The organism is Pseudoalteromonas sp. A25 (assembly GCF_009176705.1).
GTDB lineage: Bacteria > Pseudomonadota > Gammaproteobacteria > Enterobacterales > Alteromonadaceae > Pseudoalteromonas.
Map to the genome: position 1 here is coordinate 2,990,556 of NZ_AP021846.1, position 57,671 is coordinate 3,048,226.

Below are 57,671 nucleotides of genomic sequence, written 5' to 3' on the forward strand. Positions count from 1 at the left end.
ACGCTAAGTAAGTTTTTTCAGCTTTATCATACTCTTCAACAGCAAAGTACACTTGTGCTTTTAGCAACATCATGGCAATACTGAGCTCAATCTCATAGAAAGTTTCTAGCTCTTGCAAAACAACTTGTTTGTCGCCTCTTTCTAAAAGACTTCTTAGCTTTTCAGCCATTTCATATTCTTCAGGTGCAATGGGGGCCTCTCGCTCTCTATATGGACCTGAAAACTGAGGAATTATGAATGTCGGTTTTTCAACTTCTAAAGTAAACTTGTCTACCTGTTGGGCCTTGGTAGATGTACCCGACAATAACAAACAAGCGACAAAAAAATGCGATAAATGAAATACCCTCATTTAAGACCTTCCATAGTTAAAGTGAATGCCATACAAATAAATTGCTTGCACTGCCCTACCATCTTTTTTAGGAACAGTGAACCTTGCTTTTTCAACCCATTTTCTAATTACTGGCACCATGTCTGGATGAAAAGGGTCGACAATTTTCTTGATAAAAGGCTTACCCTGCGTGTTTATGATCAACTCAACTAAAGTTGAGGCTCGCTTCAGTCCCTGTTTTGTAATTGAACGAGGTGGCGGGAAGTATTCTTGAGAAACAACCTGCGGAACTTGGTCAAGACTCTCAACCGCAAGCAACGGCATATCAAACGTCATGCGCTGCTGGATTTTGAGTGAATCCATGCCAAAATCGGGCTTTTCTAAGTGCTCAACTTCTGGCATCGCCATCTGTGGCTTGTCTGAATAGCTCAATTCAAGCCCACCGCCTAAACTAAGCAAGTCGATGCTCACTGAAGAGGACTGCTGCTTAGTTGATTGAGTCTGTATTTTAGGCGGTGGTGGTGGCGGAACAGGTAAAGCCACTTCGACCTTTCGAACGAGCATGTCTTTCTCTGGTGGTGTTGGTATTTGCTTAATAGCAAACAAGCTATAAATTAATAGCAACGTCAAAAGCGCACTCAACACCCAAGGCAGTATAGCCAACACACTGCCTCTCAAAGAAAAGTTAATAGTCCTTTTAACCGTTAACATGAGTGCTTATTCCTTCATAGTTGCCAAACTTATGTCACTCAAACCAGCTAGTTTTGCTTGATCAATCACTTTTACTAACAGCTCAGTTTTAACTTGTTTATCAGCTTGAATTATCAAAGGCCTTTGCTCAGACTTCACGGCCTGCATCAATGTTGATCTTATCCCTTGAATACCTATATTTGTGCCACCATACATGACTTCACCACTTGAAGTAATCGCTATCATAAGCACTGATTTTTGTAAATTTTGACTCGATACCGCCGTGGGTTTGTCTACATCAACACCTGTTTCTTTTACAAATACAGTGGTCACTATAAAGAAAATCAACAGTATAAAAACAACATCTAGTAGTGGGGCTAAATCTATATCTTGCCCTTTTGACTCTGCAATCTTATTTTGTATTAACGAGCGCATAAATCCTCCACTTGCCAACTTTTTAATGATCTTTGCAAAAGCACTTGCAATAGTAGTCCTGGTACAACTAACACGAGACCCAGTTGAGTTGTAAACATAGCCGATGCAATACCACCACTTATTATCTCTTGAATATCTAAGCCATTATGGATAGACATGTGGTTAAAAGTACCAAGAAGACCGCTAATTGTGCCAAGCAACCCCAGCAGAGGCAGACTCGCTAACAAGGTTTTTAATGTGGTTAGCCAATAATTACCTGTTAAAAACCACTGTTCAGACTTAGTCGCAAAACACAGTAGCTGTAGCTGTTTGCTGTAACACAGCATAGCAACCGCAGCCAAAGACCAAACAACGCCATGATTTAGCAAGTTCAAAAAAAGTGCTAGTTCACTCATTAACAACTCTTTAATTCAAGTTTGCTCAGTTGTATAGCGTTAGCCTCGAGCTTTGAGTTCAAGCTCTTTGCTTTGCGGTTCAGTAATGCACTCATAATCAAAGAAGGGATGGCAACAATTAGACCAAGCTCTGTGGTTACCAAAGCCTCGGAAATACCCCCAGACACAGTAGCGGCATCGCCTGTACCAAACGTATTCATCATCATAAATGTATTTATCATGCCGGAGACTGTGCCTAACAAGCCTAAAAGAGGCGCGATTGCTGCACTAGTCGCCACTACACCTAAATAGCTTTCAACTCTATAGCGATATTGCATTAAAAACGCCACCAGTTGATCATCTCGGTATTCAGACACTGGATTGTTCACTGCAATATCTAATAATGCTTTCTCCGCACCTTTAAAATGCACACTCATCTGTAGGCTGTTAATATCAGTTTGCTTAATTTTTTCGATAAAGTCATGGCTTGGTTTTGGTAACCTAAACAACTGATAGCCTTTGGTTAAAGTAGCAACTAGCGCAACAAAGCCGAAGAGTAAAATAGGTAAAGCCCAAACACCGCCTTTTTGAATATGAGAAATAATGCTGTCTTGTTTGTGTAATAGCTTTTCCGCGTTGCCTAAAGTTGGGTCGAATGTCACAAAGCCAGAGCCTGTATCAGCAAAAGTTGCTAAACTTTCGATTTGTGCTGCGCTATAAATGTTTGGAATGATCTTAGGCAATGTCTGATTTACTTTTTTGGTTAACAAGCCACCTTGTTCAAGCTCTGAGTTATACGCAAGTTCAAGCGGCCCTATTTTTAATACTCTAAAATCAACAACCTCACCTTCAGCATTCACAACAGGTTTTTCTTGCCAGTTTGGAGAAAGTTTATTCACTAGTTCCAACTTTAGAGTGTTAAACATGCTAGACGACAGCGAAAAAACACCATTCGAATTTTGATAGTCTGACAAAGAAATACTTTGCTGTTCAAAAAAACTCTGCATTACCATTTTTTGATAGTTGTCTTGCTCACGCCATCTTCTTACTCGCTCCGATAGCCGCTCATAGCTTATTACTTTCTCATCAGACGCCCTTTGAATTGACTCAGCTTGAGCACGCAATGCTTCTACTTCTCTCAAGGATTGTTCAAGTTTTTTTTGATATTGCAAAGACTGGTTATTGATACTTGCTTGCAATTTAGATAACGCAATTTTAGATTCACTTACCCGTTCAATTAGTGCAGCTGATTGAGCGTGAACGTTTAAACCCAAAAGCAAAAAAGCAGTCAAAGTAAATATACGCATTACAATAACTCCTTGTTCAAGCTATCTAACGCCAAAGGCAGTGAAACAAATTCTGCGGTTGTCGGCTTTTCTAGAATATTTCTTATCTTATTAATCTGTTTAGGTAGGTTCACCGCAGGTAACACGTTTAAGACGGCCTCTCCATGGTACCATTGCCACCCTGATTGCTCTATTCTACCAAAGCCATAAGCTGATCCGTCGGAAGATAAATACCAAGCTTGCGAAAGGCCGAGGTAAATTTGGCTCACCAATAGTTCTGTATCTTTACCATTAATTGATACACGCATATTCGTCATATTCAGTGCAACGCGTGTGTTAAACTCGTCTACTTTTTTGTGCAAGCTCAAATATAATTCAAGTTTTTCACTTAAACTCAGTGATTTTTGAGTAAGCTTATCAGCTTTGGATTGCAGTTGCGTTTGCAGCGGGGGTGGAAGCATAGGTAAAACACGTTTCATAAAGTGCTCCCCTTTAGCTAACTCATTTTCCACAAGCGCTTGATTACGCTCAAATTGAACTTGTTGTTCTGTCAATGATAAACGTTTTTCGTCAACTTCCGACTGCGCTTCTTTGGCTTTAGCTAGCAAAGTTTTAAGCGCTAGTTTTTCTTGTTGAAGCAATGCTATTTGATTTTCTAAAGACTGCTTGTTCGCTTGCCAAGTTGTTTCTAGCTTTCCTCGCTGACTTTCAATATCAAGCCATTGCTGCATTAATTCATAATCTGACTGGAAAGCGACACCTACTGCGGGTAAAGATAGCGCTGTCATCAATAACAATGTTCTCATTAAAACTCCATTTATGCTGCTCAGAAAAACGCCAGTAGAGGTACAACATCGCACGTAAATGTATAATAATCAACAAAGTGAAAATGAAAAAAAATCAAGTGCCACAAAATTATCGATAAAACGCTCAAGCATAAACCGTGTACATTTAATTTGTATTTTAAACAAAAATGAAAGCGCACTAGCGCCTAACTTCGTTTCATTATTTTGGAGCTTCTCACAAAAAAAAGCATAATCCTCATTGTAATACCGATTTGTAATAAGCTTTTCCAGTTCCGCACCGCATTGTATTAGTGCAATAACATATTGAGCCAAGCTTAAACTTATACGCTTGTAAATTATTGAGCAGGGCCCTTTACAGTAAAGTGAACGGCGAACGCTTGGTTGAAAATGATATAAAAACTAATGGCTTTATTATCCATTTAAACACACTGACTCTTTTTACTACTAATCGGCTTTTTTACTAATAATAAGAAAAACAGCTAAGCCGACTGTTACAGAGAAAAAGGCACTCTCAGCCGATAAATCTATCTCAGTGTTAAGTTGGATACCGAACCACAATCAGTAACAAAAGGGCAACCCCTATGTTGAGAACATTGACTCAAGTGATGAACAAACCGAGTACCTAGAGCGCTTATTGGGACTTACTTTATACAAATTGGTAGTTATTCTATGGTAGGCTTTGGGCTCAAAATATGTGGCACCTCAATAAAGCAAGATAACAAATACAATAATAATTTGGAGTATCCATGAAAGGCGTCTGTTTGTGTGGCGGCATCCAGTTTGAAATACTCGGTACAACGCCCAATCTATATCAATGTCATTGCTCTGTTTGTCGCAAATCTACCGGCTCGTCTTCAAATACAGCGACAATTGTTAAAAGTGAGCAATTTAGATGGAGTCATACAAATTCTGACATTCAAACTTTTACGCTGCAAAGTGGTTATCGCATAGATTTTTGCAAACGTTGTGGCAGCCCAGTCCCCAATCAATTAAGGGACAAAGAATTAGTTTGGATACCTGCAGGGTTACTTGAAAATACCGAGCTAAAAGTAACACAGCATATTTTTGTTAGCTCAAAGGCGCATTGGGATATGATTGGCGGACAAGCCACTGAACATGAAGAAATGCCCAACTTAGAAGAGTTTGTTTCACTGTTAAAATGCTAACAGCTCCAATTAATAATGCTTTTTAACGTTCAACATGCAGATGATACATATGAGCTACTTCAACTTGACAGCATAATTATCTACTGAATCAGTTATGTAACTCCCCATTGAAACGAAGTCTATTTTTTAGGTAACCAATGACTTACAAAAAAGCTCTGCCAAAAAGGGCATATTGATAAAGAGGCTCAACTCAAGCTTTGCTTAAACCCATCTTTATATCGCCTTGATAGGTTGAGTTTTTTTCCTGATTTTAGGGTAATTTCACCATCTCCACTGGGCTGGTAGCTAATACTATCAACCGCGTAGTGATTCACCCCGTAACTGCGGTGCACTCGACTAAACCCTTTTGCAGAGAGACGCTGACATAGCTCACCAAGCGTTGAACGCAGTGGATAAATACGCCCTTGGCTGTATAAGTTTACGTAGTTACCGGCTGACTCTAAGTATTCAATATCAGCAACTTTAACTAAAAATTCTTTATCGAGTTTTTTCACCAAAAAGTGCTCTGGAGCTGCACGCTGTGAGTCTTGCTGTTGCGCCTCTTGTTCACTACTTGCTATCACACTCGCCTCACCTTTAAGTCGAGCGTAAACAATTTGCGTAATGTTATACACCGTCAGCCAAATCACATAGCCCCAAGCGTCTTTACGGTATTCATACCAAAACTCTCGCGCAAGCGGCCCAAAGTCATAATCGCCGCCATTTAAGGCATATATCATTTCACGCAGCGTCACCATCAACAGTATGTGTAGGCTTGCAAAAAACACACTGCCAAGCAGATGCACGAACAGTTGCTTTTTGAGGTGCCCAAAGTGCAATGCAAAGCGGCTAAAAAAGTGAAACAACAAAGGCAAAATAGCAAACACACTTAAGGCACTGGTATATTCCCAAACAAATGGCTCCCAAAACGCGATACTAGGTTCACCTTGGCGAGAATGCTCGCTCCAAACCGACAACGCATTAATGGTGTTGTTGATAAAAAGATACAGCGCTGCGGCAATATAGCCGAGCAATACCCTATTGTTGTCGATCCGCTGCCAATTCAATTGTATTTATCCCTGTATTCCACCGTTTATCACTAAAAGCTTACCTGTCAGTCAGTTAGCTGTGTTTTTGCGCATATTACTTTGCCAAACTTTGAGTACCAATAACAGCAAAAGGCGAGCAAAACAATGAACCAACGACGTTATGACATTGATGCCCTGCGAGTACTTGCATTTGCAGTGCTTATTTTATATCACATCGGCATGTATTATGTTGCCAATTGGCAGTGGCATATTAAAAGTGCCGCCACCTTCGAATGGCTGCAAGATGTGATGATCCTCACAAACCCGTGGCGTATGTCACTGCTATTTTTTATCTCGGGTATTGCTATTGCGAATACTTTGAACAGCCAAAAATATGGCGCAGTAAAACTCGTTGCTTTGAAAAGCCAGCGGTTATTTATACCTTTACTGTTTGGCATGTTTGTAATTGTCAGTCCTCAGGTTTACTTTGAGGCGCTGAGTCAAAACCTTATCGAACCTGGCTTTTGGCAGTTTTGGCTCGCCTATATAAACCCCAACACAACGTTACTTAGCGAGCATCACTCTGTCATCGGTTTACTAACTTGGAATCATCTTTGGTTTTTACCCTACCTGTGGGTGTATAGCATCATAGTGATCTTGTTTAAACAGCCACTCTTTTTATTTGCCAATATACGATGGCTAAAACAACTGCCCTTAACTGGTATGATTTTGTTTTGCATGAGTGCGTTAATCGCAATTTGGTGGGCGCTCAGCGCCGGTTACCCAAGCACCCACGACTTAATTCAGGACTGGTATAATCATGGCAAATACTGCTTCGTCTTTTTGACAGGCTTTGTATTTGCCATACAAAAAAGTTGGTGGCTCAGCGTTATTAAACATCGGGTTGTTGTGCTCGCGATTGCGCTTTGTAGTTATGCATTTATCATTGCCGACCGCCATGGCATTTGGGCAACGCTTGCAAGCCTCTATCAAACTCACCTATCGGTAAAGTTACTGTATGCTGTGATACATAGCGCGAATCATTGGTTATGGATTTTGGCTGTAGTTGGCTTTGCAGGTTACTATCTCAATCGAAAAAGCACGTTTATCAACTATGCTAATCGCGCTGTTTTGCCCTATTACATACTGCATCAAACGCTGATTATTGTGTTTGCTTGGTGGTTAAAAGGCTTAGCGATACACCCCGCCCTAGAATCACTTATTTTGTTAGTACTGACTGTTTCTGGATGCCTTTTAGGCTATGAGCTGATAAAACGAAGCGTATTGTTAAGCAGGCTATTTGGGGTAACCAAAAAAACACCAAAACTAGCTATTGAGCCAGCTCATCACTTAGCAAACCCCAATTAGGGGCTTGCTATTTTATTGCGTGATAAGTCACTCATATTTTAGTGACTTCACGGGCCTTGTTTTTGCGGCAAATGCCGATAATGATCCCACCGTCAACCACGCAATAACAAACGCCAATCCCGCCGAAATTAAAAATGGAATTAATGACAAATCAATCCGGTATACAAAGCTATTAAGCCATTGTTGCATAATGTAATACGCGATTGGCCAAGCCAAGACGTTGGCAATGAGAACTTGTTTAGAAAACTCTTTATTAATGAGCAAAACGATATCCCACACACTTGCCCCGAGTACTTTGCGAATACCTATTTCTTTGGTTCTGCGCTGAGTGGTAAATGACGCTAAACCAAATAACCCAAGGCATGCTATAAAAATAGCTAACATGGCGAACAAGTTGAACACGGTTAACTCTTTATCTTCTTGGTGATAAAGTTGCTCAAACCTATCTTCTAAGTGTGATAGCTCAATTGGCTGGCCCGGTATAAGCATAGCCCAGGTTTTTTCAATATACTCACGCACCTGCGCGGTATCGCCTTGATACTTTACTGATAACGTACTGCCTCGCTCACGCAAAAACATGTGATATGTTGGGCGAATCGCGCTCTTTACAGATGAAAAGTAATAGTCTTGTGTTACACCTACAATCGTCGCCAAACTTGAACCACCTTGGGTTATATGCGCTTTAAATTGCTTGCCAATTGCCTCTTGAGGTGAGTACCCCAAAGAGTCAGCCGCCTTTTTATTAATGACCACGCTAAAGTTTGGTTGATCCTCTCCCTCGCTTGGCATTAAAAACTCATCTGCAGGGAACTTGCGACTAAACCCGCGGCCGCTTAAGAAACGAATTGAGTAACCATTAAAATAATCTTCATCTACTGCCAGTACGGGCATGGTTTGAAATGTATTTGTCACCGGATTCGTCATACCATAGGCATCTACAATTGACCCTGTTGGAAAGGCTGAACTGGCTGTCACATTAACAATATTTGAATGTGCTAATAGCTGAGTTTTCAAAGCTGCGCGTTGCTGACTGGCTTCATCGGTATACAGCCTTTGCAAAACTATAGTCTTTTCTCTGTCATAGCCAAGCTCCATGTTGCGAGCATAACTCAGTTGTTTACTCGCAACTATTGTGGCAATAATTAAAATTACAGCGACACTGAATTGAAAAACAACGAGTGCTTTTCTAAGCAACACACCCGATTTACCTTGCGTTACTTCGCCTTTTAAAACTCGAGCTGGTTTAAAGCTACTCAGATAAAATGCCGGATAAGACCCCGAAATAACACCTACAAACAACCCCAAAACCAATAAAGTGATAAGTACTGCAGCATCAGAATAAAAATTAAACTCAAGCGGTTTACCGATAAACTCAGCAAACAGAGGCAAGCAAGCTTGAACCAATGAAAGCGCAATAAATAAAGCGATGTAGCTCAGCAGCACGGCTTCAACAATAAACTGAGCGATTAAATGGTGTTTTTTAGCCCCTAAAGTTTTGCGAACACCAACCTCTTTTGCGCGTTTTGCTGCAGAAGCAGTAGACAGATTCATAAAGTTCACACTCGCAATAAGCAAGATCAGCGCAGAAATAATAGTAAAGGAATACACGGTATTGATATCACCGTTGTCTTTCATTTCACCGTACTTGTTTGAGTGTAAATAGATATCAGTAATTGGCATGAGCTTAAAAGTCTTCATTTTACTGGCACCTGGCTTATCATGATTTTCTAAGTAATCTGGGAGCTTAGCTTCTAGTGCTTTGCCCGATATACCCTTCGCTAGTTTCAAGTAAGTAAAGTAATTAAAGCTTTGATCCTGTTGCCACTGAGTATTGCCAAAAAATTCATTGGCCGTTGCCATACTGACTAAAGCAAAAATATTCAAATGCGTGCGGTTCGGTAAATCTTTTATGACTGCTGTTACTTTTAATGGCACGCGATTAGCCAAATGCAACGTTTCTCCGAGCACATCGGTGCTAGAAAAATACATGCGAGCTGCCGATTCGCTCAATACAACAGAATTTGGCAAATTAAGTGCGTGTGGATTGCCTTTGATAATTTCAAGCGAGAAAAACTCAATCGCGTTGGCATCCGCAAGCATTATACCTTCATGGATGAATTGGTCTTGCCCTTGCCCCATGGGAAGATCAATCTCTCTTAAACGCGTTGCATCTTCAACTTCAGAGAAATAACTTTTAAAGCGCTCAGCATTAAACACCTGACTCTGAGCAAATTTTTGCTCTGGTGAATTTGGCGGCGTAAAGTCTACTGAAGAACGATAAATACGCTCGTGATCTTGAATAAACTCATCATAACCAAGCTCAGACTCAACAAAAATTGCCATCGTAATACAAGTTGCTAACCCAATGGCAAGGCCAAGAATGTTAATAATGGAATACAGTTTTTGAGCTAGTAAACTGCGATAAGCAATAATTAGATAATTTTTAAGCATAGCGTACGTCCTGCATGTGTTGAGAAACGATATGGCCATCTAGTACATTAATTGTGCGATGTGCAAACTTAGCATGATGATCTGAGTGAGTTACCATAACAATAGTGACCCCTTCTTCATTTAACTTCGCGAGTAAACTCATGACCTCTTCGCCATTTTTAGAATCGAGGTTGCCCGTCGGTTCATCTGCAAGTAACATTTTCGGCTGGGCTACAATGGCACGCCCGATTGCAACACGCTGCTGCTGCCCACCTGATAGTTGTTGTGGGTAATGATCTTTACGATGCGCAATATTCACTTTTTCTAGAATTTCCAGCACCTTCTGCTCTCGTTGCTTCTTGCCAATCCCCTGGTATATAAGTGGCAGCTCAACATTCTCAAATACCGTTAACTCATTAATCAAATTAAAACTTTGGAAGATAAAGCCAATATTGTCTTTTCGCAGATCTGCTAATTTGCTTTCTTTTAAGTGACTCACATCTATACCATCGAAGGTGTATTCACCATCATCAATATGGTCCAACAATCCAATAATATTCAATAAGGTCGACTTGCCAGAACCGGACTGGCCCATGATTGCCACAAACTCACCACGTTCTACTGTCATTGAAACTGCATCTAACGCATAAGTTTCCACTAGTTCTGTGCGAAATACTTTGCTAATTTTATTTAAATTTAACATGACTTTTCCTATTAATTGGTGAGGTTAATTGCTTGCATATCTTTGAAGCTGCCATAGCTTGAAGTGATCACTCGATCACCTTCAGAGAGCCCACTGAGCACTTCAATCACTTTGTTATTTCTTTGTCCCAGCGTGACAAACTTTTTAACTGCCGTATCGCTGTTTGGCTCAAGTACAAATAACCATTTACCAGCAGTATCTTGATAAAAACCACCATTGGGGATCAGCATGGCAGGCTTTGCATCGGCTAAAAACAGATCAAGCTGAAGGCTTTGACCACGACGCAGCCCCCTTGGTAATTCAGATGCAAAATCCAAGTCCACTTCAAAACGACCATTGTTAACCTGTGCGTACACTTTGGACAAAGTCAATGTGTATTCTTGCCCTTGATGCGTCACTTTAGCTACTTGACCTGATGCAACGCGACCCAAGTAAAACTCGTCGATAAGCGCGGTAACTTTGTATTGCTCAACAATGTCCACCTGGCCCAAACGAGCTCCTCTGGCTTTTGACTCACCCAGTTCAGCATGTAAAGCCGTTAACTGGCCATCTATGGGAGCACGGATAATTAAGTTTTCTAAATTTTTACGGGCAAATCTTAAATTTTTATTTAGCTGACTGACGCTATCTTCTAATTGTGCTATTTGCACAGTACGGATCCGTTCATCTTGTGTTTGCTGTTCAATTACAAGCGCCCGACGTCCCTTTAAATACTGAGTTTCATCAATCACTGCTTGTAGCTCATCTTTTGATACTAAATTTCCATTACCCAATCGATTAAGTTGCACTAAACGTCGCTCACTTTGTTTGATCTGATGATCCAGCTCAAGCAAGTTACGTTGTAAATTTAAACGATTTTGATCGATAGCCAATCGCGTATTATGCAAGTTATTGAGCTGCTCAGAAATTTGCGCTTCGCGAGAGATCACATCGAGTTGCAAAGTTGTGTTGCTCAAAGCTAGCAACTTATCTCCCTTTTTGACCATGGCACCTTCTTCAACAAAACGTTGCTCTACCCTACCTCCCTCAATGGCATCTAAATATACCGACTTACTTGGTGTAATATTACCCCTAATAGGGATCATGTCATGAAACTGCCCTTGACTCACCACCCCAATTTTTACTTTATCTTTTGATAAGTTATATGTGTCTATACTGCTGCTCGCTGCGCCACTTAGGGCAAAATAGGCTGCGCCAATAATAGGTAACACAAGCCACCACTTCTTAAATGTACGTTTTGGTGCTATTTGTTTGTCCATCTCTTGTCACTCCAAAAAATCAAATCATGCTTAAATAACACAATTAACGTGCCAAAAAACAAAACCTTTTAAAAACAACAACATAAACAAATACAGATAATTGTAAGGAGAAAAAAGTGTAAAAAAATAAAACACTTAGTGTACGATATCGTACAGTTTGGATATCAGGGAGACACCATGGCGGTTAGTAAAAAAGCAATTCTAGTGGTTGATGACAATCAAGAAATACTCATAGCAACACGTATGCTATTGAAACCGCACTATCAAAAAGTGGTGACCCTAAATAACCCCCATGACATTGCCAGCACCATGGCAGACCAAGAATTTGCCCTTATCCTGCTAGATATGAACTTTACCCGAGACTCAACCTCTGGTGCAGAGGGGTTTTACTGGCTCAAGCAAATAAAAGCCATTGACGAAAACGCGGTTGTTCTACTATTTACCGCTTTTGGTGATATGTCTATGGCCGTGGAGGCCATCAAGCAAGGTGCCAGTGACTTTGTTCTAAAACCATGGCAAAACGAAAAGCTGCTTGCTACCGTTGCTAACTGCGTCGAGTTAAATGCGCAGCGACAAAAATCTAAAAAGCTCGATCAAATAGCGCAATTGTCGTTAGCCGCACAAAACAAACCTTTTGAAAACCTCATAGCGCAAAGCTCCGCAATGGAACATGTTTTTCAAACCATTGAAAAAGCGGCAAAAACAGATGCAAACGTATTGGTTTTAGGTGAAAGCGGTACAGGCAAAGAGCTAATAGCTAGGGCGCTACACAAACAGTCATTACGTTCTAAACAAACATTTTTATCAGTAGATATGGGCACCATCGCCAGCTCACTGTTTGAGAGTGAGTTATTTGGTCATGTTAGAGGCGCTTTTACTGATGCCAAAGAGAATAAACAAGGACGCTTTGAGCTTGCCGACGAGGGGACGTTATTCTTAGATGAAATTGCTAATATCCCTTTAGCGTTGCAAGGTAAGCTACTTACAGCAATTCAGAACCGTATGATCACTCCTGTTGGAGGCTCTAAACAAATTGACGTTGATATTCGATTAATCACCGCAACCAACGTAAACCTATACGATATGGTTAATGAGGGAAGTTTTCGCCAAGATTTACTTTATCGCATCAATACAGTAGAGATAAATTTACCGCCACTTAGGCAGCGTCAGCAAGACATTCCCCTGCTCGTCAATTTTTATACCAAACTATATAGTGATAAATATAAACTAGGGTCCAAATTGGTGGATGATAAAACTATGCAATCGTTGGTTGACTACCCTTGGCCTGGCAATATTCGAGAGTTACAACATCTGGTAGAGCGCGCGGTTATTTTATCTGAATCGACGCATTTGCAATTTCAACTGTCTAAAAACCTCACTCAAGCCCAGCCCTTACAACAGCTCCCCAACACGTACAATCTGGCTGAGATTGAGCAACACACGATAGAGCGAGCAATCAAAGATTTTAAAGGTAATATTAGCCATGCCGCAAAGGCACTAGGTATAACCAGAGCGTCTTTATACCGCAAGATGGAGAAGTTTGGTGTTTAACAAAAATGTCTTTGTCATGGCAAGTTATCAGCTCGGCGCTGTTATTTGTGCAACTATCGGTGTTTTGGGTTTAATACACAGCCATATGCAACTGCTCAGTGTATTTGCACTGTGTACTGCATTGGTTTTTATTTATTGTGCAATCAAAGTGTATAAGCGCCAGCATCAATACTTTTGTGAAGTACTTAACGCAATAAAATATCGAGATGGCAGTTTTAAAGTAAATACGCAACACACACTAGATGACAATACACTAAACCTATGTAACGAGTTACTCCAATACGTTCGAGCAGACCAACGTGAACAAGCCGAGCAAATAGCTGTATTTGAAAGCATGCTGCAACACATTGATACAGGTGTGATCTTAGCCAAGAATAACTCCCAAGTCACGGTATGTAATAACAGTGCTAAACGCTTACTCAATATTCGTCACTTCACAGATATCTCTGATTTACTCAAACAACATCCGGTATTAGCGCAAACTCGCTCTGAGAATAGTGTTTGCAATGAACTACTGTTTAAATATTTCAAATTCACCTATCAATATAACCAATTTGAATTGTGGGTATGTACACCGATTTCAGAGCAAATCGAAACCACACAGATGGACTCTTGGCAAAAACTCATTCGCGTGCTCACCCATGAAATAGGCAACTCAGTGGCCCCTATTTATTCGCTATCAAATACCTTGATCAATATCACTGAACAGCAGTTAAGCCAGTGCATCGATGACGCTGAACTCGTTAATGATTACCTACAAAGCTTACAAGCAATAGGAGTTCGCAGTAAATCATTGCTGGGATTTATAGAGAGCTATCGCAAACTAACTCATATTCCGCAACTAGAAATATCAAGTATTAAAGTGCAAACACTCATTGACGAGGTAACTCGCCTAGTAAAACGCGATTTTGTTCAAGCCGGTATCAACTTAACGACCCAAATCGAACCTACGGCATTAACCGTTAATGCAGATAAAAAAATGCTAGAACAAGTGCTTCTGAACCTACTGACTAATGCAAAAGATGCTTTTACAGGTCTAGACACTCACGCTAAACATGTGAGCATATCAGCACAGGTAAATCGTTACGGAAAATGCGAAATACATATAAAAGATAATGGTAAAGGGATAGATCCAAGCGCATTAGATAAAATATTTGTACCCTTTTTTACAACAAAACCTAAAGGTTCTGGAATTGGGCTTGCACTAAGTCAGCAAATTATACACCGCCACAAAGGGCGCATTAAAGTCAACTCAATACCTGATGAAAGTACCATTTTTACAGTGATGCTCTAGAGCGCGTTTTAAATAAAACGACCCCGAGGTCTGCATACTCCGCAATGATAGAAACCTTTTTTATCATTTAGCTACCTTCCTATTATTTAAACTTATTTTATTTTTTTATTACTGTTTATATTAAAACGGCATCTAACTATATCGTTTCGTTATTTGTAGATATATTGTATACAATATATTGTTAGCAATGAAAGGTTAAAACCAAACATAATAATTACAAGCTCTAATGGAGATAACACCATGTCTAACAATACCTTTAACTTAAACCGCCTTACTCTTTGCATGGGGGCTATCGCTGGCTTTGCGATAAGTGCACCGACTCTGGCACAAACCGATTCGGTAGAAGAAGAAGCTGAAGTTATAACCATCACCGGTTCTCGCATCAAACGCCAAGAGCTCACCACAAGCTCTCCAGTCACCGTTTTAGATAAAGTCGCTATTGAGCGCTCAGGCGTCAGTACTGTTGGTGAATTACTGCTGCGCTTACCATCGGTTGTTGGTAGCCCTGCAAGCCCGCGCTCTGGCGGTAATAATAATGGCGCAGCTACCGTACGCCTTAGAGGTTTATCTTCAAACAACACCTTAGTTCTTATCAATGGTCGCCGTGTAAGTACCCGTGGCGTTAGCTCATCGGTAGATTTAGAAACCATTCCTTTTGATGCCGTTGAACGTGTAGAAGTACTTAAAGATGGTGCTTCTGCTGTGTATGGATCCGATGCCATTGCGGGCGTTGTCAACTTAATCATGCGCTCTGACTATGATGGCCTTAAAATCAATCTAGAAGCAGGTGAAAGCCGCCATGGTGATGCGGGGCAAAAGCGTGTGTCTTTCACTTTTGGAGGTAATACCGATAAAGCCAATTGGTTAGTCAGTGCCAGTCACTTTAATGATGATGGTTGGATGCGCCGAGACAGAGACATCAGTAGCGAAGCCGATTTACGCCGCTTTGGTGAAGCGGGCACCAACTTGCGCTCAAGTAAAAGCCCTCGCTCGTGGATTTTTTCAACCGATTATGAACGCTTAGGCGTGACTGCCGCAGATGGTGCAGCATGGGATCCAACCACCGGCTATGATGTTAATGACTTTAGGCCGTTTAATGGTTATTGGTCTGATACCCCATCAGATGGTGCACACTGTGGTGCCAGTGCTCTGTGTGATAGCTTTAATTACCATGACTATGAAACAGGCTCTAACGAATATCAATCCACCACGGTGTGGGTATCTGGTGAATACGAAATAGCACCAGACACCTCACTATTTATGGAATATAACTCAGCAGATGTGAATAGTATTAACTACTTTGCCCCAGGCGCACTGGAGTTTGGCGATAGCATCATTGTGTCTAAAAACAATCAATATAACCCATTTGATGAAGATGTGATTGTACAGCGCCGGATCACTGAAAATGGCATTTTACGCCCAAGAGATGCAGACTCAGACGTTGACCGCTTTACCTTTGGCTTAAAAGGCAGTATTGAAGATTGGGATTACGACTTTGTATACAGCCACCAGCGCAGCAAAGTCATCGAAACCCGAGGTCAACAAATGTCGCTAGCACGCCTACGAGCAGCAGCCGGTGACTCACAAGAGTGCCTTAATCGCAATGATGGCTGTGTCCCATTAGATTTAATTGGCCCATATGGTTCAGTAAACGAAGAGATGATGGGCTACATTTTTTCTCACAAACCCACCAGTATTTACGACAATACATTGCGCTTTTTGAATGCCAACATAACAGGAGTGCCATTTGAGCTACCAGCTGGTCCTGTTTATATTGCAACCGGTGCAGAAGTGCGCTGGGAAGATGCCTCAGTCAGCCATGACGTGGGCTTAAACACAGGCGATGTGGCGTTTATTGAGCAAGTATCAGACACCACCGCACCCACTCGAAAAATTGAAGAAGCCTACATTGAAGCCGTGTTGCCGCTACTGAGCGATATGCCAATGGTAGAGTCATTAGAATTAGAGGTGGCGATGAGATATTCTCGCTATAGTGACTTTGGCAACACCACCAACCCCAAAGTTGGCTTAAAGTGGCAGGTAAATCCTGACTTATTAGTTCGCTACAGTTACTCCGAAGGCTTTAGAGCCCCCACTTTTGGGGAGCTTTACACACCCAGCCAAAAAGGCTTTGTAAACGACACCGACCCTTGTACCACAGATAACTGGTCAAACTTAGCTGGTTGTAGGTTAAGAGCCCCTGGAGACTTAGGATATACCGCGGTCACTGGCGGTAACCAAGACCTAGAAGCCGAAGAAGCCGAGTCATTCACCACGGGATTTGTATGGACACCTGAGGCACTGGTTGATGGCCTCTCTATCACCTTTGATTATTGGAGCATAGAGCAAACCAATGTGGTTGCCACTTATGGCGCAACCCGTAAAGTATCTGAAAATGCAGCAAACCCCGCTCTTTGGTCAAACACTGTACTTCGCAACCCAAGCTCAGGTGCCATTGTTGAAGTTAGAGATATCTATGAAAACGTTGACCGCCGTGAATTATCAGGCTGGGAGCTTGAGGGCCGTTACGATATCAAAGATACCCAATCAGGCAACTACAGCTTGCAGCTGGGGGTGTCAAAACTCAAAGAGTGGGTTGATATTGAAATTCGTAGCGGTGAAGAAAACCGCAGCGATGCAACTGGATTGGTAACAGGGGGTGCATCATACCCTGAGCTAAAAGTCAGTGGTGCACTGAACTGGACGTTAGATAACTGGAGTGCTAGCTGGAATATGAGCTACATCGACAGCCTAGTGGATGATGACAACGATGTGGTTGAACGCCCGAAAGTGGATGACTACTTTAAGCATGATTTACAGCTGAGCTACCAACTACCGGACTTCTGGGAGAGCAAACTCACCTTTGGTATTGATAACGTATTTGACCAAGATCCCCCTATTTTAGCGTCAACTGTAGATGGCGGACATGACCCTTCTACCTACAGCGCCAGAGGTCGTTACTTCTACGGTCGTATCAGCTTTAATTTTTAGGTTGTTATTTAGCACTGCTGTACTATCAAATTGTTGGATGGCGCCTTAGGCTTATCCAACCTACATGCATCCCTGTAGGTTGGATAAGTGGCGAAGTCACGCCATCCGACATTAATTCAGCATAGTGAAGTTCCAATTTAACGTATCGGTTATTCCGTTCACTACTTCATCCGAGCCTTGATCCACGCTTTCACAGGCGCCACCCACACCTTAACGGGTCGATAAAACGCGCCATGCGACAGGCCGGTGTTAATTTCAAGTTCTTCAAAAGAGCGCGTTTGGGTACTTTTTTTATCAAGTAAGGCACAGCTTTGTGACTTATCAGACTTTTCGTATATCGACAGCACATGACCATACACTTTAATGTCGGTGTGTTTTTTCCAAATCAAGCGCCCACAACCTGCCAAAATGACCGTATTGACGCCTAGGTCTGACAACTTATCCGATGCCAGTCCGGTAATAAAAGCACCACGAGAAAACCCAACTAAAGTGATATGTTCAGGTTTTACACCTTTTGCAACCAAAGTGCGAACTTGCTTATTAAGCTGATAAGCATAATCAAACGGATCTGTATTCTTTGCCCTGTGATGCGCTATTAGCGCGTAGCTATCATCGGCTAAGGCTTGCTTAACCGCCGGAAAGTCGTACTTCCCCCAGCCATTTTTAGTCTCTACAGGCTTTGGGTTATCCCCTTCTACAATGTAACCATGTGAGTAAAAAACAAATTTATCGTTTGCTGCTACCGACTCAGGTATGGAGTCGAAGATAGTCGCAGCTGAAGTGTTAAATGACACTATCACGCCAAATAAACTAAGAATAAGAGAGCGGTGTTTCATATAATTTCTACTTTTTATTGTTTGTTGTTTTGTATATCCAATACAACCCCTGTACAGCGGTTGTTGGAGATGCCGTTTCATGATTAGCCTCTGGGATCACCAATAATTTTGCTTCCAGCTTGGCGATTTTCTTACCTTGTAACATCCCATAAAGCGCTTTGGCAATTTCTTAATATTGTTATAAAAACTTCGCCAATACCTTATCGATAGTTTTATCTAAAATCGTTTTCGCACTGCTCGTACATATTGCAGTTAAACAGCATCGTAATGGCTGTTTGCATCGTATGTCCTTTTTATTCAAAGCCTTTGTGTAACGCCTACTACCAACTTGTATCAAACTGTATCACTTACTTGCAAATCATTGTGTTAATCTGGATATTCCACTGGTTCCACTTATGGTACGATACACTTTGATACATGTTGCAAACTCTCGGTACAGTAAACTGCACCAGAACCCTCTAGGCTACTAGCAAATAAACCAATAACTAGACATTGCTATGAAAATTAAATCTGTACTTTTATCTATATGCACCGCGCTTAGCGCAATTTCGGTGCATGCCGACAACACGACCAACACGGAGTTTGATTATTTTGCCAAACGCCAAGGTGGGGGTTATCTAGCCGCTGAGCTTGCAGTCACTTATGGCGGTAGTCTCTATGTGAATAACCACACTAAAGTCTCCCTATCGTTAAATGGTGCGTATTACTTTGATAATGGCTTATTTGTTGAACTGCCAGGAAAATCTAACGAGTTTGATTCAGACTTTGCACTAGGGTACAACTTATTCAACACGCCTAATTGGGAGTTTGATTTATTGTGGTCAACCGCGCACGGCAGCCTAACCTCGATAACAACAAAGAAAACCACTCGCTACCTTGGCTTAAGAGCGTCTGGTGAAGTTGCTGGGTTAAACGTACAAGCTATTGTCGCCCCCAGCGCAGATACCGATACGTATAATAATGGCCAATACGCATCATTATGGCTATCTAAAAATTGGCAATACAAAAACTGGAACTTTTATGGCTCGCTTGGGGCACAGTACCGTAATGCCAACATGCTAAATTACTATTACGGCGTGCCAGAAGATTCACAGCGTTTTGACCCCTACCAAGCTAGCGGTGGAACTAACCTAACCTACAAAGTCGGCTTTAGAAAACCCTTTGCACAAAGCTGGCTCTTTGAAGGCAATATTGCTTATACCAGTTACACAGACGCGATTCTCGACAGCTCCATAACCAAAGCCGTTTTAGAGCATAACTATAGACGCAAAGACTATGCAGCCACGACCAGTGTCTGGGTTAGTTATGTATTTTAAGGAGTTAGCAATGAAAAAACTGCTTTTAACTCTTAAATATACGGGTTTTATGGCTATATTGGCAGTTGTAAATAGCCTAAATGCGGCAGAGAGTAACACCAGCGCTGTGCAATTGCGTGTATCACCAAAGCAATGTACCACTTTAGAAAAGGGCCAAGACTGTTACGTCAACCTCAAGGTATCGTGGCAAACCCCGACTAAAGGCGATTTCTGCCTCAATATGCAGCAACAGCAGTTACGGTGTTGGCATGACCAAAGTGCAGGCGTATTTGAGCAAGAGTTGATCATCAACAACCCTGTATCTATTAATTTGCTAGACGGTGATAAAGTACTGCAAAGCACAGCAATCAAGTACGCTTGGTTATATAAAAATCGGATCAGTAAAACGGTGCGATGGCGAATGTTTTAAGGACTAACAATGACAAAGTTGGCGCTCGTTGAAGACGATTTAGAGCTTGCTCAGTGGATCTGTGATTACCTCAGCGCAAAGCAATACAAGGTTGATGTTTATCATGATGGGCAGCAAGCGCTCGATGCTTTGAAATCAAGCGATGTAGAACTAGTAGTGCTTGATGGCATGCTCCCGTCTTTGGATGGTCTAGAAGTATGTAAACAACTGCGCCAACACTCTAACATCCCCATTTTAATGCTCACCGCACGAGACGAAGAAATTGACGAAATTTTGGGCCTAGAAATGGGCGCAGATGATTACCTCACCAAACCTGTTCGGGGTCGTTTATTAGAAACCCGCATAAAAGCTTTGCTTAGGCGTAGTCAACCAATTGATAAACAAATAAGTTCATCGCTCATTGAGTTAGGGAGTTTAGTGCTCAATCAAGCAACCCGTGAGGTGTGCCTCGCTAATAAGCCTATCAATCTCTCTAGCAACGAGTTTGATGCGTTGTGGCTGCTGGCGTGTAGATCAGGCAGCGTTGTTAGTCGTGAAGAGCTAACGCAAGCTTTGCGCGGCTTTGAGTACGATGGTTTTGACCGCTCTATTGATTTGCGTATTTCACGGCTACGTAAAAAGCTCGGCGATAGCGGCACAGAGCCATATAAAATCAAAACCATTTGGGGCAAAGGTTACTTGCTTGTTAGTGAGGTATGGTGATGTGGCGTTTTGTAGCAGCTTTGCTTATTTTCACCTTATTTGGCAGTATTGGTCTTGGAAAACTATTTGATACCCTTAATGAAAACGCACAACAAAGCCAAGAAGTTAGCCAACAACAATCGCTTGCTTTTCAAGCGCAACTTACCCAAATCGCTTTACATCAATTAAATAACCAGCAACAAGATACGTTTTTAAAGCAAGCCCAGCTGCAATTTCCAAGTTTTGAATTTGCCATTCACACCTTATCAGATTACCCGCTACCAAAACCGTTATTATCGCAGCTAAAAATTCAGCCTACGTTGGTACTTGAAACACAGCAGCATTTACAAGCCTATGCCTTATTACCCAACAACCAAGTTCTACTACTGAGCACCAGTAAAGCGCTATTTGACGAATCAACCAGCCTGCTCATGACCATCAGTTTTTATGTTGCGCTCATGGGGCTAATTTTGTTGTTTTTAACGCCTTTTATTCTGAGGTTGCGTCGCTTAAGTGTTGCCACCGCAAAGCTTGGTAAAGGTGATTTATCTCAACGCGTCCCCGTTGGCTCGGTATGGTATCTCAACGCACTTGAAAGCGACTTTAACGCCATGGCCGCGCGCATCGAAGCATTAGTGAGTGATATAAAACTGCTTGCCAGTGGCTTGTCCCATGAACTTCGCACCCCACTTGCACGCGTTAGAATGGGCCTAGACACCCTAGTTGAAACCAATGATGATACACTCAGGCAAGACTATGAGCAGCGTGTGAACGCGAATTTGGATACCATGGAAGACTTACTCAACCAGCTGCTCTCGTTCGCTCGTTTGCAATACACTTTAGAAGATACCGCAAGAGTGACGGTTGACCTTAACCAAGTCGTACACACCATCGAACAAAGCGTTGCCAGCCCCTTGTTGCGCGTTCACTACAGCAACTGTACGGCTCGCGTGTTCGCTGACACACATTACCTCAGCATATGCATCAACAACCTAGTTAGTAATGCTTTAAAATATTGCCAGCAACAAGTCAGTATTCACATAGAGTGTAAAACGCGCAGTGTTTGTATCATCATCGCTGATGATGGACCTGGGGTTCCGCCCTGTGAGCGAAATAACATATTTAAACCCTTTGTTCGGTTAGATAAGCAAAGTCACGCAGGCTACGGTGTCGGTTTAGCATTTGCAGAGCGGATTATGACTTGGTTGGATGGAAACATTTATATTGATTCATGCAGCACATTGGGTGGCGCCAAATTTACCTTGTCGCTGCCGTTGCAGTAGACCTAAATGACATCACTGTTAAACACCGCAAACCCCGTCAGAGTATAAGCCAATACCATGAGTCTATCTTCTTGATGCCACACCTTTGAAATAGGCCGCTCTAAACTTGATTGATTACGCAGTACAAAAAGGCCTTAAGCAGTGCTTTAAGGCCTTGGCAGATTTATATTTTAAAGCCACTTTAAACTTTACTCAGATAGGGTCTTGCCTTGCTCCTCATCGTCTTTAGAGTCTGCTCTTAGCGTGTCTAACCGTAAATTGACTAACGTATCGTAAGTGGTTTTTGACACTTCAAACCAATAAGGCAGATCATCGCGCTTAACAAAGTGGCTGTCACTTTGCTCAGCAAATGCAAACTGGTATTGCTTAGCATCGTTGTTTGTTACTCTCAGTTGCTCACTTTGCTCCATTTGCTGTTTTGATACGCCAACAAAGCTAAGTTGCGAAAAGATATTAGCAACGCTTTGCACTTTTTGTGAATCGATTTTCTGATCACTATCTTGCGGTATTATTGACGTCGCCAACTGCCATTTTCCATCTTGTTTTTCTAACGCTAAATTAGCGTGTTCGATACGATTTACATCACGCACAGCGAGCAATGATTTATCCAGCCAAGAATTTTCATCGATACTCAACTGATAGGCACTAAATTCAACGCTGTATACTTCATCTTGCTCATCATTACGTACATAAAGCTTTTTAAAGCTAGGCGATTTGCCTAATAGTAGCGTTTGCTTAGAGCCGTCTCTTAAGGTGAGCGTAACCTGCTTTGCAAAGTTATCTTCAGCCACTTTAAAACGGGCATGACTGGCCTTTGAATAAGCCACAGGCCACACCGCTTTTAATGTACTGAGTTGCTTGAGAACGCTGTCCACACTCGAAGTATTTAACGCCAATTGAGGGTAAGTACTAAGCTGCCAATTTTCCTCTGTTTTATTTAAGATCAGCTGCTTGTCGTCTTGTTTAATTTCCACCTCAGCAATACTGTGCAAGTCGATTGAAAGAATTGGCGTAGCAACAAATTCGCCTTGCTGGGCATCGTTAAAATAAAGCCACCCGGCCACAACTAGCTGTAGTGCCAGTAATGCAAACAAACTATTTAAGTATTTATTCATAGCTTACACTCCTATTGGGTTATCCAAGCAAGATACTGCTGTTGCTTGCGCTTGCGCCGTGCCTGCACCCACAAAGCCATAGCCAGTAACAACAGTAGTGCCAGCACATAATTGCCATATTCCCAGGCTTGCTGCTCATTTTGCTCAAGTGGCACTAAAGTACGGTTAAAGTTTCCGCGCGAGCGAATACTCATTAAAGCGGTATCTTCAAGTGCCCAATCCACAGTGTTTACCATCAGCTGTAAGCCGTTTAAATAATCATTTTGCGACACGCCACCAGTGAGCTGCAGCACCTGATCTTGCACAAAATCATTGGAGCTAAACAAAATAATGCGGGCGCTGTCACTGGCGTGTTTGATCACACTCGATACTTCAAGCGGTTGTGCCTCTTGTTCAAGTGACTCTTGTGCTGGATTAGCTTCATGCTCAGTGCTTTCCTTCACTTGCTGTTTTGCTAACAGCGGATTTTCTTTATCAACAAAGTAAGAACTGAACCGACCTTGCGCTATCACACCGAGTAAGTGCTTGCTAGTGTCTCCTTTGGATAAATAACTCGCCTCGCCTTGTTCATTAAGCTTTGGCATGATGTCAATAGACGATGAAGTCCATGCTTTTTCAGAGCTTTCTATCAACCGCGTGTAGGCTATGTCACTGCGCGCTTGATCCAATGAAATAGGCGATGCCCAAGCCATGGTAAGCTGCGGTAGCTGTGAGGTGATCAAGTTATCCTTGTTAAGTCCCTCTCTGACATCCACAAAGTATGGATAATCTAGCATGCGCATTTCTTGTAACTGGAATCCCCCCACATTGCGCGTCACAGGGATTGGGAATGCTGCATTACTTGGGTCCATCACCATGCTTTGCTCAATAGTCAAACCATGATGAGCTAACCAAGCAGATAAACCACTCTGGTGGTTTTGCATCACCAATGTGCCGCCATTTAAGTCCACACTATAAGGCGAAGTTGCTGCCACCACAGTTCCCCCTTTCATTAAGAACTGATCCACAGCAAATAGTTGTTTCTCATCTAACGATTCAGGTGCCATCAACATCAAAATATCAGCCTCGCCAGAGACTTGCCCATCCGTTAAATCTTCTTTTTGCACATTAAGCTGCGCGCCTAACATTTGCTCTAGATTTCTGAACTGAGCTTGAGGCATACCATAAGCCCCCGATTTACTCGGAGTGACAAGCGCTACATTTTTAGTAAAGCCTTTGGCAAAGCGCTTTATCGCCGCATTTAGATTACGTTCAAAACTGGACGATTCCATATCCTCGAGCGGAATTTGTACAACTTGCTCTGCCCCAGAGAGCGTTAAGTAAAAATAAAATGACTCGTTTGAAAATAGGCTCGTGCTCATCGGCTCAAAGCCATAGTCTTGTGCAATTTGCTGTGCTACCAATGCGCCATTGGCTTCTGGCTCAACCATATTGATTGAAAATTTACCTTGCGCGTTTGACTCAACCTGCTGAAGCTGCTCGGTAAGTGATTGTTTAAAAGTAACCAACTGCTCAGGTAGCTTGTCATCACTTGAGATATAACCAGTAAATGTAAGCGGTTGTTGTACCGTATCAAATAAGTTACCCGCACTTTGATAATCTTGCAGTACGGTTTTTATGGCGCGAGTAATATCATGCTCTGGGTTACGCAATAACACTTCAACGTCAGATTCAGCGCGCGCACTGACTTCAATCAGATCTCTAAAACCGAGCACCTGATGTTCGTCGCCATATTGCACAACTACGTTAAAATATGAACTGACAACCGATGCTTGGTAGCGATCTGCCACTTGAAATGGCACAGGTTTAATACCAAATTGCTGATTGGCCTGCGCTTCAAGCTCAGGGTGTTGTTGTGGGTCTATGATTTCAACCCGTACTCGCCCATCGGCCACAACTTGATACTCTTCAAGTAAGTCTGCTAATTGCGGTACCAATGGCGCAAGCAAAGGATGAGTTTTATCGCTAAAGTAACCACGGATCAATAACGGCTCTTGTAATTGCGCTAAGTACATTTGTGTGGCTTCAGATATTGAGTACTGTTTACCTTGTGTGGTATCCAATCGCAACTTAGGTAGTTGCCCTAGCCATAAATTGGCCACCAGCACATTTACAGCCAACAATGCGCACAATGCTTGCCAGCGTTTGTGATGAACAGTGCGTTTATGTGGCACCCAGCGCTCTTGCTCAAGAAAGTAGGTGTTCAGTGCTAAAAACACCACGCACAATGAAACGTAATAATACAAATCCCTTAAGTCAATCACCCCGCGGGTAATATCCTCAAAACGCGCACCTGTGCCCAGTAAGCGAAAAAGCTCAGCGTTGTTATTTGTGAAAAAATCGGTAATGGTTGCACTACCAATAAAATAAAAAGCCCCGCACACGGCACATGACACCAATAAACTCACGATTTGATTGTCACTGCGAGCCGAAATAGCAAGCCCAATGGCCAAATAAGCAGCACCGAGTAAAAGCACAGCAAGATAACCAGACAGCACCGGGCCCCAATCCAAATCACCCAACATGTTAACCGTAACAGGCAAAGGTAAAGTGATCAGTAGTGCCATTGCTAATAGCGCAAAGCACCCCAAAAACTTACCCATCACAAAGTGCCACAAAGGTACACTCAATGTATGCACATACTCTATCGTGCCCGTGCGACGTTCTTCACTCCATAAGCGCATTGTAATGGTTGAACATAGGAAGATTAGCAGTACCGGCATCCATTCAAACATCGGACGAATATCGGCAATATTGCGGGCAAAAAAGGCTTCCCCCCAAAAGAAAATAAACAAGGTAACGGCGGCAAATGCGCCAATAAATAAGTAAGCAATGGGTGAAGCAAAAAACAATGAAATCTCTTTTTTTGCCACCGTAAAAATCGATGATGATGTGTTACTAGGCTGCATGAGCACCTCCTTTCGTACTCGATAACCCATTATTGTTAATATCGTTAAACAAGGTCTCTAAGTCGCGCTTTTCACTGTGCAATGCATACAATGCAAAGCTATTTTCTATGAGCGTTTTACTTACGCGACAGGCCACAGTTTTAATTTCTGTTGTGTCTTCCAAATCAAGCTGCCAGTAGTGTTCCGCTCTTTTCGTTGCACCTCTGATCCCCTCGATAGCATTAAAAACAGTCTCGTTTTCGCAATTGGTTTCGACAAGTAAATGCTGAGCATTGTTGAGTGCAGTAAGCTTTTCATCAAGCACCAATTGTCCAGACTTTAAAATAAGCACGCGATCACAGATTGCATTTACCTCTTGCATGATATGCGTTGATAAAATAACTGTTGCGTGCTTAGCGATATCTTTGATGAGCTTACGCATATGCTGCGTTTGCTCAGGGTCTAAGCCATTCGTTGGCTCATCTAAAATCAATAATTTAGGTTTACCTAGAATAGCTTGTGCTACCCCAACCCGCTGCTTGTATCCACGAGATAAGGTATGAATTGGTGCCAGCAACTTAGCACGAATGTCGGTCGCGGCAATGGCTCTTTTTAACTCACTGCGTTTTTCGTTACCCGTTAAGCCTTTTAGCGTTGCTGCGTAATCTAAGTACTCTGCAACCGTCATATCGGGATAAACCGGCAAACTTTCAGGTAAATAGCCTAACTGGCGCTGCAACTGTTTAGGGTTGTCTTTTAGGGTAATGCCATTTAGTGACACACAGCCAGTGTCGGATTCAAGATAACCACTTATCATTTTCATGATGGTGGTTTTACCCGCTCCGTTATGCCCCAAAAGACCGATGATCTCACCTTGTTTTATTGTAAAACTCACATCATCTACGGCTTTAAAACTGCCATAGCTGCGAGTTAAGTGACTCACATTAAGCATGGTAGTAGTACTCCGTCGATATTAATCCGTAAGCGGGTTATTAAGCGGATTGATGATTGTTTTCTTACTAAAAAATGGGAAGGTATTCGAAATATACATTGCTTTAATCTCCATTGTTTACGGGAACATCCCCTGCAATAAAGTATTTAACGAAATCTTTTCTTTGATATGGGCAGCTGGTAAAAGTTCAAGTATCAGCATCATTGTTTTTTGAACATTACACTGTTTTTAAAGTGATAATAATGCCTTGAAAAGCATGATAAAAAACACGAGTTTTAAGCATCATTGAAAGACTTCATTATCATGTCTAAGCTTATTCAATGCCGCATAGAAAATTAAGTATTAGAAAGTTTATGGGATCAGATAAAGACATCACAATTGGCTTACTTGCACCTTTAAGCGGTGTCGTTTCCTTATATGGAGAGGAGATCTCAAACGCAGCTAAAATAGCCTGCGATGAAATTAACGAAGCAGGTGGCATATTGGGCAAAAAGCTCAAATTAGTCATTGCAGATGACGGCAGTGTTCCGCAAACAGCAGTGCCAGCTGCAAAACAACTTGTGCATGACCATCATTGCGATGCAATTATAGGTAATCTACTCTCAAGCTCACGCATCGCCGTCAACCTTGACGTCGCTGAAGTGGAAAAAATCCCTTATCTGAGCTTCTCATTTTATGAGGGGTCAATAAAAGGGCGTTATTTTTTCTCTTTTGCTGCGTTACCTAATCAACAAATCGACAAAATGATCCCTTATATGGCCGAACGTTATGGCATGAAGTTCTTCTTTGCGGGTGCCAATTATGAATGGCCTAGAGGCTCTATTGATGCAGCTAAACATGCACTGGCAAAAATTGGTGGAGAAATTGTTGGCGAAGAGTATCTACAACAAGGAGCAACTGACTTTCGTAGCATGCTTTATAGGCTTTACACCTCTGGTGCCGATGTTTTTGTGCCCTACTTTGCAGGTACCGATCAGGTAAACTTATTAACACAGTTTTGTGAAATGAAGTTAAAGGATCGCATGGCAGTGGTTATGGGTCACTTTGATGAGGTAATGGCTGCCTCTATGCCCAATAATATCAAAACCGGCTTTTATTCAAGTAATACCTATTTCATGTCTGTCCCTACAAAAGAAAATAAACATTACTTAGAGCGATTAAGCACCCTTGAGTCTGTCAATGGGCTATTGCCAAATGGCAATGGTGGATTAACAAATTTTGGCGAAGGGACGTATTTATGCGTAAAAGCATTTGCCCAAGCAGTTAAACAGGCAAACTCACTTAATACTGATGCCATCATTTCGGCACTAGAAAACGTCGAAGTACAGAGCCCACAAGGCCATGTAAAAATGGACCCAAAAACTCACCACGCTTACGTCAATAATTACCTAAGCAAATGTAATCAATCAGGTGAATTTGAAATTGTAGAGTCTTTTGGGCTAATTGAGCCGCTTATTCCCCCTAGATACAAACATCATTACGAACAATCGGAGTTCGACGAATTTACATCAAATGAAGAGCCCAAGTTAAATATTGCAAGTTGGCAACTCATTAAAATATTCTCGTATGACGAAGTGTGGAGCGGTATTGAACAGCAAAAGACGGTGTGTGATCTACCTGAATATATTCGCACCAGTTTGACAATAGATAAGGCCTCATTTAAAGAGCATTTTTACAATAAAGAACCGATGTTCATGATGGGCAACTCTACTGATGGTTACCAGTTTAGAGTTAAAGTTATCCCATTAGAGGGAAATGACAAGTCAAATTTAGCTATCTATGAGTCAAAAGGTGACTATACACCACAACTATCAGATCAAATACTTGCAAATGCAGACGTAGCAGTAATAGCAACCGACGAAACAGGCCATGTTATCGTAGCTAACGAATCATCTACGACTTTGTTTGGCTACGTTATAGAGGAGCTAATAGGTTTACATATCATACATTTAATACCTCCTCGCTTTAGAGAAAAACACAACTCGTACTTTAAGCAGTTTTTGCAGGCCAAAGATACACAAAGAAAAATGGGGAGCCGCCAACAAATCTATGGCTATCGAAAAGATGGCTCTGAATTTCCAGCAACAGCCTCAATTGCAAAAACTAGCACTGGAGGCTCTCATGTACTAACCGTTACCATCGTTGATATTTCAGAGCAAAAAGAACAGCATGAACAGTTAGAGTGGCAAGCCAACCACGACTCTTTAACGCATTTACCCAATCGTTCACTGTTTCACCGCAGGCTTTCCAGTGCTTTGCGCCGCTCAGCAACGGCTAACTCCAAAGTGGCATTACTGTTTATCGACTTAGACCATTTTAAGTCAATCAACGATATTTTTGGTCATGACTTTGGCGATATGCTGTTAGTATCGGTTTCGAACCGATTGTTAGAAACCATCAACCCAGGAGACACCCTCTCTCGCTTTGGTGGGGATGAATTTGTCGTGTTGTGTGATAACGTCGCTGATCCTGAGGAAATCGAGACGCTCGCCCAAAAAATTAACCGCAGACTGAAGCAGCCTTTTACGGTACTAGACCAGATTGTCTATTTAAGTTGTAGTATTGGCTTTTCACTCGGTTTTGGCTCCAGTGACAGCGCAAATACTTTGGTTAGAAAAGCCGACACTGCTATGTATGAAGCAAAAGACAAGGGGCGAGATGCCATTTTAGGATACAATCCGCAGCTTGATTCACAAATGAAAAACAAGTTCGATATTGCGCATGATTTAAGGCAAGCAATCAATGATGACACCTTTTCACTCGTGATACAGCCAATTGTTGATTTATCGTGCAATAAGGTTGTTGCGGGGGAGGTATTACTGCGCTGCACGACACCACAAGGGAGCATATCACCTGAAATTTTTATACCGGTTGCAGAGTCGATTGGTTTAATTAATATTATTGGACAGTGGGTAATAAACAACGCCTTTCAAGCGTTGAGCAAGATCTCCAACCATATTGAGTCTGGTCAATTAAAATATATTTCAATCAACATCTCCAACAACCAGCTTTGCCAACCAGAGTTTATTGAGCTTATGACCTCAGAGTTAAGAAAATACACGATTAATCCTCAGCATATTTTGCTTGAAATAACTGAGACATCCATCATGAAAAATGAAGCTCATGTGAAACTAGTTTTAGCAGAGCTTGCCAGTATCGGCTTTAAAATTGCTATTGATGATTTTGGGACTGGATATACTTGCTTTAATCAGTTACTTGAGCTGCCAATAAATTGCCTAAAAATTGACAAAACATTTGTGGACAAAATAGAAACAGATGAGAAAAGTCCTATACTCATACATACTATCAGCAGTTTAGCCAACTTCTTAGGCTTTGACGTAATAACAGAAGGCGTAGAGACAAAAGAGCAGTTAAAAACACTGCAATATTTAGGGTGCTACCGGATCCAAGGTTTCCTCTTTTACAAGCCTATGTCCTTTCAAGAGTTTGATGCATTACTTAACACTGGTGAGTCAACCAACATTAACTTTAATGTCTCTAAAGACTAATTAACCATAACCGGACAAGCGTCATACTACATTACTACATAGCTTGGCTTTGCAATGGATTGATATAATGCGCTTTGTCATATCCATTATCCCAACTTCAGGTTAACTAAATTATTTTTTGTTGCTTTAAACCTTTCTGGGCATAAACGCGTCTCAATAATAAAAATACAAAGGACTAAACTCAATGCGTTTAATTGCTGCATATTGCACCATACTGCTGCTTAATTTTGCTCTGATAAACAACTCACTCGCATCAAATGCCGCTTCTGAGCCATTTCAGCATCACTTATCAACAGCTCAAGCCATAGAAGACATTGATCAATGGTTTAATTGGCTACATCAAACACACCCTGACCTATCTCACAGTATTGCAGACATTGATAAGTTTTATGAAAAAGTCGCGCAAATCAAAACAACGATAAATGAACCACTTACAGCTATGCAGCTATGGCAAAAAATGGCACCTCTCAATGGGATGCTTGCAGATGGGCACCTTAAAGTTGGACATGGCTCATCGTCACAATGGCGCCAATGGATAAACGAAGGCGTAGCGCTATTTCCTTTTGAGGTAAAGGTTACCCAGGGCAGTTTAATCGTAGAGCGAGAGTTGGCAAAGCAAGTCAGTCAATATACAGGTGCAAAGATAGTGTCGATTAATGGTAAAAGTACCGCTGTCATTGTGCGCAAACTCCTTAACAACACCCATGGTGATACCCCTGCTTTTCGTGAACATGTCCTACAAAGCCAATTTAATAGACTGTTCTATATGACGTTTGGTCCGCAAAAGAGTTTTACAATTGAACTTGAACATAACCAAAAAATTCATCGTGTAAAGCTCAAGGCACAAGCGGCAATACCTTCAAGCTTAGCTCAGCAATCTTTTGCCGATGCTTTTAACATTACATATAGCAACACCACAGCCCTACTCACAATCAATACCTTTGCTTGGCACGACTTTCGGCAATTTCTAGATTATATGGATAACACTTTCAGCGAAATTAAAAAGCGCAAGGTTAATCATTTAATCATAGATATTCGTAATAATGGTGGAGGTAATGACGACATGTGGATGGCTGGTGTTTTGCGCTATATTGCCGATAAGCCGTATAAACACTTTTCAAGTTATCGCTCAAAAATACTACTCAAATACCGAGACCCTGGGCAGATCGTTGGTAATGTAGAGCAAGGCGAAAACACCCGTTTAATTCAACCCCAACCTGAGCTGGATAATTTTTACCGTGGTAAAACCTCATTGCTGATTGGCACGGGTACTTACTCATCTTCAATTGTGTTTGCCAACACTGTACAAGACTATCAATTTGCACAATTAATTGGCACTGCGACAGGCGGGCGAAGCACACAAAGTGGCGGTATTCAATTTATGTCATTAGCACATAGCCAATTACAAATGATCTCACCACGCTTTTTACTCACCCGCCCAAGTGGTATTAAGCAAATGACGCCTGTTCAACCTGAGCGCTCACTATCGCAAGCCAACATTCCACAGGCACTGAGCAACCTCTTATAACGATGATACACCTTGTGTCGTGCACAAGCTTTTAAACAGCTTTTGTACGACACAACGATCAAAACGTAAACTTAATCAGAGTGAGAGACATCTTGCAGTCGATGATTAAGCCAAAGTGCGACCATAATGATTGCACCACCGATACTTAGCCTTAAAATATCGGCATCTCGGTTCCAAATTAGTATATTAACAATAATACCAGCAGGAATAAGCATATTATTCATTACAGCCAAAGCGCCCACATCAACTTGTGTGGCCCCTTTGTTCCAAGCAAAATAGCCAAGCCCAGAAGCGATCACGCCAAGATACACGAGTATGCCCCACTGAGTTATACTCGTTGGCAAACGCGTACTATTTCCAAATAAAATATAACAAATAAGCGAAACTATTAATGCGCCTATAAAAAACCAACCAAACACACTGTGTTGTGCAAGTTTGCTATCTTGCATGACACGCTTATATGCCACCTGCCCCGTAGCAAAACACAAATTTGCCCCTTGTACCAACAGCATGCCAAAAATAAATTGACCATCAATGCCTTCATAACGAATAGCGATAGCCCCAATCACCGCCACAAGTGCAACCAACAAAAATCGACCATTAAAATGCCGACTCAAAAAGTCATTTAATAAGGTAATATATAAAGGCGTCATTACTGTAAATAGTAGTACTTCGGGCACACTCAGATACAAAAATGAATGGTAGTAAAAGCCATACATTACCCCCAGTTGAATGGCACCGATACACATTAACTTAACCACTAACGCTTTATTATTTGGGGGGATTCTCAGCAGTGGAAGAAAAACACAAGCGGCTAAAGCGATACGTGTAAGTACACTAAACCACGCATCGACTTGGCCAGCCAGATAAACACCTATTAAACTAAACGAAAACGCCCAAACCAAGGTGACGACGATTAAATACAGCATAATACTGCTCTACAACGAAAATCAGCATGCTACACAATCTAAGGCTACTACGCCACAGCGGCACATATTATCTCATGGCTGTTTTGACTCATTGAGCAACAATTGATGCAATGCATCTATTCGTTTATTAACACGGTGACTTTCATAATAGGTGCCAAAGGCGACCAGTACTATCAAAAATAGTAAAAGGTATGCAACAGGCTGCTGCATTATCTGCGGGAAAAGCCCAATGATACCAACAACCATAAATATACCGAGCAAGGCACGCAAGAAGTAGCTGATAAGGCTTGGTCTTAATCGTTCAAATTCAGCTTCTAGTTGATGTATCTTATTCAAACGTAAGTAATCCATGTGCTTGTCAATGTCATCCCTGTTCATATTCTCTCCTAAATAAATATTCGACACTATAATGCCTCACTTATAGCCCCAGCGTTAGCGGCTTGCCATTCTACACATCGATAAATCCGTTTCTATAAAAGTTACATTACATTGCTATGCTTATACTATTCATTACTGATTAACCGACTATTTTGTCAGCAAATCAAGCCAATCCTGCACTTGTAATGGCCGAGAAAAATAATAACCTTGATATAAGTCACAGCCTGCTTGAGTTAAAAAATCCAGCTGTTTTTTTGTCTCAACGCCTTCTGCAACACACTCCACCTTGAGGGCACTTGCCATATCTACTATGACTTTCACTATGTTTCCTGCAGAGTCATTGCCACTTAAAATATCATCTACAAAGTACTTGTCTATTTTTAACTCAGCAATAGGCAGCTCTTTTAAGTAGCTTAAGCTTGAGTATCCCGTGCCAAAATCATCAATAGAGAAGTTAAAGCCCGATGCTTTAAGCATGTGCATAACTCGTTTAACCAATTTAATATCGGTGACCAAGGTGGTTTCTGTTAGCTCTAGCATCAGTCGATGCGGTTGCACTTTGTAACGCTCAGTTACAGCTAACAACTTTGCATGAAAGTCATCTGCCATAATTTGCTTAGCACTGATATTGACAGCGATGCGAGTATCTATTGAACTTTGCTGTAATTTAGATAACAACTCACAGACTCTCGTTAACATCCAATCACCAATTTTAATGATGGCGTCGCTTTTTTCTGCCAAAGGAATAAAATCAGAGGGGCTAATTGGGCCCAAGGTTTTTGGCTGCCACCTCACGAGTGCTTCAGAGGCAATGCAGCGACCTTGATTATCAAACTGGGGTTGAAGCACTAACATAAGCTCATCCGATTGCTCAATGTTCTCAAGTAAGGCATTAATTTGTTTCATACGCTGATAAGTTATCATCCCTACTTCATCAACAAAGTACCTGCCAAATGGTTTACTTTCTTTTGCCTGTAAAATGGCATATTTGAGCGTATCTAAAATAGACTCCAGTGTATTTGTTCGGGTATCACAAATACAGCTACCAATTGATCCACTCAGAGCAGTCGTATTCTCGTTTACCTTTACTAAAAAGTTATCTGGGTCAAGTAAGCGCTGTTCAATTTTTAGATGATCAAACTCACGAGAGTCAAACTTAGCTTTCGTACTCACATGTAACACAATAAATGCGTTCGCATCATCTTTATAAATATGTGGACCTTCCCCCAAACGAGAATGCAAGTTATCAGCAATGGTTTTGATAGCTTTATTGCCCTCGTTAAAGCCATATTTTAAATTAAACTCAGACAAGCTATCGATATCAATAATAGCCGCATAGATAAAACGAGATTGAATACGTCCGCGAGTTAAAATGTCTTTGCATTCTTTTTCAAACCAAAGTTTATTTTTAAGCCCAGTTAGCCCATCCACAAAGGCCAAGTTATATATCGTGTCTTGCGCTTCGATGCGCTCCGTTATATCTCTAATGATCCCAATAAATTCAATATCATCGGCGTAATCCACCCGGGTTAATGACAATTCCATTTGAAATACATCTCCATTTTTTCGTTTAGCCGGAAGTTGACGCCCCACACCAATGATTTTGGCCTTTCCCGTTGTAAGATATTCACTCATGTAGTGTTGGTGCTTTGCCGAGTAAGGCGGCGGCATCAGTATACTTACAGGCTGACCTTCCATTTCTTGCTTAGAATAGCCAAAGATTTGTTGTGCAACGAGGTTAACATGCAAGATAATACCAGCTTGATTTATCGTCACCACGGCGTCATTTAAATTGTCGAGTATGTTTTTCAATCGTGTGTTTTTGTAGGTAATATCAGCAATAAGTTTATGCTGTTTGGTTACATCTTCTATCGCACCATATACACGTAAAGGTACTCTCTCGGCGTTATATTCAATTTTGCCAGTGGTTTTCACCCACTTTTTTTCACCATTAGCAGCCACCAGCTTAAGCTCAACACTGTATGGCAAACCACTTTCAAGGGCATCAGAAAATACCCGTTGAATATGAGCTTGATCCTCACCATCATAAAAAGAAATCGCCACTTCAGGGGTAAGCGGAGTATCTATAGGCAGACCATATATATCATAGACTTCATCCGACCAAGTGAGCTTTTGAGCAACAATGTCATATTCCCACCCCCCCGTGTCAGATATAGACCCCATTTCGTGCAGCAACCCTAGCTGTAGCTTTAGCTTAGTTTCGTAAGCGGCACGTTCGAACTTCTCTTGCAACAAACTACCAAATAATTGCACAGTATGTTGAAAGTCAAACGCACTGCTCGGTGGGCTGATAAATAAGCCTATCACAAGCACAACTTCATCTAAGTTGGCCAACTGCAACGGTATACTGATATAGCGCTCGAATTTTATGCCTTGAGGCGCTATGTCACATAAGAAGCTAAAGCCCGCAGGGCTGCTGTATACAAGCGTTTCATGGCACATTTTTTTACTGTTAGGTAATTGTGCTAACTCAAATTCAAAGTTTGCACTTTTTTTATTCTTTACAACCGAGAGCAAAGAGCGTGCGTGCTTTTTATCTTCACTTGTTATAGCAACGAATAATAAATCACAGGCAAACGCTTCACTTATATGAAACAAATGTTTGTATAAACTCACGTGGTTAGCATCAACAATATTGATAATTCGGTTATCTACTTTAAATGGCATTGCGCTGTGTGTCCCTAGTCATGCTCAGCCTCTAATGTGAAGCTCTGTATAGCTTATTTTAGCTTAAAAAAACAGCTTATTAGAGCATAGGAGAGGGCTTAGGCACTGTCACTAAAATATAAACTAAATATAAACATAACAAATGTACTGCAAATAACGTATTCGTCATTGCGCTTTAACCTTAACTCACAATAAAGACACGGTATTTTTTGAAAATATTTATCAGCTGTCATGCTCTTATTGCACAAAGCTAGAAAATTATTTTACTTTTAGCAATTATTTGTTAGAGTTTTGTTGTCGGTTCAATCCGATACTATGGGCAAACCATTCGAAAGGATGGGGCGCAAAGTCACCGGTCTAAGGGACATCATGTCCTATGATAGCGGGATTGCTAGCGCAGCCAATTAGGTGCTGCCTATCTTTCCGTTCCAAATGACCAAGTTGTTTATATTTGGAGCACACACATGAAGTTATTAACAAAAAGCAAGCAAGCCATCTTGTATGGTTGCATCAGCTTTGCTTTAGGTTCTGTGGCCAACGCCACCCCCAATGACACATCAAAAGCAACATTACCAGTACAAGCGATTGAAAACTTACCTGAGGGCAAGCTCAAACAAAGCCTCAAAAAACTGCCCCCCCATGCACAACAAAAAGTGCTGGTGCAACTTCAAGAATTGGCGGTGCCTGCCCTTGATATGTTACTAATGGAAGCTGATAACAGTGGTGAGCTTTTCTATATTGAAGAGGGTTTAACAGAACCTGCTGTGATCAGCGATGTACAATATACCCTGCCAGCCGTTGATGTATTCAAGTTACACAGCAACCCCAACTCCCCCAACAAAGTATTCTTAGATTTTAATGGTGGGCAAGTCAGTGCAAAGGCATGGGGAAGTGGTGCTAGTTACAACGCAATGCCCTATGATTTAGATGGCGACCCCACAACCTTTAATGATGCTGAACGCGCGCGTATTCACGAAATTTGGACCCGTATGGCCGATGATTTCGCTGCATTTGATATTGATGTGACCACCGAAGCTCCTGAGGAGTTTAACGCAAATACAGGTTGGGTTTTGTTTACTAAAGACACCGATGCATCCGGCTCGGCCATGCCACATCAAGGAGCTGGCGGCGTTGCCTATGTAAACGTTTGGGGTCGTAGCAATTATGCATATTATCAACCTGCGTTTGTTTATTACAACCGACTAGGTAACGGCTTTGCTCCATATATGGCAGAAGCAGGCTCTCACGAACTTGGTCATAACTTAGGGTTGAGTCATGACGGTACTTCAACACAAAGCTATTACACCGGGCTGGGCAATGATGGCGAACCCAGTAGCTGGGCGCCCATTATGGGAGTGGGTTACTACAAAAACGTTACACAGTGGAGTAAGGGCGAATACCCCGATGCCAGTCAAACCCAAGATGATATAGCGATTATCAACGATAAGCTTGGGCGCTCCGCCGATACTTCAGGGCAAGCAGCAAGCCCTACCTCACTATATGTAGATAGTACTGGGCATTTTTCAGCCACTAACCGTGAAATAGACCCAGATAGTATCATTGCAGAAAATAAAGGCAGTATTCAAGTAGGCGACAGCGACTGGTTTCAATTTAACTCAGGTGCCGGCCCAGCTGAATTTTACGCCACACCGGCATGGGATGCCTTTACCCGCAGCAGCAAACGAGGAGCCAATTTAGATATCGGCATGAAACTGTACGACAGCACTGGGGCACTCATAGCAACCAGCAATGATCTTTACGATACCAATGCCAGTATCCAAATTGATCTTGCAGAAGGACTCCACACGCTTGAAATATATGGCGCTGCGGGGCCTTATGCAAGTAACTACGCAAGCCAAGGGCATTTTTACTTACAAGGTAAAGTGGTCCCTTCAACACCTGATACCACCGCGCCCGACCCAAATCCTATGGGCTTTGTTCAAGCGCCTCAAGCAGTAAGTGACACGCAAATTACGATGCAATCAATTGTCGCAACAGATGACAGTGGCGCCGTTGTGAGTTATTTATTTAGCTGTAACCAAAACACATCACCCTGTGTAAGTAGCAACTGGCAAACTGATGTAAACTTCACAGCGCAAGGCCTCACGCCGCAAACTGAATACTGCTTTAATGTCAAAGCAAGAGACATCAGTGGTAACACAACGCTTGCCTCTGCCAATCTGTGTGCCACCACTTTAGCTGCGCCGCCACAGCCTGAGCCCCCCGCTCAGCCTACTCATTTAAATGCTGTTAACGCTCAAGATGGTACGGTACTGCTAAGCTGGCAAGATAACAGCACAAATGAGCTGAACTTTGAAGTACAAAGAGAGTCACAGCATAAAAATGGCCGTTGGCAAGCAAACCAAAGCATTGCTTTATTAGATATTGATAGTGTGTCTTATACCGATGCCAGCGGCACAGGTACCTTTCGATACCGAGTGCGAGCAAACAATGATGTGGCAAACTCTTCGTGGACCAACTGGGTAACTGTGAGCGTGACAGGCTCTGATGGTGGTGGCCCTGATAAACCTTGCAAAGGCAAAAAATGCAATAACTGATCTGACATATCTCCCTTAGAAATAAGCAAACCAAAAGCAGCCATTGGCTGCTTTTTCTTTTGCGTCATGCTAGGTATCATCGCGTCGTTATACTAAAAAGCAATTGCGTTGTGAGATATAGAGCTATCAGAATCAAACTCCCTCCCATCAAAAAATTAAATAACTTTAACCGATGAGAGTTGTTTAAAAAGCGACTGAGCTTATCGCCAAATACCGCCCAAACTGTAATAGACAAGTAACACACAATAAAGTAAATAAATACAAACAGTAAAAGCTGCTGGTGAGACTGAGATAAATCAAAGGCCGAAACCCCAGCAATACAAGCGCCCCATGCTTTGGGATTAAGCCATTGCAATAAAAACCCCTGCGCAAACCGAGGATTTGACCCTGCCACTACTTTTAACTGCGAACGACTTACCATTAATTGATAACCCATATAAAGAATAAACGCGTTACCGAGCCCCCCCAATATGTTTAACAACGTACTATGTTGTGCGATAAGCTGGTAGTAGCTCAGGCCCAATAAATAAAGTAGTAAAGTAAACCCAATCGTGGCGCCTGACACAAACGGCATTGTCTTTTTAGTACCGTGATTGGTTCCCGAAGCCAAAGTAATTAAATTCACAGGCCCCGGTGAAATAGACATAGATAGAGCAAATAAGCTCATAGCAAATATAACTGACACCGCATACTCCCAAAACAAACGTTAGAGATAGTATGACGCTAGACTTTAATTAAACTAGATAGCACAATCAGAAGTCACTATCCTAAAATAATTAACTATCTCTTATGATCGATGAATTAAGAGCGCTCGCAATCTTTGCAGAAACAATCAAACACGGTTCATTCCGAGCAGCAGCTAAATCGCTACAACTCTCAGCTTCAGTTGTGAGCTATCAAATCAGTGGGTTGGAGCAAAAGTTAGGTGTGGCACTTTTGTACCGCTCAACACGCCAACTCTCGCTCACGCATGAAGGCGAAAAGCTCTATCAACATGCACAAGCTATGCTCGCTGCGGCGCAGACAGGTTTAAGCGAGATTAACCAAAGTCATGAACAGCTCAAAGGCAAGCTTACAGTTAGTTTACCCACTGCCTTAATAAAAGCTCCCATTAGCCAAAAATTGGCGCAATTTAATAAGCAATTTCCCAATGTAACACTTCATGTGCATTACAAAGATGAGCGCAGCGATCTCATTTCAGAAGGCGTAGACTTGGCCTTGCGTGCCGGCGATATGCCAAGCAGTAATCTAAAGTCACGGCGCTTTGGCGCTATTAAACGCCTTATGGTGTGCTCTAAAGCGTATTTTCAATCCCAACCTCCCCCAGAGCAAATTAGTGACTTAGCGAATTGGAACTGGATAAGCCTTGCCATGTTGCCTCATCGGCGCAGCGTATTAAACGGAACGGGAGAAACTCAGCATATTCATTACCACAGCAACTTTACCGTCAATAGCATTGAAGCCATGACTGAGCTTTGCCTGCAAGGAGTCGGTATTGCCACGCCACCAGATTATCTTGTGAAGGATTATATTGAACAGCAAAAGCTCGTGCAGTTATTTCCTGATTGGCAAGTCGAAGACATTCCTTTATATGCGGTGTGGCCCAATAATGTGCCACAACAGGGTTTAGTAAAAACCTTACTTAGCCACCTAAGCCCCGCTTTTGATTAGTGAACACGCATTGACAATTTAGTGACATTTGCTCAGGCACACTTTGGCTATCATTTATTAATAAGAGGATAATCCAATGGTACGCCTATCTATTGCAATGGCTTTAACCATCGCCACTTTTAACACCCACGCTGACCAGCTTGATCTGTCCAAATTACCACTTAGCATTGCCGGTGCAACAGCCCCTTATCATCAATCAACAGGATGGCGATTTGCAGCAGGCCTTGGCCTGGAAATTGAACCCGAATATCACGGCTCAAAAGAGAGTGCAAGTGAGCCGGACCTTTACCTCGAAGCCGCATATCGCGCCAAAAACTGGGAGTTTCAATCAAACTTACTCAATAACAAATTGTTCTATCAAAAATCGGAGCACCTAACTTTAATAGGCTGGGTAAACCATGAAGAGGGCCGCGATATTGATGACGCTTCTGATCAGTCACTCAATGGCATGGGTAACACAGAAAGTGCGATTGAACTGGGCGGTGGCTTTAACTGGCATGTTAGTAATACCCTTAACTTTGGCTTATATGGGCAAAGTTATTTAAGTGGTAAGCCTGCCAAAGGCAGCGTTGGCTTTGCAACAGCACACTACACGCTACTCAAAAGTGCGAATCTAACGATTGAACTAAATGCAGACTTAAGTTTTGCAAACTCAGAGCACATGCAGGTTGAATTTGGTATTACACCAAAGCAAGCTACTACCTCTAAATATAAGGAATACCGCCTATCTTCGGGCTTAAAATCTTTTGGTATTGGCGTTGCAGCACTTTATCGCCTCTCCCCTAACTGGTCTATTTCAATGAATGCGGATTATGAGAAGTATAGCGCCAAGGTAGCCGATAGCCCTTTACTTAAAGCAGGAAGCGATACTGAGCTTGAAGCTAGCGCAACCATTGTGTATAAATTCTAGAAACACTCACAATGTACCTATCGCAGCTTAACCCCAAGGATAATACAGTGTCTCTTAGAGTCTTATTGGTAGAAGATAATATTGATATTGCTGAAAACATCAGTGACTACTTGTGTATCCATGGTCATATTGTTGATTTTGCTTACGATGGCCTGATGGCCATCGAACTCGTCGCACAGCAAGGTTACGATATCATTATTATGGATATTATGATGCCCAAGTTAGATGGACTAAGCACCATAAAGCGACTTAGAGAACAAGCGCTCCTTGATATACCAATTATCGTACTCACCGCCAAAGACACGTTAGAAGACAAATTGACCGGCTTTGACAGCGGTGCAGATGACTATGTTGTCAAACCATTTGCAATGCAAGAACTCCACGCACGAATGACCTCTTTAATCAGAAGGCACCAAAAAAGCTATCAACATATTTTGCATGTACAAGGCATCACGCTGGATCAGCAACAACAACGCGCTGAAATAGACAACACTTCCCTAAAGCTGAACCCCACCACCTTTAAAATCATGTGGTTACTCACGTTGCAGTTTCCTAATGTAGTTACAAAGCAACACTTACAGCACAGCCTTTGGGCAGACGAATTACCAGACAATGACATTTTACGTAGCCATATGTACAACCTGCGCAAAGCACTGGCTGCGTGTAGTAAAGACATCTCAATTGTGTCTCACCATGGCCGAGGTTATCAGCTATGTATTCAGCGCGAGACAGCGTAATGCGTAATTTAAACTTAAGCCAAAGAGTTAAGTTAGCTTTCATAGTTAGTTTTATTGGGATCACGATGATCTGCATGCTGATATTATTTGCCTCAAGCAAAATGACTGAAGACTATATTTTTTCAGCTCAGCTTAATAGACAAGCGGCACAGCTAGATTTTTCCAATAGCAAAAGCCTTTCGCAGCTGCCAAGAGAATATAATCTCTATTTAAACAAGCAATCTATACCTGCCAATTTACGTGACTACGTGATCCAAAGTGAGCCAGGGACATATGAACTTGAGCATCCAAACGATCTTGATTACCACTATGCAATCATTCAATACGACCAAGGAATTGCTTATCTTTTTTATAACGTGCATGCGCTTGAACTAGACGAACACTTAGAGCAACAGCTGTTACATACGCTGTTAATTGGTTTTGCCGTGTTGCTGCTGGCAATTTTGCTTTTTATGCAAGTTATTTTAAAGCGCTCTTTGGCACCTATGCATCAACTCATTAATGCCATTTCTGAACAGACTTCAACACCCGATAAACCAATACAACTTACACAACCCGCTGACAACGAAATAGGCTTACTCAGCTCAACCATCTTTTTGTATAGCAAACGCATTGCTGAATTTATTGAAAGGGAGCGAGAGTTTAGTTGTTTTGCAAGTCATGAGTTGCGCACACCCGTGATGATAAACAAAGGTGCAATTGAACTACTAAAGTTACAAGTTAAGCCAGCTGATCCCTTGTATAAACCGATTGCCCGCATTGAGCGCGCAACCAACAACATGGAAGAAGTGATAGAAACTCTGTTGAGCCTATCAAGAGAGCAAACTCAGACAAACACTGAAGACATCATGGCAAATCATGCTATTGAGCATGTTGTTGCGCTATGGCACGAAAAAGCCAAAGCAAATCGACAAACTATTAAAGTAACAACTTTATCTCGCACCACAACAAAATACCCTAAAGCTCAATTAGAGATGGTGCTGTCCAACCTCGTGAAAAATGCCATACAGCATGGCTGCAACGCAGCTATTAATATAACTGCAGACTCTCAAATCATTGAAGTGAAGAACAGCAAAAAAAGCTTACATAACGGTAATTTACCATCGCACGACAATATGGGGCTTGGATTAATAATTGTGAAACGCATTTGTCAGCAACAAGGTTGGCAATTTAATTGCCAAAGTAATGACTCGCACTTTAGTGCAACGATTACTTTAGTTTAACGAGTAAGCTCAACGGCGACGTTGTTTACGCTTGGCGTATTAAGGCGTGCAAAAAATAACGCCTTATCACAGCATGTATGAATGCTATAGGCGAGGCATAGGAGCAAGCGCTCCTATTAAATTAACGATAGAATACTTCTACAGTACCTTTTGTTTTCAATAATAATGGTTGACCGCGACGATCTAACGCTTTTGGTGAAGCCACTTTGATCCAACCTTCGCTAATGCAATACTCTTCTACGTCGTTACGCTCTTTGCCATTAATACGTACGCCAATTTCGTGTTGTAACACTGCTTCGTTGTAATAACGACTACGAGGATTGATAGAAAGCTGATCTGGAATATCTGGTCGTGAAGTTGTCTCTGTCATTGTCTTAGTTCTTCAAAAAATAAATTTGCGCTATTGTAGGGAATACTCCCAACTTGCTCAACACAAAATGAGGCATGATTATATGTCACGCGTTAATATACAAAGCAGTATTTGGAAAATAAGCCTTTATACTTCGCTGCGCATAAGTGCAGCTACTTATTTTCAAAACCATTTATACCAATTGCATTAAATTGGTGATCAGATATTGCGACAGATAAATGGCTTAGTAACAAGGCAAATATTTCGCTATGTAGTTATTCTACATGAGAAATATTTAACGCAGTTAATGAGTTATTTAGCTCGCTAGAATGATCAATGTATTAATAAAATTGGTATTATACCAATCCGCTTAACTAAGTGGTCTATTTTGAAGCAAGAAAACCTTGTCGATAGCAAGGCAAAAATTTCGTTATTTAGTTGTTCTAAATGAGCAATTTTTAACGCAGCTGTCATCAGGTTTAATCCTTCAAAAGGATTGAGTATTATTGCGGATTGGTATTGTGCGTTGACACTGAACTTAGTGCGAATTTTTAACACCGTTTTGCACCATATCTTTACCATTGTCGAACACGTCTTGAGTCACCCAACGTCCCAATAAAAGCTGATGTTTGTCATCTAGTACCGCAACAAAGGGACGGCCGTCGCTATTGTTTGTGGCAAGTGCAACGCCCGCAGCATTTTCCAATCCAAGCCCACCATTTTCAACGGCGCGTAAAAAAGATGCGAGTTCTTCTAGGGTATCGATCACTTCATTATCGTTAATCATAGTGCACTACTTTTGCAATTTATCTAAAGCCATTAAGGATATCAGCGATCTTAACTTAGATAAAACACCTCTGCATTAACTCGACACTCGTTCGGTGTATTTTTCACCAAATTTAACGATAACCAACCAAACAAGCATTGACACCATCACAAATACCACGGGCACAAGAAGTAGCTCTATTTTTCTAAATGCTTGTGGAAACAATTTAGCTTGGCCCAAGAAAAACGCACTAGTAGACATAAATAAAGGAAAGAACATTCGCCATAAATGCCTAATTATACGACTTTTACCTGCAACGCCTCCGGCTTTTATAAAGCGAATATCAGCCACTATACAAAAGAGTGCACACGCCCCAAAGATAAAATAGGCCGGTGCGCCAAATCCACCGATCTGACCATGCGCTGAAGTCAACGCTTGAAAACCAACAACCATAAAGCCGACAAAAAGAACAAGCACAATACCTAGCAACCATTTATCAAATACATTGACCGATTTACTGGGCTGTTTAATCGTATTATATGAAGACAACACAAAGTAACTGATCATTAATCCATTGAATAACGACAAGGGGATATCTCTAAGCACAGCTACAATAGCCCCACTTACACCTAACACCAAAATTGACCCCATAAATGCCAGTCCCACATACTTGTGTGCCAACTTACCCTTTGCAAAAAATTGAGCGCTGCCGCCACTTATAACCGCGACTGTTCCGCCAATAATGTGTAGTGCCAGCAATGCAATAAATAAATCCATAACTCCTCCTTATTGTTGCTGTGAGTATTTAGTACTTGGCTCAACCGTAAAGCCTTTAAAAAGTAAATAAAGAGGCAATGCTAACTGCGTCACTGCCAAAGGTAGCTGCATAACAACAGGAATGGGGGCATCAAAAAAACTATGACCCACGGCTATCATTTGCAAAGCACAGGCAAATAAAGCAAATATCAGTAACGGTTTAGGTAACACTTTGGCTCTAAGTAAATAAAAGTAGTAGCACGTTAAGCTGATGCTTGAGAACATAATAGCCATGAAATGCGCACTGTTTCTGCTTTGAGCAATAGTTTGGCGAAATAAGCTCTCTACGGAAGATGGCTCTGTTATCGAGTTTTCAACTAAATAAGCCAACCAAGAAACAAATTCTGCAAGTTTAATACTCTCAATTGCCGTTAACGTTAAGCTAATAGCTGATAATGCTACGACCGCTAAGAATAGTCCGCCACCATTTTTGGGGCTTAGCACTCTACTAATCAAGCCAATAATTAAGTTAAAACTACTCATTACAAGCATCAACAGCACCGCAATGCCGCCCATTGCATGTAACATGTCAGCACTAAGTGCCGACACCGGCGCTGATAAAGGTTTTAGTGCAAAAAAGTTTAACCATATGCCACCTAGCAACTGAATTAAAAACAGCGCCCCAACCCATTTAGCGATTTTTTTTGTATCTTGCATAGCAATTCCCATATTTATTAATCAATAATCAAACTATGGTGAATTTGCATGCGCCAGACTCACCACCTTATTTCATGATGAAACATGCTATAGGTCCTCTATTGATGATTCTTTTCCGTTGTGCAACGCAAAGTAACAAAGTGTAACAATGGAAGATTGGCGCTTGTTTTCAGCACCATTCCTTGAAAGACTGAAAAAGAAGCTAAGATAAATACGCCTTTGGAGCGCTAAGTGAACGCAAAAATACTGATAATCGATGATGACCAAGTTCTGTGTGAGCGTTTGACAAGTTACTTTGCCAATCATGGCCTTGAACTTTTCGCAGCCCATACCCCAGAGCAAGGGCTCACAATGCTTGAGCAATTGTCACCGGAGGCGTTACTGCTGGATGTAATGCTACCTGACATAGATGGCTTTACACTGTGTAAAAAAATACGCGAGACCCATCAACTGCCCATTATCATGCTGACAGCCAGAGGGGAGTTATCAGATAAAGTGCTGGGCTTAGAAATTGGCGCCGACGATTACCTAGCCAAACCATTCGAGCCACGTGAACTGGTTGCCAGAGTCCATGTTTTATTAAGACGAAAACCCCAAGACGAGAAAAAACAAGAGGTTTGGCACTTTGAAAACATGCAAATTTTTGTAGATCAGCACAAAGTGCTTGTTGATCAACAAGAAGTACCACTGACGGGGATGGAATTTCGATTACTTATTTTATTAGCACAAAGCCCAGGTAGTGTGTTCGACAGAGATCAGGTACTCAATGTATTAAAAGGGATAGATGCCGAAGTGTTTAGTCGATCAATTGATATTTTGGTCAGCCGTTTACGACAAAAACTAGGTGATGATCCTAAACAAGTTCGATTTATCCGTACGTTACGAGGGGTAGGCTATACCTTTGTGGCCAAACGCGTATGAATCAATTTAATTTGGGCCTATTCGGTCGATTGTTTTTACTGTTTTCTGTCACAACAGTTTTGTTGGCTACCTCAATTACGCTCGGTGTTTTTAGTCTGTCTGAGCAAGACGCAAAGCATATTATTTTAGAGCGCCATGATAGCTTACACGACATGCTAAGTCGCACTGCCGTCAGCCCTATTAACAAAGAAAAGCTCATTAGAGATGCTAAAGCTAACAAAGTTCAGCTGCTCGTGTCAGTAGATGGGCATCGATGGAGCAGCGCAGAGCTATTCCCAACTATTGACACGCTCAGACAATCGTCGCAACCAATAGGAAAACTGCTATTTGCCAAGCACGAACATAAGTATTATTTGCTTGCGCAAAATGGTAATAATTGGGCAGCTATCACATCCAATATCGCCAATTTAATCGTTTATCCAAATTGGCTAGTTTATTGGCCGTGGTGTTTTGCCGTAGTGGTGTTAGTTAGCAGCTACCTGCTACTAAAAAAGTTAATAAAACCGATAAAAGATGCTATCAACAGCGCCAATGTTTTAAGCCAAGGACAGCTAGATCATCGGATCACTGAGCACCCCAAAACCGAACTTTCTCAACTCACCCGAGGCTTAAACGCTATGGCACATAACTTAAGTCAATTATTTGAAGCGCAAAATGAACTGTTGTTGGCTATCAGCCATGAGCTAAGAACGCCGATGGCACGAATGAAAGTATCATTAGCCATGTTACCAGAAAATCAAACTGTGAAAGATTTAGGTGACGACATTACGCAAATGGATAATTTAATCGAGCAGCTGCTAGAAGGTGAGCGGCTAAAACGCGGCTACAGCGTACTTGATGTAAGTTCACATTATCTACCCGTTTTAATTGATGAGCTATTACAAGAGCCCATTATAAAAGACAGGGTGACGCTACAGGACACGGTGCCAGAGCTGGCTGTGCGACTTGATGTTGGCCGAATCAAATTTTTGCTTCGCAATCTGCTTAAAAATGCAGTAGAACACTCGCCGAGCAACGCGCTCGTAAGCATCCGCGTCACCCGTCGCAACGAAACGCTAATATTTGATGTTACAGATCAAGGCCCGGGGATTGCCCAAGCCCTCCAAGAGAAAGTATTTGAGCCTTTCTTTCAGGTGACCAGTATCAGCCATCGTTCAACCTCAGGACTCGGCCTTGGTTTATACCTTTGTAAAAAAATAGCGCTGGCTCACAATGGCTCGCTCACTGTAAGCAATAATGCCGATAAAGGATGCAGCTTTTGCCTAACACTGCCAGGTGACTGTATCAAAAGCTAATATATCTGAGTCTTAACTTTCAGTTCACAGCAGCAGGCATTATCAAATCTCAGTCGAAAGTGCGTCAAAGCTAGCTAAAGGCCGAATATGGTGCCCATTGTATAACACTGTCAAAGCGTCGGATGGCGCTTCGCTTATACCGACCTACCGCGCTGTATCAAAAGCTAATATATCTAAGTTTTAACTTTCAGTTCACAGCAGCAGGCATTATCAAATCTCAGTCGGAAATATGTCAAAGCTAGCTAAAGACCGGGCATGTATGCCCGCCCTAGCCTTGCGTTTGTTCAAACAATAGATCTGTTTGTTTTACCCAAGTAAGCTTACCTAGCTTTTCAGGAAAACCACTTTGCTGTGCTCGCTTATGGATTAATTCAGTTTGTTGCTGTTCAAAATCTTTCAAAATGCTTGGTAAATTCAATTTCATCCACAAGTTCACGGCATCCGCGCCATTGTATAATTCAGGCTTTAGGTCGAGATCGTTATTCATTGATGCAAATAGTTGCTGCTGTATTTGCGGTGGGCGATCTTTTACTTGCTCAACTACTTGCTCAAGCCAACCGCTGCCACGCGTCTCATAGGTGGTTAGTAACTGCGAATAAAATTCTCTGCGCTGTGATTGCGTCGGCAGTGCGTCTGAAACCAATATGACCCCACCTTCTGCGTTTTCATAGGCGCTGGTATGAAGGTCCACATTGATTTGTTGGCTAACAAATGCAAACACGTTATTTGCATTATCTTTATCAGCATTATTAAGCATACGCATAAACGCACTCCTGTCGTTACGCTTAACCGTTTTAGCCATATCAATGATGCCTAAACTTTGCTCATAGGTACTTTGCTGAATATGTGCGTTGATATTTGTCATTTCATCATTTGAATACTGATGGTTGGCAAGCAACTCCACGTATTGACGCGTAACATCCGTATTATTGAACTTTTGCATAAGCAGCTCATGAAAATCTGCGGCGTCTGAGTAAATCCGACTTTCATGACCACTAATTGTACTAGCCGAAATCGTTATATTTTTATACGACTCTTGCTGATCCGCTAACTTAGTTAACGTATTCACCGTGTTGAGTATTTCATCTTCAGACATTTTGCTCATTAAATCGATAAGCTCAGTCGCACGTTGGCCATTATCGCTAAAAATGCCGTCTAAATTAAAAGAGCGAGACAACACATCCACAAACTGCTTTAGTGTGTCATCCCCCATTTTATCAAGTAAATTCAAAAACGCTTTTGATGGCTTATAGTTGCTAAGTATATGGCTTTGATCTTTGTCTAGCCTGTCTAGGTGACTCAGAAATGCCTCTATATCCTCTGCGCTCGTCAAGTCACCATAGCGATACTGCGGTGGTTCATCTGGCTTTGAAAAATTAATCACTTGATATTTTTCAGCCCGCATTGGCCACTCATACACCGCAGACTCGCTGCTTAGTGACGAGGATGAATAGGTTAGTTCACCCGCAACTTGGATCTGATACTCTTGCTGTATTTGAGGTTTTAAATTTGCAGATTCAAAAGAAACGGGCATAGGTGTTTGCCCAGCTTTTATATGCATGATGATATCCTTATGCTTATCTGTGCTTATTATTTCGACAGTGCTTTAAAAACCTTTAGCTTTTTATGCCAATATGCACAAAGCTCTTTATTTAAGTTCAGTACCCAGCAAACGCAATAACTTAAAATTACGCTTGTATTAACAAAAAGTCAGGGTATCGTATAGCCAAATTGTAAGTCACGCCTGCTAGTTGGAGTTCAGATGCGTAAACTTTTATTACTACTGTGCTTGTCACTTCCTGCAATGGCCTATCAAGTTCAGCCTATGATTGTCGACCTAGCGTCGCATGGTAAAGACTCGTTAGTTACCTACCGCTTGCAAAACCCAGGAAGCAGCCCATTACCGATTGAAATAGAAGTATACAAGCGTACCTTTGACGATAATCAAAAAGAAGTGTTGGTAAGCGCAGAAGAAGACTTCATTGTTCTACCGCCACAAATCGAAGTACCAGCAAATGGTTACCAGGTGTTTCGCGCCAAATATTTGGGTGCACCAGAATTAGCGCAAACTCACTCATATCGTATTGTTTTCAAACAGCTACCACTGCCAGAAGACGAACAGCAATCCGGTGTTAAAATGGTTTTTAACTTTGCAACACTGGTGTTTGTCAGCCCCGAAGGGGTTAATGCGGTGCAAAACACAAGCTTAAATTGCGTACAGTTGGATGACTGCCAATTAACCATCTCTAACCAAGGTAAACGTGTATTAGACCTATCACAGTTTGAATACCATTTTCACCAAGGAGAGACCGTTGTGAACTGGGCTCAGTTCCAGTCTGTCACCACGGGCCGCTTCATTATGCCTGGGCATTCCATGAGCGTTAATTTAAAAGCTTTATTGACCGACAAGCCAACCAAAAGCGCGACCTTAGTCAACCTTTTCGATAAAAAGTAACCATCAAGCGATGTTAACATTGGGCTCTCACTTTAGGCCTGCATTGTGGCTGTGTGTCTTTTTGACATTCCTTTTAGTATGGAACCGCCCCACCCTGGCCGCGATTTATCATATGGAGTTTCCCGTGCGGCTGAATGTTGCCGAAATCGGGCTAGTTTCTGCCGCCGTCGACGGTTTTGATTTAAAGTCTGTGCCAGCGGCTGAACTGAAGAACAACTTGCGCAATGTGTTCAGCAATAAAGTACTGGCTTGGTTGGCAAGTAAAGGTGAGCAAGACGTTACCATTGAAGAGCTAAAGGCACAGGGCATATCATTAACACTGCAGCCGCAAGACTTGACGATTGACATGTCGTTATCTGAGTCTGCAATGTCCACAGACCGCCTTACATATGGTAAAGACCGACACTTTGAACCACCAAAAGGTGAAGCCTCATGGGCCATGCTTAATAACTTGAATTTCAATCATGAAAGAGCTGACAACAGCAACGCCGAGCATAGCCAATTCGAATGGCTAATGAACGCCAACATTGGGGGCGCAGGGGGATTAAATATACGCAGCTCTGCCTTTTGGGAAAATGGTGACAACAGAGACAATCATTTTTATCGTGGTGATACCTTTGCATTTTACGACAGGCCTGACTTACCAATGCGTTTTACCATCGGCGATACCCAAGTTAACAATACAGGCCATCTATCAGGTATTCAACTTGCAGGGTTAGGTGTTGAAAAAGCTTATTCTAAATTGCAGCCACAACGACGTATCACCCCAAGTAATAGCCAGCAGTTTGTATTACCACGCCCAGCAACACTAGAGGTTTTTATCAATGAGTTTTTAATCTCTAGACTAAAATTAAGGGCTGGTCGTTATGATTTAAGTGATCTACCGCTCACTTCAGGTGTTAACAACATTCACGTTGTCGCCAGATATGCCAATGGCGAAACACAAGATTTCCATTTTACCACTCACTATAATGCCCGATTATTAGCCGCAGGGCTCAGTGACTACGCCTTCAAAGTTGGGTATGTTTCATCGCTGAGTAACAATCGCTATCACTATGACGATGAGCTATTGATATCGGGGCATTATGAGTACGGCGTTAATGACAAGCTCACTTTAGGTGTTAATGGCGCCGTTCATCCTCTTGGTCATGTATTAGGCTCTATTGCTACAATCAATAGCCCTTTGGGGAACATATCACTGCGCTACTCCCATAGCGAGGTAAATTCCCTGCGCGGCAAAGCATTCTCTATAGAAACAGAACACAGTATTTTTGGTCATGGCCACTATGGCTCACCAAACTTGCGTTTAGGCTATGAAATAAAAAACAATTTTACCAATACGCCATGGCAAACCTTTAATACGATTTCTGATAATACTCGAGCATTTTTTGATTACAGCTACATAATCGATGACTACATTGATTTAAACCTTACTGCAACTCGTAACGTCAATGACGATGATTTAACAACCAAAAATGCATCCGCCAACGTTAATTTTCGTTATGAAGACATACGTGTAAAGGTGGGCTTTAACCACAGTTCAAGTGATGATATTAGAGCCATCTCGCAAAACCAGTTTGTGTTGAGTTTTACTTGGAATGGCTACAATCGAGACGATAGCACCCGCACCAGGGCGCAGTACAACAGTGCAACTAAAGTAGCAAATGCCAGCTATGCCAAAACCAATCATAACTATCTTAATGATTATGGCTATGAATTGCGGGCCGAGAAGGGCAACAACTACAGACAAGAGCAGCTCAGAGCAAGCTACACAGGCGCGTTTTTCAGAGCCGATGTTAATGCCGCAAATTATACTCGCGCCAACTTAAGTGCTGAAAGTAGCGCAGGATTAAACCTCTCAACAAGCATAGGTTTAGCTGATGGACATCTAGGGATGGGCGCAACCACCACCGCACCGTTTGCCGTCGTAACCAAGCATAAAACGCTAAAAAATAATGATGTATTAGTCAATGTCGATAGACTTGGGCGTGCTCAAACAAAACCAAGTAATAAAATTGGTGCATTACTCAACCTTGGCTCAGGATATACTAACAGCCAATTTAATATTAATGTTCCAGAAGCGCCATTAGGTTACGACTGGGGACCAGGAATGTACCTTATTGCGGGTGGCGCCAATACTGGCCATCACATCCAAGTAGGATCAGAGCTGTCTTATACTGTCATGGGTACCCTTGTAGACGCAAAAGGCACAGCTATTGCAATGCAACGTGGGCACGTCACTAAACGACACAAAAATGACAATAGCCAACCACTTCGTCGTCCCTTTTTCACTAATCGCGTCGGGCGCTTTGTCGTAGAAGGGGTTAGCATTGGCGAATATATTATTGAATTAAATGACGTAAAAGGCACGTTTAGCATTGCAGACACTGACACAAGATTTATCAGATTGGGTACCATTAAACTTGAACAAGCACAGTCAAAAGGAGACTTATAAGAATGAAATTAAAGGTTGTTTTACTGCTTGTTCTCAGTTATTGGATTGTAGCCCCTGAAGCGCAAGCAAAGCGTTGTAAGGGCAACTTAGTTGTCACCTCCAGTGCTTCTGAAGTAATAGAAGAACATGGCAACCAAGTCTCTGTCTACCTGCCGCTGAAAATACAAGTATCCGATGCATTACTTGGCTGTGCAGATGAGATCCGCATAGAAGATGTTTATTACTATTCTTTGGTATTTGCAGGACCAACAGAATACAAATATGCCAATTTACTCGACGCCCAATTTAACAATATGTGGTCACGCAATGGTATTTGGCGCACACCGTTATCTAACCACACAACACAAATGTGGATCCGCTTAAAACACTATAGTTTGTTTCCTGCAGGTGCTTACTATGGCAGCGTTAAAGTTTCTATCGTACGCCGTAATCGCGTGATCAAAGAGCAATATTTGGACATCACCTATGACTCCCAGCCGCAGGTAGCGATCACCCTAGATAGTGCAAGCCAAGGAAAAGTCTCAGGCAGCAGTGGAAACTACCAAATTGATTTAGGAGAACTCAGAAGTAATATGCGCTTTTACTGGGGTATCAAAGTACTTAGTAACAGCTCTTACGATATCGTTTTAGATTCAGAATACAACGGCCTACGCCACGAAACTGACAGCAGCTCACTAATCGATTACACCCTTGGTTTTGACAACGTCAAAATTTCGTCCTCGGAGCGCCTGATACGCAGTTATAATTTCTACCCCGGCGTCAGAAATAAGTGGTTTGGCTTTGAATTTATATTAGGTAATACCGAAATGATGCCAGCAGGGATCTATCGCGATCATTTATCACTTACCGTATACCCAAGGTAAATATTTGATTTAAAATATAAAATAAATTTAAACAATCGCAAACAACGAGTTCAAAACACGAAGTAGAATAAAGTTGGCACGCCTCATGCTTAAGTATAGTAAATAGGTAAAAACCTAATTATCAAAATATATAAATGCTGTACTTTTCAGGGGAAAACACCATGAACACATTACTTAAGACATTATTTGTTGCGTCTGCAATTACATCACTGTCGGCTGCTGCAGCTGTTACTTCTTCAACGGGCAATCAGGCAAGCTTCTCATTTGAAGGAACTATTGCTCCACTTTGTAAAACGAGCAGTGGCACCAACAGCGTCACGGGTCTAAAACTTGATGCATCACAAGAAACGCAAACAATTGGTACGTTAGATGTATGGTGTAACACGGGTCGAAATGCAACGACTGAGTACACTTCAGCAAACGGCGGTTTTTTAAAAGCTGGTAACGCTCAAGGCAGCAAAATTGCTTATACCTTAGATATTGGCGATACAACAAACATTGACTTACAAACAGGTAGCTACAAGCACTTAACAACACTTGCTGGAACGGGTGTGACAGGTCAAACCGAAGCTACTTTGTTAAAAATCACACCAAAATCAAATGGTTTAGATGACGCAGGTACATACTCAGATACGATCACTGTAACTGTAAGCCCTAACTAATAACAGTTAAAATAACTCACTTTCCTTTGATTATACTCTTAGTGCTTTCCTAACAGCATAGAGTGACTATGCCGGAGCCAATCATTGCGCTCTGGCATAAATTTTTATTACTTACCCAGCTTATTTTTCTTACCCGAATTAATCTTTTTCCATTCTTTATCATTTATTAGCTATAAATATTACTTAGCCTGCCGATACCCTAATATATAAGTCATTTTTAAGCACGATAGCTCGCGCTATGAAACAAAACATCGTATGAGATTGATTTGGAACAAACATATCTTTTTTATGAGTATCAATTATTTGCAAGCCTCACAATTGCATTATAATTTAGGCGTAAGGAGGTGATATGAACATACTACTCAAATCGTTATTAGTGGTTTCAGCTGCTTTGTCATTACCAGCAACCACCGAAGTCACTGATCAAACAACAAATCAAGCCAAGTTTTCATTTGCAGGCACTGTCGAGCCGCTGTGTAAAACTAGTAGTGGTTCGAACAATATTACCACCCTCACTTTGGATGCGTCACAAACAGCTCAAGAAATCGGCACGCTCGATGTTTGGTGCAATACTGATGACAATGCAACGACGGAGTATAGCTCTGCCAATGGCGGCTATTTAGTGGCCGACAATAGCCAAGGCAGCAAGTTAGCTTACACGCTAAGCATCGGTGATAAAACGGGAATAGACTTAAAAGCTGGCACTTATACCCACGAGAAAGCGACTTCCGCTGGCACCAGCAATACTGGTGAAACTGAATCAACGCTTCTTAAAATTACGCCTCTGTCTAACGGGCTCAATGAATCTGGCACTTATTCAGACACCATTACCGTTACTGTCAGAGCATATTAACCAAAATAAACACTGGGCATCATCACTGTTTTTGGCTTACACCAAGGTATTATTTAAATAAGGCACTAATTTAGGCAGTATATAGACTTACATTGGGCTATGAGCAGCCACTCATTTTAATTACTGCCCACATAAACTAAGGTTCAGTTAGTTAAGGATAAACTGATGAACACTACAGAGCGCTTTCATTATATCGACAACTTACGCAGCATCGCCTTGCTGTTTGGCATTGTTTTTCACGCTGCACTGGCTTACGGACCTTATTTTTCGACCATGTGGTTTAGCGCAGACCCATCTAATCATGTGCTTTTCAATTACCTAGCGATATGGACTCACTTATTTAGAATGCCCCTGTTCTTTGTTATCGCAGGGTTTTGCGCAGCGCTATTAATTAGCAAACGTGGCCCAAATGCATTTATGACAGACCGCTTAAAACGATTATTGATACCGTTTATCATTTTTTTACCCCTTACGCTTATTTGCGTTGTACATGCTATAAGCTGGAGTAGCAGCTTCTTAGACACTCTTCCTCTGCTGTTCACGGTATTTAAATCGGTTGATGAGCCAGTTATCACTACAATGCACTTATGGTTTATATGGAATTTGAGTCAATTTTGCTTGCTGCTTTGGTTAATAAGCCACTACCAAAAGTTATACCAAGTTCTACTTTCGCTTAGCGTAAAGCCACTATTTTTGTGCATGATACTTCCAATTATTATTACATTCGCAATGAGTAGCCAAGCTGTGCCCTTTCCCCCGCCTGATAAAATAATGCCAATGGGCTGGTCTTTTGGTTTTTATGGTGTGTTATTTATAGTAGGAGCTGGGTTATTTCATCATCATAAAAAAATAATTCACACTCGCCGGTGTCTTGGAGGGCTTTTTTTACTTGCGGTGTTCTCTTTACTGGCCTATTTTGCTCTTCTACCTCCTGCACCAACGTTAGAGAAAATGATTGAAGCAGCCCGACTTGGGGCATTTGTACCTGAGCACTTTAACCCTTGGGCGGTTATCGTACAAACTGTTGCCATTTTAAGCTGGACCGCGAGCGTGTTTTTAGCAGGCTACCTATGGTTAAACAAGCAAAATGCAACCAGTCGCTATTTATCTGATGCTTCATATTGGATTTACCTGAGCCATGTTCCTATTTTGCTCTATATTCAGCTCCCTTTGATAAACACCGATTTGTCGGTGTTTTTAAAATTTATCATCTCTGTATGCGCAACATTAGGCATTGGGCTCATAAGCTATCATTATTTAGTTAGAGGTACCGTGATCGGTCTGTTACTCAATGGCAAACGAACTGCTCACGCAACAAATCAATATGTTGTAAATCAGAACACAAACTAAAACAGTGCAATATGAATGTTGGTTGCCTACTTACAAACCCAGATACTGTTATATTTAAAACACTGGCAAGTGCGTCAAGTATTGATAAGCCGCAACACTAAATAAATAAGCCACTTATCAAATTTTGCAGCAAATAGTACAAAGAGATTGCCATTCCAAGGTTATTAGGAACCGCAGCAAGGGATAAAAAGTGAGTAATACCAATTGCATTAAATTAGTGATCAGATATTGCGAAAGATAAGTGGCTTAGTAACAAGGCAAATATTTCGCTATGTAGTTATTCTACATGAGAAATATTTAACGCAGTTAATGAGTTATTTAGCTCGCTAGAATGATCAATGTATTAATAAAATTGGTATAACTGGATGCTAGAGTCATCCAGTTACTCTCGTGACATGGAGGCGTTCTAATTTAGCTTTTTAAATCTTCTAGTTCCTTCATACATTTCCTTCTCTGTCTCACTGGTATACATAGAAGTATATTTGAATGTATATATATCATTTTCTTTTTTAAGGATTTTAAGATTTCTGACTAAGTGCGAATACCCAATATCTGAAAGGTATGTTTGGCAAGCTGCAAAGTCGACTAGCTCTGCATTTTTACATTTTCTGCTAGAGAGTATTGAGAAACTGCCATCTGCTTCAACCTTAAAATAGTCGCTTTCTTCAGGAATGAGCAAATCTGAGCTCATTCTAAAAAGCGTTTTATCCGCACTTAAATACATACGGTCGTAATACTCCCATGCATAGTTCATGTGTTCAAACGTACCATAATAATCTTCAGCCGATATATTCTGATCTACTTCATAATGATAATAACCCGTAGTGTTGACAATTTTGCCGCTGTCTTTGTTTACCGTTTGTAAGCTCATGATAACTTGGCCGTTCGGGTACGAATAAAAGTTAAACTTATTACTTTTACCATTAAATT

At 41.6% G+C, this 57,671-nt stretch carries 49 protein-coding genes and 1 riboswitch (2 of these 50 cut by a window edge); of the genes, 24 read left to right on the forward strand and 25 right to left on the reverse strand.

All coding sequences use genetic code 11. The annotated features are described in order from the left end of the window. The 6 genes in view from GDK41_RS12890 to GDK41_RS12915 are tightly spaced (at most 6 nt apart) and all read right to left on the reverse strand, a layout consistent with a single transcriptional unit that may run on beyond the window. Positions 1 to 349, reverse strand: the 5' portion of a protein-coding gene (locus GDK41_RS12890) for a tetratricopeptide repeat protein (RefSeq protein WP_152086784.1). The gene continues 1,028 nt to the left of window position 1, outside the view; 349 of the gene's 1,377 nt are visible here — the first part of the coding sequence; the start codon lies at positions 347 to 349; its stop codon lies beyond the left edge, outside the window. Further along, positions 350 to 1,039 carry a hypothetical protein gene (locus tag GDK41_RS12895; protein ID WP_152086785.1) on the reverse strand — a complete coding sequence of 230 codons (690 nt, stop codon included), beginning with the start codon at positions 1,037 to 1,039 and terminating at the stop codon, positions 350 to 352. A gap of 6 nt (positions 1,040 to 1,045) precedes the next feature. After that, positions 1,046 to 1,453 carry an ExbD/TolR family protein gene (locus GDK41_RS12900; RefSeq protein ID WP_152086786.1) on the reverse strand — a complete coding sequence of 136 codons (408 nt, stop codon included), beginning with the start codon at positions 1,451 to 1,453 and terminating at the stop codon, positions 1,046 to 1,048. Further along, entirely contained in the window at positions 1,441 to 1,848 is a 408-nt protein-coding gene (locus GDK41_RS12905; protein WP_152086787.1) for a MotA/TolQ/ExbB proton channel family protein, read from the reverse strand. Before GDK41_RS12905 ends, GDK41_RS12900 begins: the two co-directional genes overlap by 13 nt. Continuing rightward, a complete protein-coding gene (locus tag GDK41_RS12910; protein WP_152086788.1) occupies positions 1,848 to 3,134 on the reverse strand; it encodes a MotA/TolQ/ExbB proton channel family protein in 1,287 nt (428 codons plus the stop codon). Before GDK41_RS12910 ends, GDK41_RS12905 begins: the two co-directional genes overlap by 1 nt. Next, positions 3,134 to 3,919: a DUF3450 family protein gene (locus GDK41_RS12915; RefSeq protein WP_152086789.1), complete on the reverse strand. Its 786-nt coding sequence runs from the start codon at positions 3,917 to 3,919 to the stop codon at positions 3,134 to 3,136. Before GDK41_RS12915 ends, GDK41_RS12910 begins: the two co-directional genes overlap by 1 nt. Before the next feature lie 746 nt (positions 3,920 to 4,665). Here GDK41_RS12915 and GDK41_RS12920 point away from each other — a divergent pair. Next, on the forward strand, positions 4,666 to 5,085 hold the full coding sequence (locus GDK41_RS12920; protein WP_152086790.1) for a GFA family protein: 420 nt from the start codon (positions 4,666 to 4,668) through the stop codon (positions 5,083 to 5,085). 185 nt (positions 5,086 to 5,270) lie between these two features. Here the strand turns inward: GDK41_RS12920 and GDK41_RS12925 are convergent, their stop codons facing one another. Beyond that, entirely contained in the window at positions 5,271 to 6,131 is an 861-nt protein-coding gene (locus tag GDK41_RS12925) for a LytR/AlgR family response regulator transcription factor (RefSeq protein ID WP_232056462.1), read from the reverse strand. 126 nt (positions 6,132 to 6,257) lie between these two features. Here GDK41_RS12925 and GDK41_RS12930 point away from each other — a divergent pair, with 126 nt between their 5' ends. Continuing rightward, the gene (locus GDK41_RS12930; protein ID WP_152086792.1) at positions 6,258 to 7,460 is read left to right on the forward strand and encodes an acyltransferase family protein; all 1,203 of its coding nucleotides are present in this window, start codon (positions 6,258 to 6,260) and stop codon (positions 7,458 to 7,460) included. 27 nt (positions 7,461 to 7,487) lie between these two features. Here GDK41_RS12930 and GDK41_RS12935 read toward each other — a convergent pair whose 3' ends face one another. The 3 genes from GDK41_RS12935 to GDK41_RS12945 are packed head-to-tail and all read right to left on the reverse strand — an operon-like array spanning position 7,488 to position 11,852. After that, on the reverse strand, positions 7,488 to 9,911 hold the full coding sequence (locus GDK41_RS12935; protein ID WP_152086793.1) for an ABC transporter permease: 2,424 nt from the start codon (positions 9,909 to 9,911) through the stop codon (positions 7,488 to 7,490). Further along, positions 9,904 to 10,593: an ABC transporter ATP-binding protein gene (locus GDK41_RS12940; protein ID WP_152086794.1), complete on the reverse strand. Its 690-nt coding sequence runs from the start codon at positions 10,591 to 10,593 to the stop codon at positions 9,904 to 9,906. The genes GDK41_RS12935 and GDK41_RS12940 overlap by 8 nt, the downstream gene beginning before the upstream one ends. 11 nt (positions 10,594 to 10,604) lie before the next feature. Then, positions 10,605 to 11,852, reverse strand: coding sequence for an efflux RND transporter periplasmic adaptor subunit (locus tag GDK41_RS12945; RefSeq protein WP_152086795.1), 1,248 nt, complete (start codon positions 11,850 to 11,852; stop codon positions 10,605 to 10,607). Positions 11,853 to 12,029: 177 nt separating this feature from the next. Here GDK41_RS12945 and GDK41_RS12950 point away from each other — a divergent pair, with 177 nt between their 5' ends. From GDK41_RS12950 to GDK41_RS12960, 3 genes are all read left to right on the forward strand, one after another. Further along, entirely contained in the window at positions 12,030 to 13,403 is a 1,374-nt protein-coding gene (locus GDK41_RS12950) for a sigma-54-dependent transcriptional regulator (RefSeq protein ID WP_152086796.1), read from the forward strand. Then, the gene (locus GDK41_RS12955; RefSeq protein ID WP_152086797.1) at positions 13,396 to 14,697 is read left to right on the forward strand and encodes a sensor histidine kinase; all 1,302 of its coding nucleotides are present in this window, start codon (positions 13,396 to 13,398) and stop codon (positions 14,695 to 14,697) included. Before GDK41_RS12950 ends, GDK41_RS12955 begins: the two co-directional genes overlap by 8 nt. A gap of 240 nt (positions 14,698 to 14,937) precedes the next feature. Continuing rightward, positions 14,938 to 17,688: a TonB-dependent receptor gene (locus GDK41_RS12960; RefSeq protein WP_152086798.1), complete on the forward strand. Its 2,751-nt coding sequence runs from the start codon at positions 14,938 to 14,940 to the stop codon at positions 17,686 to 17,688. Between the two features lie 161 nt (positions 17,689 to 17,849). Here the strand turns inward: GDK41_RS12960 and GDK41_RS12965 are convergent, their stop codons facing one another. Further along, the gene (locus tag GDK41_RS12965) at positions 17,850 to 18,524 is read right to left on the reverse strand and encodes an alpha/beta hydrolase (RefSeq protein WP_152086799.1); all 675 of its coding nucleotides are present in this window, start codon (positions 18,522 to 18,524) and stop codon (positions 17,850 to 17,852) included. 7 nt (positions 18,525 to 18,531) lie between these two features. Then, entirely contained in the window at positions 18,532 to 18,669 is a 138-nt protein-coding gene (locus tag GDK41_RS20380) for a hypothetical protein (RefSeq protein WP_232056463.1), read from the reverse strand. A gap of 352 nt (positions 18,670 to 19,021) precedes the next feature. Between GDK41_RS20380 and GDK41_RS12970 the strand changes: the two genes are divergently transcribed. From GDK41_RS12970 to GDK41_RS12985, 4 genes are read left to right on the forward strand one after another with little or no spacing between them, the layout of a single operon-like run. Beyond that, positions 19,022 to 19,840, forward strand: a complete 819-nt coding sequence (locus tag GDK41_RS12970) for a MipA/OmpV family protein (protein WP_152086800.1) — start codon at positions 19,022 to 19,024, stop codon at positions 19,838 to 19,840. Between the two features lie 10 nt (positions 19,841 to 19,850). After that, positions 19,851 to 20,249, forward strand: a complete 399-nt coding sequence (locus GDK41_RS12975; RefSeq protein ID WP_172971617.1) for a DUF3019 domain-containing protein — start codon at positions 19,851 to 19,853, stop codon at positions 20,247 to 20,249. 9 nt (positions 20,250 to 20,258) lie between these two features. Further along, positions 20,259 to 20,951, forward strand: coding sequence for a response regulator transcription factor (locus GDK41_RS12980; protein WP_152086802.1), 693 nt, complete (start codon positions 20,259 to 20,261; stop codon positions 20,949 to 20,951). Then, positions 20,951 to 22,213 carry an ATP-binding protein gene (locus GDK41_RS12985; RefSeq protein ID WP_172971618.1) on the forward strand — a complete coding sequence of 421 codons (1,263 nt, stop codon included), beginning with the start codon at positions 20,951 to 20,953 and terminating at the stop codon, positions 22,211 to 22,213. Before GDK41_RS12980 ends, GDK41_RS12985 begins: the two co-directional genes overlap by 1 nt. Positions 22,214 to 22,401: 188 nt before the next feature. Here GDK41_RS12985 and GDK41_RS12990 read toward each other — a convergent pair whose 3' ends face one another. The 3 genes from GDK41_RS12990 to GDK41_RS13000 are packed head-to-tail and all read right to left on the reverse strand — an operon-like array spanning position 22,402 to position 27,168. Then, positions 22,402 to 23,328 carry a DUF4340 domain-containing protein gene (locus GDK41_RS12990; protein WP_152086804.1) on the reverse strand — a complete coding sequence of 309 codons (927 nt, stop codon included), beginning with the start codon at positions 23,326 to 23,328 and terminating at the stop codon, positions 22,402 to 22,404. A gap of 11 nt (positions 23,329 to 23,339) precedes the next feature. Continuing rightward, on the reverse strand, positions 23,340 to 26,237 hold the full coding sequence (locus tag GDK41_RS12995) for a Gldg family protein (RefSeq protein WP_152086805.1): 2,898 nt from the start codon (positions 26,235 to 26,237) through the stop codon (positions 23,340 to 23,342). Further along, on the reverse strand, positions 26,227 to 27,168 hold the full coding sequence (locus tag GDK41_RS13000) for an ABC transporter ATP-binding protein (RefSeq protein ID WP_152086806.1): 942 nt from the start codon (positions 27,166 to 27,168) through the stop codon (positions 26,227 to 26,229). The genes GDK41_RS12995 and GDK41_RS13000 overlap by 11 nt, the downstream gene beginning before the upstream one ends. A 353-nt stretch (positions 27,169 to 27,521) precedes the next feature. Between GDK41_RS13000 and GDK41_RS13005 the strand changes: the two genes are divergently transcribed. Both GDK41_RS13005 and GDK41_RS13010 read left to right on the forward strand, forming a co-directional pair. Then, positions 27,522 to 30,677, forward strand: a complete 3,156-nt coding sequence (locus tag GDK41_RS13005; protein WP_152086807.1) for an ABC transporter substrate-binding protein — start codon at positions 27,522 to 27,524, stop codon at positions 30,675 to 30,677. Between the two features lie 184 nt (positions 30,678 to 30,861). Then, positions 30,862 to 32,205, forward strand: coding sequence for a S41 family peptidase (locus GDK41_RS13010; RefSeq protein WP_152086808.1), 1,344 nt, complete (start codon positions 30,862 to 30,864; stop codon positions 32,203 to 32,205). Positions 32,206 to 32,276: 71 nt separating this feature from the next. Here the strand turns inward: GDK41_RS13010 and GDK41_RS13015 are convergent, their stop codons facing one another. The 3 genes from GDK41_RS13015 to GDK41_RS13025 form a co-directional block, all read right to left on the reverse strand. Then, positions 32,277 to 33,134 carry a carboxylate/amino acid/amine transporter gene (locus GDK41_RS13015; RefSeq protein WP_152086809.1) on the reverse strand — a complete coding sequence of 286 codons (858 nt, stop codon included), beginning with the start codon at positions 33,132 to 33,134 and terminating at the stop codon, positions 32,277 to 32,279. A 72-nt stretch (positions 33,135 to 33,206) separates the two neighbouring features. Next, positions 33,207 to 33,512, reverse strand: coding sequence for a hypothetical protein (locus GDK41_RS13020; protein WP_152086810.1), 306 nt, complete (start codon positions 33,510 to 33,512; stop codon positions 33,207 to 33,209). A 147-nt stretch (positions 33,513 to 33,659) separates the two neighbouring features. Next, positions 33,660 to 36,200: a sensor domain-containing protein gene (locus GDK41_RS13025; protein ID WP_152086811.1), complete on the reverse strand. Its 2,541-nt coding sequence runs from the start codon at positions 36,198 to 36,200 to the stop codon at positions 33,660 to 33,662. A gap of 308 nt (positions 36,201 to 36,508) precedes the next feature. After that, a riboswitch (cyclic di-GMP riboswitch) is annotated at positions 36,509 to 36,596 on the forward strand. 68 nt (positions 36,597 to 36,664) lie between these two features. Between GDK41_RS13025 and GDK41_RS13030 the strand changes: the two genes are divergently transcribed. Next, positions 36,665 to 38,758, forward strand: coding sequence for a zinc-dependent metalloprotease family protein (locus GDK41_RS13030; RefSeq protein ID WP_152086812.1), 2,094 nt, complete (start codon positions 36,665 to 36,667; stop codon positions 38,756 to 38,758). Positions 38,759 to 38,834: 76 nt separating this feature from the next. On the opposite strand, the gene GDK41_RS13035 is transcribed toward GDK41_RS13030, so the two are convergent. Continuing rightward, positions 38,835 to 39,443, reverse strand: coding sequence for a LysE family translocator (locus tag GDK41_RS13035; RefSeq protein ID WP_152086813.1), 609 nt, complete (start codon positions 39,441 to 39,443; stop codon positions 38,835 to 38,837). Between the two features lie 104 nt (positions 39,444 to 39,547). Here GDK41_RS13035 and GDK41_RS13040 point away from each other — a divergent pair, with 104 nt between their 5' ends. From GDK41_RS13040 to GDK41_RS13055, 4 genes are all read left to right on the forward strand, one after another. Then, entirely contained in the window at positions 39,548 to 40,429 is an 882-nt protein-coding gene (locus GDK41_RS13040; RefSeq protein ID WP_152086814.1) for a LysR family transcriptional regulator, read from the forward strand. 76 nt (positions 40,430 to 40,505) lie between these two features. Continuing rightward, positions 40,506 to 41,339: a MipA/OmpV family protein gene (locus GDK41_RS13045; protein ID WP_152086815.1), complete on the forward strand. Its 834-nt coding sequence runs from the start codon at positions 40,506 to 40,508 to the stop codon at positions 41,337 to 41,339. A 47-nt stretch (positions 41,340 to 41,386) separates the two neighbouring features. Continuing rightward, on the forward strand, positions 41,387 to 42,076 hold the full coding sequence (locus GDK41_RS13050; RefSeq protein WP_197739488.1) for a response regulator transcription factor: 690 nt from the start codon (positions 41,387 to 41,389) through the stop codon (positions 42,074 to 42,076). Next, entirely contained in the window at positions 42,052 to 43,299 is a 1,248-nt protein-coding gene (locus GDK41_RS13055) for a sensor histidine kinase (protein WP_152086817.1), read from the forward strand. Before GDK41_RS13050 ends, GDK41_RS13055 begins: the two co-directional genes overlap by 25 nt. Positions 43,300 to 43,420: 121 nt before the next feature. On the opposite strand, the gene GDK41_RS13060 is transcribed toward GDK41_RS13055, so the two are convergent. The 4 genes from GDK41_RS13060 to GDK41_RS13080 all read right to left on the reverse strand — a co-directional run bounded on the left by GDK41_RS13060 (position 43,421) and on the right by GDK41_RS13080 (position 45,887). Beyond that, entirely contained in the window at positions 43,421 to 43,669 is a 249-nt protein-coding gene (locus tag GDK41_RS13060; RefSeq protein WP_152086818.1) for a DUF3297 family protein, read from the reverse strand. Between the two features lie 517 nt (positions 43,670 to 44,186). Next, positions 44,187 to 44,435: a hypothetical protein gene (locus tag GDK41_RS13070; protein WP_152086820.1), complete on the reverse strand. Its 249-nt coding sequence runs from the start codon at positions 44,433 to 44,435 to the stop codon at positions 44,187 to 44,189. Positions 44,436 to 44,510: 75 nt separating this feature from the next. Next, positions 44,511 to 45,191, reverse strand: coding sequence for a hypothetical protein (locus tag GDK41_RS13075; protein ID WP_152086821.1), 681 nt, complete (start codon positions 45,189 to 45,191; stop codon positions 44,511 to 44,513). A 9-nt stretch (positions 45,192 to 45,200) separates the two neighbouring features. Further along, on the reverse strand, positions 45,201 to 45,887 hold the full coding sequence (locus GDK41_RS13080) for a DUF4386 family protein (RefSeq protein ID WP_172971619.1): 687 nt from the start codon (positions 45,885 to 45,887) through the stop codon (positions 45,201 to 45,203). A 231-nt stretch (positions 45,888 to 46,118) separates the two neighbouring features. Between GDK41_RS13080 and GDK41_RS13085 the strand changes: the two genes are divergently transcribed. Continuing rightward, the gene (locus GDK41_RS13085; protein ID WP_152086823.1) at positions 46,119 to 46,808 is read left to right on the forward strand and encodes a response regulator transcription factor; all 690 of its coding nucleotides are present in this window, start codon (positions 46,119 to 46,121) and stop codon (positions 46,806 to 46,808) included. Next, positions 46,805 to 48,103: a HAMP domain-containing sensor histidine kinase gene (locus GDK41_RS13090; protein ID WP_152086824.1), complete on the forward strand. Its 1,299-nt coding sequence runs from the start codon at positions 46,805 to 46,807 to the stop codon at positions 48,101 to 48,103. Before GDK41_RS13085 ends, GDK41_RS13090 begins: the two co-directional genes overlap by 4 nt. A 268-nt stretch (positions 48,104 to 48,371) precedes the next feature. Here the strand turns inward: GDK41_RS13090 and GDK41_RS13095 are convergent, their stop codons facing one another. Next, the gene (locus GDK41_RS13095) at positions 48,372 to 49,664 is read right to left on the reverse strand and encodes a hypothetical protein (protein WP_152086825.1); all 1,293 of its coding nucleotides are present in this window, start codon (positions 49,662 to 49,664) and stop codon (positions 48,372 to 48,374) included. A gap of 201 nt (positions 49,665 to 49,865) precedes the next feature. On the opposite strand from GDK41_RS13095, the gene GDK41_RS13100 reads away from it, so the two are divergent. The 6 genes from GDK41_RS13100 (at position 49,866) to GDK41_RS13125 (ending at position 56,741) form a co-directional block, all read left to right on the forward strand. Further along, positions 49,866 to 50,558 (forward strand): fimbrial biogenesis chaperone, encoded by a 693-nt coding sequence (locus GDK41_RS13100; protein WP_152086826.1) that lies wholly within the window; start codon positions 49,866 to 49,868, stop codon positions 50,556 to 50,558. A gap of 124 nt (positions 50,559 to 50,682) precedes the next feature. Next, positions 50,683 to 53,013 carry a fimbria/pilus outer membrane usher protein gene (locus GDK41_RS13105; RefSeq protein WP_232056464.1) on the forward strand — a complete coding sequence of 777 codons (2,331 nt, stop codon included), beginning with the start codon at positions 50,683 to 50,685 and terminating at the stop codon, positions 53,011 to 53,013. A 2-nt stretch (positions 53,014 to 53,015) separates the two neighbouring features. Next, on the forward strand, positions 53,016 to 53,876 hold the full coding sequence (locus tag GDK41_RS13110; protein WP_152086828.1) for a hypothetical protein: 861 nt from the start codon (positions 53,016 to 53,018) through the stop codon (positions 53,874 to 53,876). Positions 53,877 to 54,037: 161 nt separating this feature from the next. After that, positions 54,038 to 54,538 (forward strand): hypothetical protein, encoded by a 501-nt coding sequence (locus GDK41_RS13115; protein WP_152086829.1) that lies wholly within the window; start codon positions 54,038 to 54,040, stop codon positions 54,536 to 54,538. 349 nt (positions 54,539 to 54,887) lie between these two features. After that, positions 54,888 to 55,391, forward strand: coding sequence for a hypothetical protein (locus tag GDK41_RS13120; RefSeq protein ID WP_152086830.1), 504 nt, complete (start codon positions 54,888 to 54,890; stop codon positions 55,389 to 55,391). Between the two features lie 165 nt (positions 55,392 to 55,556). Next, positions 55,557 to 56,741, forward strand: coding sequence for an acyltransferase family protein (locus GDK41_RS13125; protein WP_152086831.1), 1,185 nt, complete (start codon positions 55,557 to 55,559; stop codon positions 56,739 to 56,741). A 406-nt stretch (positions 56,742 to 57,147) separates the two neighbouring features. On the opposite strand, the gene GDK41_RS13130 is transcribed toward GDK41_RS13125, so the two are convergent. Then, positions 57,148 to 57,671, reverse strand: the 3' portion of a protein-coding gene (locus tag GDK41_RS13130) for a hypothetical protein (protein WP_152086832.1). The gene runs 1,372 nt beyond the window's last position; 524 of the gene's 1,896 nt are visible here — the last part of the coding sequence; its start codon lies beyond the right edge, outside the window; its stop codon occupies positions 57,148 to 57,150.

Bases quoted from the DNA above. Each gene is read 5' to 3' on its own strand.
- GDK41_RS13095 (WP_152086825.1), bottom strand. From the start codon at position 49,664: ATGCATATAAAAGCTGGGCAAACACCTATGCCCGTTTCTTTTGAATCT.
- GDK41_RS20380 (WP_232056463.1), bottom strand. From the start codon at position 18,669: ATGTTACAAGGTAAGAAAATCGCCAAGCTGGAAGCAAAATTATTGGTG.
- GDK41_RS13075 (WP_152086821.1), bottom strand. From the start codon at position 45,191: ATGGATTTATTTATTGCATTGCTGGCACTACACATTATTGGCGGAACA.
- GDK41_RS13020 (WP_152086810.1), bottom strand. From the start codon at position 33,512: ATGAACAGGGATGACATTGACAAGCACATGGATTACTTACGTTTGAAT.
- GDK41_RS12905 (WP_152086787.1), bottom strand. From the start codon at position 1,848: ATGAGTGAACTAGCACTTTTTTTGAACTTGCTAAATCATGGCGTTGTT.
- GDK41_RS13010 (WP_152086808.1), top strand. From the start codon at position 30,862: ATGCGTTTAATTGCTGCATATTGCACCATACTGCTGCTTAATTTTGCT.
- GDK41_RS13045 (WP_152086815.1), top strand. From the start codon at position 40,506: ATGGTACGCCTATCTATTGCAATGGCTTTAACCATCGCCACTTTTAAC.
- GDK41_RS12975 (WP_172971617.1), top strand. From the start codon at position 19,851: ATGAAAAAACTGCTTTTAACTCTTAAATATACGGGTTTTATGGCTATA.
- GDK41_RS12960 (WP_152086798.1), top strand. From the start codon at position 14,938: ATGTCTAACAATACCTTTAACTTAAACCGCCTTACTCTTTGCATGGGG.
- GDK41_RS12970 (WP_152086800.1), top strand. From the start codon at position 19,022: ATGAAAATTAAATCTGTACTTTTATCTATATGCACCGCGCTTAGCGCA.
- GDK41_RS12910 (WP_152086788.1), bottom strand. From the start codon at position 3,134: ATGCGTATATTTACTTTGACTGCTTTTTTGCTTTTGGGTTTAAACGTT.
- GDK41_RS13060 (WP_152086818.1), bottom strand. From the start codon at position 43,669: ATGACAGAGACAACTTCACGACCAGATATTCCAGATCAGCTTTCTATC.
- GDK41_RS12930 (WP_152086792.1), top strand. From the start codon at position 6,258: ATGAACCAACGACGTTATGACATTGATGCCCTGCGAGTACTTGCATTT.
- GDK41_RS12935 (WP_152086793.1), bottom strand. From the start codon at position 9,911: ATGCTTAAAAATTATCTAATTATTGCTTATCGCAGTTTACTAGCTCAA.
- GDK41_RS12980 (WP_152086802.1), top strand. From the start codon at position 20,259: ATGACAAAGTTGGCGCTCGTTGAAGACGATTTAGAGCTTGCTCAGTGG.
- GDK41_RS13110 (WP_152086828.1), top strand. From the start codon at position 53,016: ATGAAATTAAAGGTTGTTTTACTGCTTGTTCTCAGTTATTGGATTGTA.
- GDK41_RS13125 (WP_152086831.1), top strand. From the start codon at position 55,557: ATGAACACTACAGAGCGCTTTCATTATATCGACAACTTACGCAGCATC.
- GDK41_RS13115 (WP_152086829.1), top strand. From the start codon at position 54,038: ATGAACACATTACTTAAGACATTATTTGTTGCGTCTGCAATTACATCA.
- GDK41_RS12895 (WP_152086785.1), bottom strand. From the start codon at position 1,039: ATGTTAACGGTTAAAAGGACTATTAACTTTTCTTTGAGAGGCAGTGTG.
- GDK41_RS12950 (WP_152086796.1), top strand. From the start codon at position 12,030: ATGGCGGTTAGTAAAAAAGCAATTCTAGTGGTTGATGACAATCAAGAA.
- GDK41_RS13025 (WP_152086811.1), bottom strand. From the start codon at position 36,200: ATGCCATTTAAAGTAGATAACCGAATTATCAATATTGTTGATGCTAAC.
- GDK41_RS13040 (WP_152086814.1), top strand. From the start codon at position 39,548: ATGATCGATGAATTAAGAGCGCTCGCAATCTTTGCAGAAACAATCAAA.
- GDK41_RS13055 (WP_152086817.1), top strand. From the start codon at position 42,052: ATGTATTCAGCGCGAGACAGCGTAATGCGTAATTTAAACTTAAGCCAA.
- GDK41_RS12995 (WP_152086805.1), bottom strand. From the start codon at position 26,237: ATGCAGCCTAGTAACACATCATCATCGATTTTTACGGTGGCAAAAAAA.
- GDK41_RS13005 (WP_152086807.1), top strand. From the start codon at position 27,522: ATGGGATCAGATAAAGACATCACAATTGGCTTACTTGCACCTTTAAGC.
- GDK41_RS13015 (WP_152086809.1), bottom strand. From the start codon at position 33,134: ATGCTGTATTTAATCGTCGTCACCTTGGTTTGGGCGTTTTCGTTTAGT.
- GDK41_RS12900 (WP_152086786.1), bottom strand. From the start codon at position 1,453: ATGCGCTCGTTAATACAAAATAAGATTGCAGAGTCAAAAGGGCAAGAT.
- GDK41_RS13120 (WP_152086830.1), top strand. From the start codon at position 54,888: ATGAACATACTACTCAAATCGTTATTAGTGGTTTCAGCTGCTTTGTCA.
- GDK41_RS12940 (WP_152086794.1), bottom strand. From the start codon at position 10,593: ATGTTAAATTTAAATAAAATTAGCAAAGTATTTCGCACAGAACTAGTG.
- GDK41_RS13100 (WP_152086826.1), top strand. From the start codon at position 49,866: ATGCGTAAACTTTTATTACTACTGTGCTTGTCACTTCCTGCAATGGCC.
- GDK41_RS13080 (WP_172971619.1), bottom strand. From the start codon at position 45,887: ATGCAAGATACAAAAAAAATCGCTAAATGGGTTGGGGCGCTGTTTTTA.
- GDK41_RS12965 (WP_152086799.1), bottom strand. From the start codon at position 18,524: ATGAAACACCGCTCTCTTATTCTTAGTTTATTTGGCGTGATAGTGTCA.
- GDK41_RS13030 (WP_152086812.1), top strand. From the start codon at position 36,665: ATGAAGTTATTAACAAAAAGCAAGCAAGCCATCTTGTATGGTTGCATC.
- GDK41_RS13000 (WP_152086806.1), bottom strand. From the start codon at position 27,168: ATGCTTAATGTGAGTCACTTAACTCGCAGCTATGGCAGTTTTAAAGCC.
- GDK41_RS12945 (WP_152086795.1), bottom strand. From the start codon at position 11,852: ATGGACAAACAAATAGCACCAAAACGTACATTTAAGAAGTGGTGGCTT.
- GDK41_RS13090 (WP_152086824.1), top strand. From the start codon at position 46,805: ATGAATCAATTTAATTTGGGCCTATTCGGTCGATTGTTTTTACTGTTT.
- GDK41_RS13070 (WP_152086820.1), bottom strand. From the start codon at position 44,435: ATGATTAACGATAATGAAGTGATCGATACCCTAGAAGAACTCGCATCT.
- GDK41_RS12920 (WP_152086790.1), top strand. From the start codon at position 4,666: ATGAAAGGCGTCTGTTTGTGTGGCGGCATCCAGTTTGAAATACTCGGT.
- GDK41_RS12985 (WP_172971618.1), top strand. From the start codon at position 20,951: ATGTGGCGTTTTGTAGCAGCTTTGCTTATTTTCACCTTATTTGGCAGT.
- GDK41_RS12990 (WP_152086804.1), bottom strand. From the start codon at position 23,328: ATGAATAAATACTTAAATAGTTTGTTTGCATTACTGGCACTACAGCTA.
- GDK41_RS12915 (WP_152086789.1), bottom strand. From the start codon at position 3,919: ATGAGAACATTGTTATTGATGACAGCGCTATCTTTACCCGCAGTAGGT.